The sequence below is a fragment of the Stenotrophomonas sp. Pemsol genome (assembly GCF_003586545.1).
Classification (GTDB): Bacteria; Pseudomonadota; Gammaproteobacteria; order Xanthomonadales; family Xanthomonadaceae; genus Stenotrophomonas; species Stenotrophomonas sepilia.
Genome location: NZ_CP025780.1, coordinates 608,868 through 666,307 on the forward strand (window position 1 = coordinate 608,868; position 57,440 = coordinate 666,307).

46 protein-coding genes, 4 tRNA genes and 1 other RNA gene (1 of these 51 only partly in view) are annotated in these 57,440 nt (G+C 66.1%); 34 read left to right on the plus strand and 17 right to left on the minus strand.

Annotated elements, in window-relative coordinates:
• The first annotated feature begins 6 nt into the window (after positions 1–6).
• Together PEM_RS02780 and PEM_RS02785 are read left to right on the plus strand one after the other, a co-directional pair.
• Positions 7–83, plus strand: a tRNA-Asp gene (locus PEM_RS02780).
• Between the two features lie 181 nt (positions 84–264).
• Positions 265–2,220 (plus strand): peptidyl-prolyl cis-trans isomerase, encoded by a 1,956-nt coding sequence (locus tag PEM_RS02785; protein WP_111128364.1) that lies wholly within the window; start codon positions 265–267, stop codon positions 2,218–2,220.
• A gap of 180 nt (positions 2,221–2,400) precedes the next feature.
• Here PEM_RS02785 and PEM_RS02790 read toward each other — a convergent pair whose 3' ends face one another.
• Both PEM_RS02790 and gloB read right to left on the minus strand, forming a co-directional pair.
• On the minus strand, positions 2,401–3,603 hold the full coding sequence (locus PEM_RS02790) for a lytic transglycosylase domain-containing protein (RefSeq protein WP_065185795.1): 1,203 nt from the start codon (positions 3,601–3,603) through the stop codon (positions 2,401–2,403).
• On the minus strand, positions 3,600–4,364 hold the full coding sequence (gene gloB, locus PEM_RS02795) for a hydroxyacylglutathione hydrolase (protein ID WP_005415478.1): 765 nt from the start codon (positions 4,362–4,364) through the stop codon (positions 3,600–3,602). Before gloB ends, PEM_RS02790 begins: the two co-directional genes overlap by 4 nt.
• 11 nt (positions 4,365–4,375) lie before the next feature.
• On the opposite strand from gloB, the gene PEM_RS02800 reads away from it, so the two are divergent.
• From PEM_RS02800 to dnaQ, 3 genes are read left to right on the plus strand one after another with little or no spacing between them, the layout of a single operon-like run.
• Complete coding sequence (locus PEM_RS02800; RefSeq protein WP_065185797.1) at positions 4,376–5,020, plus strand: methyltransferase domain-containing protein; 645 nt, start codon at positions 4,376–4,378, stop codon at positions 5,018–5,020.
• 12 nt (positions 5,021–5,032) lie between these two features.
• Entirely contained in the window at positions 5,033–5,485 is a 453-nt protein-coding gene (gene rnhA / locus PEM_RS02805) for a ribonuclease HI (protein WP_005408275.1), read from the plus strand.
• A 4-nt stretch (positions 5,486–5,489) separates the two neighbouring features.
• Entirely contained in the window at positions 5,490–6,221 is a 732-nt protein-coding gene (dnaQ, locus tag PEM_RS02810; RefSeq protein ID WP_005415480.1) for a DNA polymerase III subunit epsilon, read from the plus strand.
• Positions 6,222–6,283: 62 nt separating this feature from the next.
• Here the strand turns inward: dnaQ and PEM_RS02815 are convergent, their stop codons facing one another.
• Entirely contained in the window at positions 6,284–6,988 is a 705-nt protein-coding gene (locus tag PEM_RS02815) for a PP2C family serine/threonine-protein phosphatase (RefSeq protein WP_005415481.1), read from the minus strand.
• Positions 6,989–7,153: 165 nt separating this feature from the next.
• Between PEM_RS02815 and PEM_RS02820 the strand changes: the two genes are divergently transcribed.
• Both PEM_RS02820 and PEM_RS02825 read left to right on the plus strand, forming a co-directional pair.
• A tRNA-Ser gene (locus PEM_RS02820) sits at positions 7,154–7,244 on the plus strand.
• Positions 7,245–7,960: 716 nt separating this feature from the next.
• Positions 7,961–8,365 carry a DUF6165 family protein gene (locus PEM_RS02825; protein ID WP_111127563.1) on the plus strand — a complete coding sequence of 135 codons (405 nt, stop codon included), beginning with the start codon at positions 7,961–7,963 and terminating at the stop codon, positions 8,363–8,365.
• 18 nt (positions 8,366–8,383) lie between these two features.
• On the opposite strand, the gene PEM_RS02830 is transcribed toward PEM_RS02825, so the two are convergent.
• Positions 8,384–9,430, minus strand: a complete 1,047-nt coding sequence (locus tag PEM_RS02830; RefSeq protein ID WP_005415483.1) for a glycosyltransferase family 9 protein — start codon at positions 9,428–9,430, stop codon at positions 8,384–8,386.
• A 20-nt stretch (positions 9,431–9,450) separates the two neighbouring features.
• Here PEM_RS02830 and PEM_RS02835 point away from each other — a divergent pair, with 20 nt between their 5' ends.
• On the plus strand, positions 9,451–10,200 hold the full coding sequence (locus PEM_RS02835; protein ID WP_005415484.1) for a 3-deoxy-D-manno-octulosonic acid kinase: 750 nt from the start codon (positions 9,451–9,453) through the stop codon (positions 10,198–10,200).
• Positions 10,200–10,967, plus strand: a complete 768-nt coding sequence (locus PEM_RS02840; RefSeq protein WP_005415485.1) for an MBL fold metallo-hydrolase — start codon at positions 10,200–10,202, stop codon at positions 10,965–10,967. Before PEM_RS02835 ends, PEM_RS02840 begins: the two co-directional genes overlap by 1 nt.
• Positions 10,968–11,115: 148 nt before the next feature.
• Here the strand turns inward: PEM_RS02840 and ffs are convergent.
• Positions 11,116–11,212, minus strand: an RNA gene (gene ffs / locus PEM_RS02845) — signal recognition particle sRNA small type.
• Between the two features lie 300 nt (positions 11,213–11,512).
• Between ffs and sugE the strand changes: the two genes are divergently transcribed.
• Positions 11,513–11,830 carry a quaternary ammonium compound efflux SMR transporter SugE gene (sugE, locus tag PEM_RS02850; RefSeq protein WP_005415486.1) on the plus strand — a complete coding sequence of 106 codons (318 nt, stop codon included), beginning with the start codon at positions 11,513–11,515 and terminating at the stop codon, positions 11,828–11,830.
• Between the two features lie 358 nt (positions 11,831–12,188).
• Entirely contained in the window at positions 12,189–23,078 is a 10,890-nt protein-coding gene (locus PEM_RS02855; RefSeq protein WP_119706063.1) for an autotransporter-associated beta strand repeat-containing protein, read from the plus strand.
• Between the two features lie 57 nt (positions 23,079–23,135).
• Here the strand turns inward: PEM_RS02855 and PEM_RS02860 are convergent, their stop codons facing one another.
• On the minus strand, positions 23,136–23,579 hold the full coding sequence (locus tag PEM_RS02860) for a GNAT family N-acetyltransferase (protein WP_005415487.1): 444 nt from the start codon (positions 23,577–23,579) through the stop codon (positions 23,136–23,138).
• A 348-nt stretch (positions 23,580–23,927) separates the two neighbouring features.
• On the opposite strand from PEM_RS02860, the gene PEM_RS02865 reads away from it, so the two are divergent.
• From PEM_RS02865 to PEM_RS02880, 3 genes are all read left to right on the plus strand, one after another.
• The gene (locus tag PEM_RS02865) at positions 23,928–24,302 is read left to right on the plus strand and encodes a DUF3592 domain-containing protein (protein ID WP_005415488.1); all 375 of its coding nucleotides are present in this window, start codon (positions 23,928–23,930) and stop codon (positions 24,300–24,302) included.
• Positions 24,303–25,249: 947 nt separating this feature from the next.
• Complete coding sequence (locus PEM_RS02875; protein WP_240431584.1) at positions 25,250–26,383, plus strand: DUF927 domain-containing protein; 1,134 nt, start codon at positions 25,250–25,252, stop codon at positions 26,381–26,383.
• Positions 26,384–26,631: 248 nt separating this feature from the next.
• Positions 26,632–27,381: a hypothetical protein gene (locus PEM_RS02880; RefSeq protein ID WP_005415491.1), complete on the plus strand. Its 750-nt coding sequence runs from the start codon at positions 26,632–26,634 to the stop codon at positions 27,379–27,381.
• Positions 27,382–27,696: 315 nt separating this feature from the next.
• Here the strand turns inward: PEM_RS02880 and PEM_RS02885 are convergent, their stop codons facing one another.
• The 3 genes from PEM_RS02885 to PEM_RS02895 form a co-directional block, all read right to left on the minus strand.
• Positions 27,697–30,462, minus strand: a complete 2,766-nt coding sequence (locus tag PEM_RS02885) for a zeta toxin family protein (RefSeq protein ID WP_111127569.1) — start codon at positions 30,460–30,462, stop codon at positions 27,697–27,699.
• Entirely contained in the window at positions 30,463–30,771 is a 309-nt protein-coding gene (locus PEM_RS02890; protein ID WP_005415493.1) for a hypothetical protein, read from the minus strand.
• A gap of 1,467 nt (positions 30,772–32,238) precedes the next feature.
• Positions 32,239–32,331, minus strand: a tRNA-Ser gene (locus PEM_RS02895).
• A gap of 144 nt (positions 32,332–32,475) precedes the next feature.
• Between PEM_RS02895 and dnaX the strand changes: the two genes are divergently transcribed.
• The 4 genes from dnaX (at position 32,476) to PEM_RS02915 (ending at position 35,960) form a co-directional block, all read left to right on the plus strand.
• Complete coding sequence (gene dnaX / locus PEM_RS02900) at positions 32,476–34,524, plus strand: DNA polymerase III subunit gamma/tau (RefSeq protein ID WP_111127615.1); 2,049 nt, start codon at positions 32,476–32,478, stop codon at positions 34,522–34,524.
• Positions 34,525–34,530: 6 nt separating this feature from the next.
• Complete coding sequence (locus PEM_RS02905; RefSeq protein ID WP_005415495.1) at positions 34,531–34,851, plus strand: YbaB/EbfC family nucleoid-associated protein; 321 nt, start codon at positions 34,531–34,533, stop codon at positions 34,849–34,851.
• An 82-nt stretch (positions 34,852–34,933) separates the two neighbouring features.
• A complete protein-coding gene (gene recR, locus PEM_RS02910; RefSeq protein ID WP_053499586.1) occupies positions 34,934–35,533 on the plus strand; it encodes a recombination mediator RecR in 600 nt (199 codons plus the stop codon).
• A 67-nt stretch (positions 35,534–35,600) separates the two neighbouring features.
• The gene (locus PEM_RS02915) at positions 35,601–35,960 is read left to right on the plus strand and encodes a histidine triad nucleotide-binding protein (RefSeq protein ID WP_005415497.1); all 360 of its coding nucleotides are present in this window, start codon (positions 35,601–35,603) and stop codon (positions 35,958–35,960) included.
• Positions 35,961–36,036: 76 nt separating this feature from the next.
• Here the strand turns inward: PEM_RS02915 and PEM_RS02920 are convergent, their stop codons facing one another.
• From PEM_RS02920 to PEM_RS02935, 4 genes are read right to left on the minus strand one after another with little or no spacing between them, the layout of a single operon-like run.
• Positions 36,037–36,564, minus strand: coding sequence for a Slp family lipoprotein (locus tag PEM_RS02920; RefSeq protein WP_049417063.1), 528 nt, complete (start codon positions 36,562–36,564; stop codon positions 36,037–36,039).
• The gene (locus PEM_RS02925) at positions 36,561–38,510 is read right to left on the minus strand and encodes a DUF3488 and transglutaminase-like domain-containing protein (protein WP_111127617.1); all 1,950 of its coding nucleotides are present in this window, start codon (positions 38,508–38,510) and stop codon (positions 36,561–36,563) included. Before PEM_RS02925 ends, PEM_RS02920 begins: the two co-directional genes overlap by 4 nt.
• The gene (locus PEM_RS02930) at positions 38,503–39,426 is read right to left on the minus strand and encodes a DUF58 domain-containing protein (RefSeq protein WP_005415500.1); all 924 of its coding nucleotides are present in this window, start codon (positions 39,424–39,426) and stop codon (positions 38,503–38,505) included. Before PEM_RS02930 ends, PEM_RS02925 begins: the two co-directional genes overlap by 8 nt.
• 23 nt (positions 39,427–39,449) lie before the next feature.
• The gene (locus PEM_RS02935) at positions 39,450–40,403 is read right to left on the minus strand and encodes an AAA family ATPase (protein ID WP_005415501.1); all 954 of its coding nucleotides are present in this window, start codon (positions 40,401–40,403) and stop codon (positions 39,450–39,452) included.
• 42 nt (positions 40,404–40,445) lie between these two features.
• Here PEM_RS02935 and PEM_RS02940 point away from each other — a divergent pair, with 42 nt between their 5' ends.
• The gene (locus tag PEM_RS02940) at positions 40,446–42,281 is read left to right on the plus strand and encodes a glycosyltransferase family 39 protein (RefSeq protein WP_111127619.1); all 1,836 of its coding nucleotides are present in this window, start codon (positions 40,446–40,448) and stop codon (positions 42,279–42,281) included.
• Between the two features lie 102 nt (positions 42,282–42,383).
• Here PEM_RS02940 and PEM_RS02945 read toward each other — a convergent pair whose 3' ends face one another.
• The gene (locus PEM_RS02945) at positions 42,384–42,953 is read right to left on the minus strand and encodes a Maf family nucleotide pyrophosphatase (protein WP_005415503.1); all 570 of its coding nucleotides are present in this window, start codon (positions 42,951–42,953) and stop codon (positions 42,384–42,386) included.
• A gap of 113 nt (positions 42,954–43,066) precedes the next feature.
• Between PEM_RS02945 and PEM_RS02950 the strand changes: the two genes are divergently transcribed.
• The 14 genes from PEM_RS02950 to PEM_RS03015 all read left to right on the plus strand — a co-directional run bounded on the left by PEM_RS02950 (position 43,067) and on the right by PEM_RS03015 (position 54,451).
• A complete protein-coding gene (locus PEM_RS02950; protein ID WP_005415504.1) occupies positions 43,067–43,576 on the plus strand; it encodes a YceD family protein in 510 nt (169 codons plus the stop codon).
• 107 nt (positions 43,577–43,683) lie between these two features.
• On the plus strand, positions 43,684–43,878 hold the full coding sequence (rpmF, locus tag PEM_RS02955; RefSeq protein ID WP_005408308.1) for a 50S ribosomal protein L32: 195 nt from the start codon (positions 43,684–43,686) through the stop codon (positions 43,876–43,878).
• 91 nt (positions 43,879–43,969) lie between these two features.
• The gene (locus PEM_RS02960; RefSeq protein ID WP_014036188.1) at positions 43,970–44,947 is read left to right on the plus strand and encodes a beta-ketoacyl-ACP synthase III; all 978 of its coding nucleotides are present in this window, start codon (positions 43,970–43,972) and stop codon (positions 44,945–44,947) included.
• Positions 44,948–45,023: 76 nt separating this feature from the next.
• Positions 45,024–45,806 carry a hypothetical protein gene (locus PEM_RS02965; RefSeq protein WP_053499577.1) on the plus strand — a complete coding sequence of 261 codons (783 nt, stop codon included), beginning with the start codon at positions 45,024–45,026 and terminating at the stop codon, positions 45,804–45,806.
• Positions 45,807–45,966: 160 nt separating this feature from the next.
• Complete coding sequence (gene fabD / locus PEM_RS02970; protein WP_005415507.1) at positions 45,967–46,911, plus strand: ACP S-malonyltransferase; 945 nt, start codon at positions 45,967–45,969, stop codon at positions 46,909–46,911.
• An 82-nt stretch (positions 46,912–46,993) separates the two neighbouring features.
• Positions 46,994–47,737: a 3-oxoacyl-ACP reductase FabG gene (gene fabG / locus PEM_RS02975; protein WP_005408312.1), complete on the plus strand. Its 744-nt coding sequence runs from the start codon at positions 46,994–46,996 to the stop codon at positions 47,735–47,737.
• Between the two features lie 152 nt (positions 47,738–47,889).
• On the plus strand, positions 47,890–48,129 hold the full coding sequence (acpP, locus tag PEM_RS02980; RefSeq protein ID WP_005415509.1) for an acyl carrier protein: 240 nt from the start codon (positions 47,890–47,892) through the stop codon (positions 48,127–48,129).
• A 142-nt stretch (positions 48,130–48,271) separates the two neighbouring features.
• Entirely contained in the window at positions 48,272–49,534 is a 1,263-nt protein-coding gene (fabF, locus tag PEM_RS02985; protein WP_053499576.1) for a beta-ketoacyl-ACP synthase II, read from the plus strand.
• A 101-nt stretch (positions 49,535–49,635) separates the two neighbouring features.
• Positions 49,636–51,000: an aminodeoxychorismate synthase component I gene (locus tag PEM_RS02990; RefSeq protein WP_065177974.1), complete on the plus strand. Its 1,365-nt coding sequence runs from the start codon at positions 49,636–49,638 to the stop codon at positions 50,998–51,000.
• A 232-nt stretch (positions 51,001–51,232) separates the two neighbouring features.
• Positions 51,233–52,294 (plus strand): endolytic transglycosylase MltG, encoded by a 1,062-nt coding sequence (gene mltG / locus PEM_RS02995; protein WP_095377029.1) that lies wholly within the window; start codon positions 51,233–51,235, stop codon positions 52,292–52,294.
• Positions 52,291–52,956 (plus strand): dTMP kinase, encoded by a 666-nt coding sequence (tmk, locus tag PEM_RS03000; protein ID WP_053501108.1) that lies wholly within the window; start codon positions 52,291–52,293, stop codon positions 52,954–52,956. The genes mltG and tmk overlap by 4 nt, the downstream gene beginning before the upstream one ends.
• On the plus strand, positions 52,953–53,909 hold the full coding sequence (locus PEM_RS03005; protein ID WP_111127621.1) for a DNA polymerase III subunit delta': 957 nt from the start codon (positions 52,953–52,955) through the stop codon (positions 53,907–53,909). Before tmk ends, PEM_RS03005 begins: the two co-directional genes overlap by 4 nt.
• Positions 53,906–54,259: a PilZ domain-containing protein gene (locus PEM_RS03010; protein WP_005412452.1), complete on the plus strand. Its 354-nt coding sequence runs from the start codon at positions 53,906–53,908 to the stop codon at positions 54,257–54,259. The genes PEM_RS03005 and PEM_RS03010 overlap by 4 nt, the downstream gene beginning before the upstream one ends.
• A gap of 117 nt (positions 54,260–54,376) precedes the next feature.
• Positions 54,377–54,451: transfer RNA gene (locus PEM_RS03015), tRNA-Val, on the plus strand.
• A gap of 85 nt (positions 54,452–54,536) precedes the next feature.
• Here the strand turns inward: PEM_RS03015 and PEM_RS03020 are convergent.
• Both PEM_RS03020 and PEM_RS03025 read right to left on the minus strand, forming a co-directional pair.
• Complete coding sequence (locus tag PEM_RS03020) at positions 54,537–55,100, minus strand: hypothetical protein (RefSeq protein ID WP_005415515.1); 564 nt, start codon at positions 55,098–55,100, stop codon at positions 54,537–54,539.
• Positions 55,101–55,152: 52 nt separating this feature from the next.
• Positions 55,153–55,560, minus strand: a complete 408-nt coding sequence (locus tag PEM_RS03025) for a hypothetical protein (protein WP_111127623.1) — start codon at positions 55,558–55,560, stop codon at positions 55,153–55,155.
• 564 nt (positions 55,561–56,124) lie between these two features.
• Between PEM_RS03025 and PEM_RS03030 the strand changes: the two genes are divergently transcribed.
• Entirely contained in the window at positions 56,125–56,505 is a 381-nt protein-coding gene (locus PEM_RS03030) for a tautomerase family protein (protein ID WP_053501099.1), read from the plus strand.
• 34 nt (positions 56,506–56,539) lie between these two features.
• Here the strand turns inward: PEM_RS03030 and PEM_RS03035 are convergent, their stop codons facing one another.
• Positions 56,540–57,440, minus strand: partial view of an XVIPCD domain-containing protein gene (locus tag PEM_RS03035; RefSeq protein WP_111127625.1) — the 3' portion only. The gene runs 197 nt beyond the window's last position; only the last 901 of its 1,098 coding nucleotides appear in the window; the start codon falls outside the window, past its right edge; it ends in the stop codon at positions 56,540–56,542.

The following is a 57,440-nucleotide window of genomic DNA, read 5'->3' on the forward strand; positions in this document are numbered from 1 at the left end:
GAGCGCGGAGCGGTAGTTCAGCTGGTTAGAATGCTGGCCTGTCACGCCGGAGGTCGCGGGTTCGAGTCCCGTCCGCTCCGCCAACTCTAAAAGCCCTCGGCGCAAGCCGGGGGCTTTTTCTTTGCGCCAGGATGGAGTTGGCCGATGCACTGATGGTGCGTGCCTGCGCAAGTGGGCGCAGGCCGCGTCGGTGCTGCTTTTGGTCCCTGCGGCGAAGCGGGTTACACTGCCGGGCTCGCCAATCAGGCCTTGTGATTCCTCACCATGCTGCAGAAACTCCGCGACAAGACCTCAGGCTGGATCGTCACCGTGATCCTGGGGCTGCTGATGATTCCGTTCCTGTTCGTGATCGACAACAGCTACCTCGGTGGCGTTGGCGCACAGAACGTGGCCAAGGTTTCCGCGCCGCCCACCTGGTGGCGTTCGGCGCCGTCGTGGTGGCCGGTGCGCATGCTGTGGCAGCACCATGAGATCAGCTCGCAGGATTTCCGCACGCGTTTCGAGCAGGAGCGCATGCGTGAGCGCCAGCAGCAGGGCGACAACTTCGACCCGCGCGCGTTCGAGAGCACCGAGAACAAGATGGCCGTGCTCGATCAGCTGATCGACGAACAGGTCGTGCGTCTGGTCGGTGAACAGGCGGGCGTGGTGATCGGCGACGGCGCTGTGCGCGAATACATCGCGACCATGCCGGCGTTCCTCGATTCGAACGGCAAGTTCAACGAGAACAACTACCGGCTGGCATTGGCCGGTGGCAATCCGCCGCGTACCCCGACCCAGTTCCAGGAACTGGTGCGTGAGAGCCTGCAGCAGTCGGTGATCCCATCGGGCCTGCAGAGCTCCGGCTTCGTCACCCAGGCCGAGACCGAGCGCCTGTTGAAGCTGCTGGGCGAAACCCGCGACGTCGAGCTGGCCGCGTTGCCGCCCATACCGGCCGATACTGCGCCGGTCACCGATGATCAGATCAAGCAGTGGTACGACAGCCACGGCAAGGATTTCCGCCAGGCCGAGAGCGTGTCGCTGGAGTACGTCGAGATCAACGGTGCGAACCTGCCGGCACCGGTCCCGGCCGATGAAGCGACCCTGCGCAAGCGCTATGAAGAGGAAAAGGCAAAGTTCACCTCGCCGGAGCAGCGCCAGGCCTCGCACATCCTGATCACCGGTGACGGCGCCGAAGCCAAGGCGAACAGGATCGCTGCCGAAGCCAAGGCGGCCGGTGCCGACTTCGCTGCGCTGGCCAAGGCCAATTCGGAAGATCCGGGCTCCAAGGACCAGGGCGGTGAGCTGGGTTGGGTCGAGCGCGGTGCGATGGTCAAGCCGTTCGAGGACGCGCTGTTTGCGGCCAAGGCCGGTGACGTGATCGGCCCGGTCAAGACCGAGTTCGGTTACCACATCATCAAGGTGGCCGCTGTGCGCGGTGGCCAGGGCAAGTCGTTCGAGGAAGTGCGTGACACGCTGGCTGCCGAGCAGCTGAAGGCCGACGGCGAGCGCGGCTTCAACGAACTGGCCGGTCGCCTGGTCGATGCCATCAACAAGAGCCCGAGCGACCTGGCGGCCGCCGCCAAGGAAGTGAACCTGCCGCTGCAGACCCTGGGCCCGATCACCCGCGCGACCGCCAGCGGCATCGCCGCTGACCCGGCCGTGCTGCGTGCCGCCTTCTCCGACGTGCTGGTGCAGGACGGTACCGCCAGTGACCCGATCGCCCTGGGCGGCGCGACCAACCACAGCGTGGTCATCCGTGTGGCTGCACACACCCCGGAACAGGCCCTGCCGCTGGACAAGGCCCGTGACCAGGTGATCGCTGCGATCCGTGCTGATCGCCAGCGCCAGGCCAGCGACAAGGCGGCCGATGCCATCCTGGCCAAGCTGAAGGCGGGCGCCACCCTGCAGTCGCTGGCCGCCAGCGAGAAGCTGCAGCTGAGCCCGATGCCGGGCCTGCCGCGCAGCCAGCCGGTGCCGACCCCGGAAATCAACCGCGCGATCTTCAGTGCGCCGGTGCCGGCTGAAGGCAAGCCGAGCTATGGCAAGGTCGACGTCAATGGCCACGCGCTGCTGTTCGCGGTGAACAAGGTCAATCCGGGCGACATCAAGGAAGTGACTGCAGAGCAGCAGAAGCAGCTGAAGGAACAGCTGAGCCAGATCGACGGCATGGCCGCAGCCAAGGCCTACATCGAAGCGATGCGCAAGAAGTTCATGATCCAGACCACCGAAGCGAACCTGTAAGCCTCGCGGCGGCACCCATGAGAGAGGCCCGGCAATGCCGGGCCTTTTTTGTGCCTGCCGATGCGTAGCGTCGAGCCATGCTCGACTGCGCCTGCTGGGCGCAGGCATGAAAAAAGCCGAGCGTGGGCTCGGCTCTCCAGAACAAAGGGGCGGGCAGGGCGCGGCGGTGCCGCGCCGGACTCAGTCCTCCACGCGCAGCACGGCGCCCGGCTTCAGCACGCTGCTGCCGCTCAGGCCGTTCAGCGACAGTAGCGCCTTGACCGGCATGCCATAGCGGCGGGCGATGGTCCAGGCCGATTCACCATCCCGCACGGTGTGGCGACGACTGCGCGGACGATCGGCGATCGCGGCCACGGTCTTGGCGACCTGTGGCGCTGGCGAGGCGGCGGCAACAGGTACGCTACTGGCCACCAGTGCGGTGGCGGTGTCCGCCACGGTCGCGCTGGCGGCCGAGACCGGCGCCAGTACGCGGGTGGTGCCGGACGAGACGCGCCCACCGCCCGCCAGGGCGGGGTTGAGGCGGACGATCCTGGCCGGGTCCAGGGCACGCTGTGCGGCCCACTGCTGGACGCTGGTGCCGGCGGGCAGGGTGTGGTCCTTCAGTACGGGCACGGTGCGGTCCAGCGAGGCCATGACACCTGGCTGGTCTTCCACATCTTCCAGCACGCAGGCCAGGGCATGCAGCTTCTCGACGTAGGCATGGGTGACCGGCGACAGGCCGGGCAGCGCCGAGGGCTTGGCGTTCTGCGCGTTCATGCCGGCCTTGCGCATCGATTGCAGCACGCGGTACTCGCCGGCGTTGTAGGCCATGGTGGCCAGGCGCCAGTCGCCGCCGAACATGCCGTGCAGGGTCTTCAGGTAGCGCACTGCGGCCTGGGTGGAATCGACCGCCGACAGGCGCCCGTCGTAGCCGTTGGCCATGGGCACGCGGTGATTGCGCGCAGTGGTGGCGATGAACTGCCACAGGCCGGTCGGGCCGCTGCCATTGCGTGCATTGGGCCGGTAACCGCTTTCCACGAACGGAATCAGCGCGAACTCGGTAGGCAGGTTGGCCTTGCGCAGCTCTTCGACCACATAGCCGAACAGCACCAGTGCATCGTCATCCTGGTTGGCCAGGCGCGACGGGGCGTGGGCGAACTGCTTCTGCCAGCGCGGGCTGGTGGCCTCGGCATTGCAGGTGGGCTCGGCCAGGCCGTCGCGGAAGCTGGAGAAGATCTCCTGGCCGTTGCGGACCGACGCGGCCGGCAACGCGGCCGGATCCAGCGGCAGGGCCGCGGCGGCGGTCAGGTTCTGGCCGATGCCAGCGCCCAGCGACTGGGCGCCGGCGGTTCCGGCCAGCCCCAGGACCAGGCCCAGGGCCAGCGGCAGACTTCGGCGCATCATGCGCGGAAGCCGTCTTTCCAGTGCCGGAGACCGGCCATCACGTCGACGTCGTCAACGACGTCACGGCCCAGGTGTGCCGACACCGACGCGCGGATCGGTGCAGTGTGCACACGCAGGAACGGATTGCAGTCGAATTCGCTGGCCAGGGTTACCGGCAGGGTGGAACGGTCATCGCGGCGCATGGCCAAAGCCTCCTCTTGGCGCTGCCGCAAGGCAGCGTTGGCGGGGTCGACATGCCGCGCGAAGACGGCATTTGACACGGTGTACTCATGAGCGCAACAAAGCAGCAGTTGCGCGGGCAAGGTACCCAGCTTGCGCATCGATGCCAGCAGCTGGGACGGCGTACCTTCGAACAGGCGTCCACAGCCCAGGCTGAACAACGAATCTCCGCTGAAAAGATGTTCAGCAGTGTGAAACGCGATGTGGCTGCGGGTATGCCCGGGCACGGATAGTACGTGGAACGCCCGGCCCAGTGCCTGAACGCGTTCACCTTCGCCGACCCGTTCAGTTGCCGTGGGGATGCGCTCCTCGACGGGTGCGATCACCCGGACTCCAGGAAAACGTGCCTGCAGCACCGGCACGCCACCGATGTGGTCATCGTGATGATGGGTGAGCAGGATCGTGTCCACGCGCAGGCCCTGATCGGCGAGCGCAAGCACCGGCGCGGCATCGCCGGGATCGACGACCACGGCGTTACCGTCGTCGTCGATCAAGGTCCAGATGTAGTTGTCCGCAAATGCGGGCAGGGCAGTCAGTCGCATAGAATTGGACCATGCCCGCGCTGCAGAGCACCCGTCAAGCGAGCCAGACCCCGTGGTTCGACAGCGAACCGGCGGAAGCCCTGCGCGTTCTGGAGCGGCAACTGCTGCTGCCGCAGCTGTCGTTGCTGCCGGTGCAGCCCTGGCTGTGGATCGCGCCGAGTGCCGCATGGCTGGACGATGCGCAGCTTGGCGGGCGCGGCCTGCGCCTGTACCGGCAGGGGCACGGCTATGCCGGCGACACCCGCTGTGCGTTGCCGCTGCCGCTGGCCAATGAAAGCGTCAATGCGGTCGTGTTGCAGCATGTCACCGCAGCTGACGCTGATCGGTTGCTCGATGAGTGCGAGCGCGTGCTGATGCCGGGCGGCCATCTGTGGCTGAGCAGCCTCAACCCGTTCAGCCCTTACCGCACGCACTGGCGCCAGCACGGGCTGGTGGTGCGCACGCCGCAGCGGATCCGCCTGCTGCTCGGCCGCCACGGGCTGGAGTGCGACGATATGCGTTTCCTCGGCCCGCTCTGGCGCGGCGCCGGCAGCCGTCGCCCGGGCGGTTGGTCGCCACTTCGCGCGGCCTGCCTGTTCCATGCTGAAAAACGAACGCTGGCCCTGCCCGGGCCGAAACCGTTGCCGGTGCGTTGGCACGGCACCGTTGCTACCTGATCTGGAGTTGTATTGAAAACCATTGAAATCCACACCGACGGCTCCTGCCTTGGCAATCCTGGCCCCGGCGGCTGGGCTGCACTGCTGCGCTACAAGGGCCACGAGCGTGAACTGAGCGGCGGCGAAGCGCACACCACCAACAACCGGATGGAGCTGATGGCGGCCATTTCCGGCCTGGAAACGCTGACCGAGCCGTGCAACATCGTGCTCTATACCGATTCGCAGTACGTGCGGCAGGGCCTGACCCAATGGATGCCCGGCTGGATCCGCAAGAACTGGAAGACCGCCGGCGGCGACCCGGTGAAGAACCGCGAGCTGTGGGAGCGCCTGCATGCGGCGACGCTGCGGCACCAGATCGATTGGCGCTGGGTGAAGGGCCACTCCGGTGACCCGGACAACGAGCGGGTGGATACCCTGGCGCGCAACGCGGCCATCCAGATCCGTGACGCCAGCCCGGTAAACTGAGTCCATGCGCCAGATCATCCTCGATACCGAAACCACCGGCCTGGAATGGAAGAAGGGCAACCGCATCGTTGAAATCGGCTGCGTGGAGCTGTTCAAGCGCCGCCCGACCGGCAACAACTACCACCAGTACATCAAGCCGGACTGCGAATTCGAACAGGGCGCGCAGGAAGTCACCGGCCTGACCCTGGAGTTCCTGGCTGACAAGCCGGACTTCGCGCAGATCGCCGATGAGTTCCTGGCTTTCATCGATGGCGCGGAGCTGATCATCCACAACGCGGCGTTCGACCTGGGCTTCCTCGACAACGAGCTGTCGTTGCTGGGCCCGCAGTATGGAAAGATCACCGATCGCTGCACGGTGATCGATACCCTGGTGATGGCGCGCGAGCGCTTCCCGGGCCAGCGTAATTCGCTGGATGCGCTGTGCAAGCGCCTGGGCGTGGACAATTCGCACCGTGCGCTGCATGGCGGCCTGCTCGACGCGCAGATCCTGGGCGACGTCTATATCGCGCTGACCTCGGGCCAGGAAGAGATCGGCTTCGGCATGGGCGACGATGACGGTGGTGGCGCCGGTGCCGCGCTGCAGGCCTTCGATACCAGCAAACTGCTGCCGCGCCCACGCGTGGTGGCCACCCCGTCTGAACTGGAAGCGCACAGCGCGCGTCTGGAACGACTGCGCAAGAAGGCCGGCTACGCCTTGTGGGATGGCCCGAAGGTGGAAGAGCCCGCCAGCGCATAAACATCCACGCATGGCGTGGATCTACTGTAGAGCCGAGCCCATGCTCGGCTCATGCACCAGGTTCAGTGGCAGCGCACCAGGATCACGCTGATGTTGTCGCGACCACCGCCGTCGAGCGCGGCCGCGACCAGCGTGTCCACGCATTCCTGCGCGCTGGCATCGTCGAAGGCGAGGGTGCGGGCGATGCTGCGGTCGTCCACTTCCTCGGTCAGGCCGTCACTGCACAGCAGCAGCTGCATGCCCGGGCGCAGCTCACCGCTGGTGGTGGCCACGTTCAGATGCGCCGGGTCGGTCACGCCCAGCGCCTGGGTGACCACGTTGCGATGTGGATGCGCACGCGCCTGTTCGGCCGTCAGGTTGCCCTGCGCGACCAGTTCCTGCACCACGCTGTGGTCCTGGCTGAGCTGGGCCAGCTGGCCGTCACGCCACAGATAGGCGCGGCTGTCACCGACCCATGCCACTTCATAGCGATTGCCCTGCACGCGTGCGGCGACCACGGTGGTGCCCATCGGCAGGGTGTCGTTGCGCCGGCGCGAGGCGCGGATGATCTCTTCGTCAGCGGTGCGGATGGCCTGGGCCAGCGGCGCGCCACGGCGGATCTCGCGCACGATGGTTTCGCGCGCCAGCGCGCTGGCCACCTCGCCGCAGGCGTGGCCACCCATGCCATCGGCCACCAGCCACAGGGCCAGCTCGCTGTCACCGTAGTAGGTGTCTTCGTTGAGCTCGCGGCGCAGGCCGGGGTGAGTGAGGTGTCCGAATTCGATCATGGGGTGCGGGGGCGGGGTATTGCTGGGGAGACAGGCATCATCGGGGGGCTGCAGGCATCCGGCAAGGCATGCACTCAGGAAATTTTCACTTCGTTGACCGGAATGACTTGTCGCCGGCCTCACTTCCTCGTATGATGCGCGTCCCCGGTCCGCCGGGGACCACCCGGAGAGGTGGCAGAGTGGTTGAATGTACCTGACTCGAAATCAGGCAGGCGTTTATAGCGCCTCGGGGGTTCGAATCCCCCCCTCTCCGCCAGATAAAGAAAAAGGGCTGCCGAACGGCAGCCCTTTTTCTTTATCTGGCGCGGGACACGACGCGCTTTGCGCGTCGCCCCACACGTTGCTGTGCAACGCGTGGGCCCCTCCCTTCGCCGGCCTCTCCCCGCCCCTGTCGGGGCAGCCCCTCAACAGAGGGGCTTGTTCCACCAGATTGCCTCCGTGAATCCACGCCATGCGTGGATGCGCATCGGGATTTGCGGCGTAGTGACCATGTCCTGATCCGGCGCGGGACACGACGCGCTTTGCGCGCGTCGCCCCACACGTTGCTGTGCAACGCGTGGGCCCCTCCCTTCGCCGGCCTCTCCCCGCCCCTGTCGGGGCAGCCCCTCAACAGAGGGGCTTGTTCCACCAGATTGCCTCCGTGAATCCACGCCATGCGTGGATGCACATCGGGATTTGCGGCGCAGTGACCATGTCCTGATCCGGCGCGGGACACGACGCGCTTTGCGCGCGTCGCCCCACACGTTGCTGTGCAACGCGTGGGCCCCTCCCTTTGCCGGCCTCTCCCCGCCCCTGTCGGGGCAGCCCCTCAACAGAGGGGCTTGTTCCAGCAGATGCATCAGTAAATCCACGCCATGGGTGGATGCACTTGCTGCAGGGCTGGACCATCCACGCGCGGCGTGGCTCTACCTGAACTGTCCCATCGCCAGTCGCGGGTTAAACTGCACACATCACTTGCTGGAGCTTTTCCCGATGACCGCTGAAATCCTCGTCCCCGTGTCCTTCGGCGAGCTGCTGGACAAGATCTCGATCCTGCAGATCAAGTCCGAGCGCATCTGCGACGAGGGCAAGCTGGCCAATGTGCGCAGGGAGCTGTCGGCGCTGGAGCAGACCTGGATGGCACACCCGGCTGCGGTGAAGGACATCGCCAAGCTGCGTGCCGAGCTGAAGGCGGTCAACGAGCAGCTGTGGGACATCGAGGACGACATCCGCCTGAAGGAGAAGGCGCAGGCGTTCGACCAGGGCTTCATCGACCTGGCGCGCAGTGTCTACCTGCGCAACGACGAGCGCGCGCGCATCAAGAAGGCGATCAACCTGGCGCTGGGTTCGGCGTACGTGGAAGAGAAGTCCTATCAGGATTACGCGCAGCGCACGTGATCCCGGGCAGTCCGCCGCTCACCCCAGGTGGTCGGCGACGTAGCGTTCGAAGGCGGCGATACCGTCTTCGACGGTAATCAGTTCCATTACATCGTCGAACTCGATCTTGGTGCCCCACTTCAGATCGGTGGCCTGCTTGGCCAGGTACTTGCGCGCTGCGTCGTCGTAGCGGTCCACGCAGTAGCGGCGGTCCGAGTACGGGCCGCTGCGGTCCGGATTGCTGGCCGCATGCAGCCCCAGTACTTTGGTGCCCATTGCGTTGGCGATGTGCATCGGGCCCGAGTCCGGGGTCATCACCAGATTGGCGCGGGCCAGCAGGGCAGGCAGCTGCTTCAACGTGTCCTTGCCAACCAGGTCCAATGCAGGCGTCTGCAGCTGCGCCTGGATCGCATCGGCCATGTGGCGCTCCAGTTCGCTGCGGCCACCGCACAGCACCACCCGCCAGCCGCGCTGGACGGCATGGTTGGCCACCGCGGCGTAGCGGTCGGCGTACCAGTTGCGGCGCACGTGGCTGGAACAGGGCGAGATCATCAGCACCGGGCGGCCATCGTCCTGCCACTGCGCGGCGGCCCACTCGAAGGCGGACGGCGGCACGGCCAGATCCCAGCTGACTTCGGTCTGGCGCAGGCCCAGCGGCTCGCAGAAGCTGCCGATGGCATCCAGCACGTGGATGCCGGGGCGATCGGGAATACGCTCGTTGATGAAGAGCCCGTGCAGGTCCTTGGAGCGGCTGCGGTCGTATCCGATGCGGCGCTCGGCCGGAATGAAGGCCGACAGCAGGTTGGCGCGGAACGCGACCTGCATCTGCAACAGCGCTTCAAAGCGCCCCGGTGGCAGGTGCCTGCGCAGTTCCTTGACCCCGGCCATGCCGCTCTTCTTGTCGTAGGCATGGAAGGTGACGCCGGGCAGCCCGTCGAGCAGCTTGTGGCCGGCTTTGTCGATGATCCAGTGGATCGGCGTGTCCGGGCGTGCGGCCTGCAGGGTGCGCACCAGGGGCACCACGTGGGTGACATCGCCAAGTGCGGACAGGCGCAGGAGGCACAAGGAGGAGGACGCTGATGCCATGTGTTGTTAGACTCAATGAAATGGTCGCATTCGACGCCAATGAAGCGCTGACGCCATGCCGCGAGGGTCGCGGCATCGGGGCCATTCTGTTCGACCGCGAGCGGCTGCGGCAAGCTGATATTGGCCTGTTCTCGCCCCAGCACTGGGGCAGCAAGGCCCGCCCGGTGGGCGAGGGCGGCCGCGGGAGCGCCTGGTTCGTCGATGCGCCGTTCGGTGCCAGCGTGCTGCGCCACTACCTGCGCGGCGGCATGGCGGCCCGGATCAGCCACGACCAGTACCTCTGGCGCGGCTCGGACCGGACCCGCAGCTTCGCCGAATTCCGCCTGATGCGCGCGCTGCGCGAGAAGAAGCTGCCGGTGCCACGGCCGATCGCCGCGTTCTACATGCGTGAAGGCCTGCGCTACCGGGCGGCGATCCTGATGGAACGGATCGAGGACGTGCGCTCGCTGGCCGACCGCGCACTGGTTGCGGGCCGGGGCGCGCCCTGGGAAGAGACCGGGCGGCTGATCGCCCGTTTCCACCGTGCCGGCCTGGACCATGCCGACCTCAACGCGCACAACATCCTGTTCGATGGCAGTGGCCATGGCTGGCTGATCGATTTCGACCGTGGGGTGATCCGCATCCCGGCCACTGGCTGGCGCGAACGCAACCTCAAGCGGTTGCTGCGCTCGCTGGTCAAGCTGCGCGGCGAGCGCAGCGTGGAAGATGTGCAGAAGGACTACGCACGGCTGCGCCGTGCCTATGACATGGCGTGGAACCGGGGCACCTGATGGACTGGTCGTTGCGTTTCCTCGGCGTCGGCAATGCGTCGGCGGTCGAGCTGGGATCGCCGATGTCGGTGATCGAGCGCGGTGGTCGCCCGTGGCTGACCATCGATTGCGGCGGTGAAGGCCTCACCGCGTTCAAGGCGCACTACGGGCACATGCCGCAGGCGCTGTTCGTCACCCATGTGCACCTGGACCATGTGGCCGGCTTCGAGCGCCTGTTCGTGGACACTTTCTTCAATGCGCACCGGCGCGGCAAGGTGCGCCTGTACGTGCCTGCCACGGTGGTGCCGCTGCTGCACAAGCGCATTGCTGACTATCCGAACGTGCTGGCCGAGGGCGGTGCGAACTTCTGGGATGCCTTCCACCTGATCGTGGTGGGCGAGGCGTTCTGGCATGAGGGGATGCGCCTGGAGGTGTTTCCGGTGCGCCATCACTGGCCGGAGACGGCCTATGGCCTGCGCCTGCAGGGCGCGCTGACCTGGAGCGGCGATACCCGGCCGATTCCGGAGATGCTGGCGCGCTACGCCAACGACAACGAGCTGATCGCCCACGACTGCGGCCTGCATGGCAACCCGTCACACACGGGCGTGGACGACCTGGAGCGTGAGTACAGCATCGAACTGCAGGCGCGGATGATGCTCTACCACTACGCCAGCGTGGCCGATGGCCAAGCGCTGGCCGTGCGCGGGCACCGCGTGGCGCAGCCGGGGCAGTGCGTGCCGCTGGCCGACCCGACCGCGCCGCACGTACTGGTGCAGGATCCGCCGTGAGCAGGACCGGCCAGCCCGCTGATACGGCGCGGGCTGCCGAACTGGAGGCGCTGGAGCGAGCGCTGCAGTAGCGCTGGGCCATGCCCGGCGAGGGGCGTCAACCAGGGTTGGCAGCTGCCAGGGCCGGGTGTCGCCAGAAAAGGCGATGGCCCCGCCGGCTGACCTCGGCGCCCGCGTCGATCGATACCGTTGCTGCCTTCCGGCCCTGGCGGGGTTTTCGACCTAGCGTCGCGAGGGGCCGACGGGGCCACCATAGAGACGTTGGCCGCCCCGAGGGCGGCCAGTTCACGGATCAGGGGAAGCAGCGCGCGATGCGCCGGAGACCACAGCCGGACTGCACATCGGCTAGCCGATGGCAGGCGCTCATTCTAGCGCAGGCCGGTGCGTCGATGCCAGCTTCACGCACTGAATCGGCTGTAACCCGTTCCCGGCCACGGCGGCCGGGCGTGGCTCCCGTTGCTAGAATGCCGGCCAGGAGGAACGACCTCCCCCGCATCGGGAATCAAAGACCAGGACGGCCTGGCCCTACCAAGAGGAGGGCCGTCATGGCCTGGATCTATCTATTGTTTGCCGGCCTGCTGGAAATCGTCTGGGCCGTGTCCATGAAGCAGTCCGAAGGCTTCACCCGTCTCACCCCCACCGTGGTCACCATCATCGGCATGATCGCCAGCTTCTGGCTGTTGGCGGTGGCCATGCGCAGCCTGCCGCTGGGCACCGCCTATACGATCTGGACCGGCATCGGCGCGGTCGGCGCGTTCGTGGTCGGCATCGTGTTCCTGGGGGAGCAGGTCAGCCCGATGCGGATCGGTGCAGCGGTGCTGATTGTTTCCGGCCTGGTGCTGATGAAACTCTCCAGCAGCTGAATTTATTTACTCATGGCGGGGAATGGATTCTCCGCCACATGCAGCGATATGTATTTTCGGCAAAACCATTCTGTCTGCCTCTTTTATTTGACGTGCGTCATGAAAATAACGCGCGCGATTCACATGCCGCTGGCACGGCCGGTCGCACAGTGCCGCCATTCGTCGGGCGAAATCGGGGAGTTTTCGTCCTGGTGGACACGCTGACGTACCTGTCCCGGGGTGCGATCACGTGAAGATGTGAAGATTTTCAGGAGTTAATGCCTTCAGGCCTTGTTCCCGTATCGGGAGCAGGGGTGGACCGCATTGTCTCGAAAAACCTGCCAGCTGTGCCATCCGGTCTTTTCATGGAGATTTGCCGATGAACCGCATTTACCGTCTGGTTTTCAATCGCGCCCTTGGGGTAATGCAGGTTGCTTCGGAGGTCACCCGGAATCCCGGCGGAAGCGCGGTCGGCGCAGGGCGGGTGCCGCGATTGCGGGCGCACCAGCTGGCGGCGGCACTGGCCGCCACACTGGCCAGCGGATCGGCATTCGCGGCGTGTACGGGCACCACGACCGTAAACTGCGACAGCACCACCAACATCAACAACTACTCCAACGCGACCAGCGGCCTCACGCTGAACATTGCCGCGGGTGCGTTGCTGCGTACGCCGCCGTTCGTAGGTGGAGGCAACGCAGCAACGCTGACCGGCGACAACGTGACGGTCAACAACAATGGCACGATCGATCCGAGCTCGATCGTCCTTGCCTCGCCCGGCCTGGTCATCGGCAATGGTTCTGCCAACAACAGCGCGATCGTCGTCAACAACAACGCCAGCGGACAGATCAAGGGTGTCGTCAACATCGCAACGCTGCTGGGCTTCGGTGGACAGGCGCTGGTGGCGCAGAATGTCAACGGCACCACCACCATCAACAACGCCGGCCTGATCAGCACGTCGTTGATCGGCACAGGCAGCGTTTCCGACGCGACCACGGTGGTGGCCTACGGTGGCGCGGCAGCCAATGTGACCAACACCGGCACCATCGACGGGCGTGTCGGCCTGGGCGCTTCTGGCGGTAATACGTTCCTCAATGCAGGGGCGGTCAGTGGCAGCGTTCACCTGGGTGATTCAACCGGCGGCAATACCTTCACCGCAGTGTCGGGTTCCAGCGTTGTGGCCGGCGGTGGCACCGCCCTTGCCGGCGTGATTACGGGTGTTACCGGGGTGAAGGTTGCGGCAGCGGGAACGGTCGACGCCGGTACCGGCAGTGGCGCGGCCAACAACACGCTGGTGTTGCAGAACGTCGTCAGCGGTCCGGGCTCCGGCACCGGCGGAGCGGTGACCACACTGGGCTGGAACCAGTACCTCAACTTCCAGAAGCTCACCGTCAACAGCGGTACCTGGAACCTGCAGGGCGCATGGGGCGCATCCGGCCCGACGACGCTCAATGATGGCCTGGTCAATTTCAACAATGCCGGTTCATTCGGCACAGGGCTGTTCACGGCCAACGGCGGTGCCATCGCATCCTCCACGGCCGGTCTGAATCTGGCCAATGCGTTCAACCTCGGCGGCAATCTATCCCTGGCCGGGACCAATGCGTTCGGCTTGAATGGCGTGCTTTCAGGCGCTGGTGGGCTGACGGTGAACAACACCGGCATTGTTACTCTCGGCGGCGCAAACCTGTTCTCCGGGGGCGTCAACCTCAATGCCGGCGGCCTGCTGCTGGGCAATGCCGGTGCACTCGGCAGCGGCAACCTGACCGTCGGTGGCAGCGCCTCGCTGGATACGACGGCAGGCTTCGCCCTGGGCAACAACCTGGTGGTCAATGGCGGGGGCTCGCTGAACCTGCTGGGCAGCAATGCGCTGACATTGAGTGGCTCGATATCCGGTGCCGGCAACGTGACCAAGAACGGTGCCGGCACGCTGACCTTGAACGGTGCCAATTCGCTGAGCGGCAGCTTCAACCTGGCCGGGGGCGCGTTGGCCCTGGGCGCGGGTGGCAGCCTGTCGCCCACCGGCGCGATCTCGCTGGACATTGGCACCAGCCTGGATCTTTCGGCGGCGGCCAACCAGACCATCGGCTCGCTGGCCGGCCTCGGCGGTTCGGTCAACCTCGGCAGCCACACCCTGACCCTGGGCGGGCTGGGCAATACCAGCTACAGCGGCACGTTCGCCGCAGGCACCGGCGGCCTGATCAAGGTCGGCACCGGTGTGCAGACCCTGTCGGGCGTCAACAGCCTCACGGGCGGTGTTGCGCTCAACGCCGGTGGCTTGTTGCTGGGCAATGCCGCCGCGCTGGGCAGCGGTACACTCTCTGTCGGCGGCAACACCACCTTCGACGGCACCACGGCGCTGGCGCTGACCAATGCTGTCAGCCTCGCATCGGGTGCCAGCCTGAATCTGCTTGGCGGGCAGGCGCTGACGTTCAACGGGGTGATCAGCGGCGCGGGTGGCCTGATCAAGGATGGTGCATCGTCACTGACCCTCAACGGCGCCAATACATTCGGCGGCGGTCTGGCGCTCAACGCCGGCAGCCTGGTGCTGGGCAACGGCGGTGCACTGGGAACCGGCGCACTGAACGTCGGCGGCGCGGTATCGCTCGACGCCAGCACCGGGCTCACCGTGGGCAATGGCATCACACTGGGCGCCGGTGGTTCGCTCAATGTGCTGGGCTCGAACGCGTTGACGCTGGGGGGTGTCATTGGTGGGAGCGGCAGCCTGGTCAAGAACGGCGCTGCCACGCTGACGTTGGGCGGCGCGAACACGTTCACGGGTGGGCTGGCAGTAAATGCCGGAACGGTGGCATTGGCCAGTGGTGGCAGCCTGGCGGCGACCGGCGCGGTCAGCCTGGCCGGCGCTGGCAGCGCACTGGATATCTCGCTGGGTGGCAACCAGACCATCGGTGCATTGTCCGGTGTGGCGGGCAGCACCCTCGCACTGGGCAGCAGTACGCTCACCTTCGGTGATGCCACCAACCAGACCTTCGCTGGCGTGATCGGCGGCACCGGTGGCCTGGTCAAGCAGGGCAGTGGCGTGCAGACGCTGAACGGCGCCAATACCTTCAGCGGTGGGGTGAATCTTGCGGCCGGTGGCCTGGTGCTGGGCAACGCCGGTGCGCTGGGAAGCGGTGCGCTGACGGTCAGTGGCAACGGCTCGCTGGACGCCACTGCGGCGCTGAACCTGGGCAATGCGATCAACCTCGGTGCGGCCCTGACCCTGCCGGGCAGCCAGAACCTGACCCTGGGCGGCAACATCACTGGCACCGGCAGCCTGGTCAAGAATGGCGCGTCGACACTGACCTTGAACGGCACCAACACCTTCAGCGGTGGACTGAACGCAAACGCCGGCAGCCTGCTGCTGGGCAACAGCGGCGCGCTCGGTACCGGAGTACTGGGCATCGGCGGCAACGTCACGCTCGATGGCAGCGCCCCGTTGAGCCTGACCAACAACGTTGACCTGGGCGCCGGTGCGGCACTGTCGTTGCCGGGCTCGCAGGCGATCACGCTGGGTGGCGTGGTGTCCGGTACCGGCAGGCTGGTGAAGAACGGTGCCAGCACGTTGACCCTCAACGGCACCAACAGCTTCGGTGGTGGGCTCACCGTCAACGGCGGCAGCGTGTTCCTGGGGAACGCCGGCGCACTGGGCACCGGTGCACTGTCGGTGGGCGCCACTGCCACGCTGGACAGTTCGGCAGCGCTGAACCTCGCCAACAACGTCAACCTCGGGGCAGGCGCGGCGCTGGATCTGCTGGGTAGCCAGGACGTGTCACTGGGAGGTCTCATCAGTGGCACTGGCAGCCTGGTCAAGAATGGTACGGCCACGCTGGCGTTGAATGGACCCAACACCTTCAGCGGCGGTGTCGGCCTCAACGCGGGCCTGCTGCAGCTGGGCAATGCGCAGGCACTGGGTACCGGCCAGCTGGACGTGGGCGGCAACGCTTCGCTGGATGCAACGTCTGCACTCACCGTAGGCAACCTCATCGGCCTGGCCGCCGGTGCGAATCTCTCCGTGCTGGGCGGCAATGACCTGACGCTCTCCGGTCCGGTATTCGGGGCCGGTGGGCTGATCAAGGACGGCACGGCCCGCCTCACCCTGTCCGGCGCCAACGTCTATACCGGTGGCACCACCATCAATGCCGGCACGCTGGCGCTGGGGGCGGGCGGCAGTCTTGCCGCGGCCGGTGCGGTGGATCTTGCCGGTGCCGGTGCGACGCTGGACATCTCCGCAGCCGGTGCGGCGCAGACCATCGGCGCGCTGAATGGCGTGGCAGGCAGCCAGCTGGTGCTGGGCGCGCAGTCGCTGACCTTTGGCGGCGCCAGCAATGGCAGCTTTGCCGGCGTGATCGATGGTGCCGGCGGCCTGATCAAGACCGGTGCCGGCGTGCAGACGCTGTCCGGTGCCAATACTTTCAGTGGTGGCCTTGCACTCAACGACGGTGGCCTGGTTCTGGGCAACGCCAGCGCACTCGGTACCGGTGCACTGGGCATTGGTGGCACGACCACGCTGGACAGCACCGTGGCGCTGAACCTGGCCAACGCAGTGAACTTCGGTGCCGGTACGCAGCTGACGCTGGGTGGCAGCAACGATCTCACTCTCGGTGGCGTGGTGGCGGGCAATGGCAGCCTGATCAAGAATGGTGCGGGCCTGCTGACCCTCAACAACACCAATACCTTCGGTGGCGGCCTGACCTTGAACGGCGGTGGCCTGGTGGTCGGTGCGAATGGTGCGCTCGGTACCGGCGCGCTGGCGGTGAATGCCAGTACCACGCTGGACGCGGGCGCGGCAGTGACGCTCGGCAATGCGGTCACGCTGGGCTCGGGCGTCGTACTGACGTTGCCGGGCAGCACTGCGCTGACGCTGTCGGGCGTGGTCGGCGGCAATGGCAGCCTGGTCAAGAATGGTGCCACCACGCTGACGCTGTCCGGTGCCAACACCTACACCGGCGGTACCACCATCAATGCCGGCACGCTGGCGCTGGGCACGGGCGGCAGCCTTGCTGCAGCGGGTGATGTCACGTTGGGTGCAGGCGCTGGCTTTGATATTTCCGGTGCCGGCAGCAGCCAGACCATCGGCGCGCTCAACGGTGCGGGTGGCAGCACCCTGGCGCTGGGCGGCAATTCGCTCACCTTCGGGACGGCCGGCAACGCCGCGTTCGATGGCGTGATCAGTGGCGGCGGCGGTCTGATCAAGGCAGGCGCGGGCGTACAGATGCTGTCCGGAGCCAACACGTTTGGCGGCGGCGTAACGCTCAACGCGGGCGGACTGGTGCTTGGCAATGATGCGGCGTTGGGCACCGACGCATTGACTGTTGGTGGTGCCGCCACGCTGGATACCACCGGCCTGGCAACGTTGGCCAACAACATCGCGCTCAACGCCGGGCTGACCGTGCTCGGGACCAATGCACTGACGCTCAACGGCGTCCTGTCCGGGGCCGGCAGCCTCACCAAGAATGGCAGCGCGACGCTGACCTTGAACGGCGCCAACACCTATACCGGTGGCACCAACATCAACGCCGGCACGCTGGCGCTGGGCGCCGGTGCCAGCCTGGCGGCGAGCGGTACCGTGAACCTTGCCACCGGTGCCACGCTGGACCTGTCTGCCGGCAGCGGCACGCAGCAGTTCGGCACCCTGGTCGGCAATGGTACGGTGAACCTCGGCGCCAATTCGATCGAGGTCGGTGGCGCCACCAATGGCACCTTCAGTGGCTCGATCGCAGGCACGGGTGCCCTGACCAAGGTCGGTGCGGGCATCGAGACGCTGACCGGTGCCAACACCTACACCGGCGGCACCTTCATCAATGCCGGCACGCTGGCGATTGGTCCGGGCGGCAGCCTGGCCGCGACCGGCGCGGTGACGCTGAGCGCTGCAGGCACCGGCTTCGACATCTCCACCGCAGGGGCCGGCCAGACCATCGGGTCGTTGAACGGCGTGGCCGGCTCGACGGTGAGCCTGGGGGCACAGACGCTGACACTCGGTGGCGTGGGCAACAGCCTCTTCGATGGCGCGATTTCCGGCACCGGTGGCCTGGTCAAGAATGGCGCCGGCATGCTCACGCTGGGTGGCGCCAATCTGTTCAGTGGTGGCGTTGCACTGAACGGCGGTGGCCTGGTGGTCGGCAACAACGCTGCGCTCGGCAGCGGTGCGTTGACGGTCGGAAGCAACGCGACGCTGGATGCAACGACCGGCGTCAGCCTTGCCAACAACATCGGGCTGGCAGCGGGTGCCAGCCTCGATCTGCTCGGCAGCCAGACGCTGACACTGGGGGGCGTGATTTCCGGCACGGGCGGGCTGATCAAGGACGGTGCGTCCACCGTAACCCTGAGCGGTGCCAACACCTACACCGGGGGGACCACCATCAACAGCGGCACACTGGCAATCGGTGCCGGTGGCAGCCTCGCCGCAACCGGCGCGGTGAACCTGGCCGGTGCGGGCACGCTCGACATCTCCGCGGGTAACCAGGCAATCGGTTCGCTGGCCGGCGTGGCGGGCAGCACGGTGGCGCTGGGTGGCAGCACGCTGACCCTGGGCGGCACCGTGGACAGCACCTTCAGCGGTGTGATCGGCGGCAGTGGCGGCCTGATCAAGAACGGTGCGGGCGTGCAGACGCTCAATGGTGCCAACACCTTCAGCGGTGGCGTGGCGCTCAACGCCGGTGGCCTGGTGGTCGGCAACAATGCTGCGCTGGGCACCGGTACGGTGACGGTCGGAGGCGCTGCGACGCTCGATTCGAACACTGCGGTCATCCTCGGCAACAACTTCATCCTCAACAACGCGTTGACCGTCCTGGGCAGCAACAACCTCACCCTCAACGGCAACCTGAGTGGTACCGGCAGCCTGACCAAGGAGGGTGCCGCGACGCTGACCTTGAACGGCACCAACACCTATACCGGCGGCACCAACATCAACGCTGGTACGCTGGCACTGGGTGCGGGCGCGAGCCTGCACGCCAGTGGCATCGTCAACCTGGCCTCGGGGGCGACCTTCGATCTGTCGGCAGGCAGCGGCACGCAGCAGTTCGGTACCCTGATCGGCAACGGCACGGTGAATCTGGGCGCCAACACGCTGACGATCGGAGATGCCACCAATGGCACGTTCAGTGGCTCGGTGGCCGGCTCCGGTGGGCTGATCAAGGAAGGCTCCGGTACCCAGACGTTGACCGGCACCAACACCTTCACCGGTGGCACCACCATCAACGCCGGGACGCTGGCGATCGGCGCCGGTGGCAGCCTCGCTGCGACGGGTGCGGTGAACCTGGCCAACGCCGGTACCACCTTCGACATCAGTGCGGGGGGCGCGCAGGCGATCGGTTCGCTGGCAGGCGTGGCAGGCTCTTCAGTGGCGTTGGGTGGCAGCACGCTGACCCTCAATGGCGTGGGCAATACCACGTTCGCCGGCACCATCGGAGGTGCAGGGGGGCTGGTAAAGAACGGCGCAGGCATCCAGGGCTTGACTGGCGTCAACGTCTTCACGGGCGGCGTGACCCTCAATGCCGGTGGCCTGCTACTGGGCAACGACGGTTCGCTGGGAACCGGTGCGCTGACCGTAGGCGGCAACGCCAGCCTGGATGGCACCAGCGCGCTGACGCTGGCCAACACCGTGCAGCTGGCCAGCGGCACGCTGACTCTGGGCGGCAGCAACGCACTGACCTTGAACGGCCCGATCAGCGGCGCTGGCGGCCTGCTGAAGGATGGCGCGGCGACGGTCACCCTCGGCGGTGCGAGTACCTATACCGGTGCCACCACCATCAACAGTGGCACGCTGGCGGTGGCGGCCGGTGGCAGCCTGTCCGGTGCCAGCACGGTCAACCTGGCCGGTGCCGGTACGCTGGATATCAGCGCCGGTGGCAGCCAGAGCATCGGAGGCCTCGCTGGCGTGACCGGTTCCAGCGTGGTGCTGGGCGGTGCAACCCTGACCACCGGCGGCAACAACGGCAGCACGACCTTCGCCGGCGTGCTCAGTGGTACCGGCGGCCTGGTGCAGAGCGGTACCGGCACGCTGATCCTCAGTGGCGACAACACCTATACCGGAGGCACCACCATCAACGGTGGCAGTACGCTGCAGATCGGCAGCGGCGGCAGCACCGGTTCGGTGCTGGGCGACATCACCAACAACGGCAGCCTGGTCTACAACCTGGGTACGATGGCCACCGTCGGCGCGGTGGTCAGCGGCAGCGGCGGCTTGACCCAGGCCGGCAGTGGCACGCTGGTGCTGACCGGCAACAACAGCTACACCGGTGGAACCACGATCAATGCCGGTGGCACATTGCAGATCGGCAACGGCGGTGCGACCGGCGCGATCGTCGGCGACATCACCAACAACGGTGCGCTGGTATCCAACGTGGCCGGCAACACCACGCTCGGTGGCACCATCAGCGGCAGTGGCGGCCTGACCCAGGCCGGCAGCGGCACGCTGACCCTGACCGGCAACAACACCTATACCGGCGGCACCACCATCAGTGCCGGCGGCACGCTGCAGGTGGGCAATGGCGGTGCGACCGGCGCGATCACCGGCAACGTTGCCAACAACGGCAGCCTGGTGTTCGACGTTGCGGGCAACACCACGGTCGGCGGTGCGATCAGCGGCAGTGGTGGCCTGACCCAGGCGGGCAGCGGTGTGCTGACCCTGGTGGGCAACAACACCTACACCGGTGGGACCACCATCAATACCGGCGGCACGCTGCAGGTGGGCAACGGCGGCGCGACCGGCGCCATCGCTGGCGACATCACCAACAATGGCGCGTTGATTTCCAACGTTGCCGGCAACACCGCGCTGGGCGGCACCATCAGTGGCAGCGGCAGCCTGACCCAGGCCGGCAGCGGTACGCTGCTGCTGACCGGGACCAACACCTATACCGGCGGCACAACCATCAACGCCGGCAGTACGCTGCAGCTGGGCAATGGCGGGGCAACGGGCTCAATCGTCGGTGATGTCACCAACAACGGCACGCTGGTGTCCAGCGTGGCGGGCAATACCACGCTGGGCGGCACCATCAGCGGCAGTGGCGGCCTCACCCAGGCCGGCAGCGGTACGCTGACCTTGACCGGCAACAACACCTATACCGGCCCGACCACGATCAACGCGGGTGGCACGCTGCAGGTAGGCAATGGCGGTGCGACCGGTGCCATCGGCGGCAGCGTCACCAGCAACGGCAGCCTGGTGTTCAACGTAGGCGGCACCACCACCGTCGGCGGTGCCATCAGTGGTAGCGGTGGTCTGACCCAGGCGGGCACCGGTACCGTGATCCTTGCCGGCAACAACACCTATACCGGCGGCACCACCATCAACACCGGCGGCACACTGCAGGTCGGCAATGGCGGCGCCAGCGGTGCGATCACCGGTAATGTCAGCAACAACGGCAGCCTGGTGTTCAACGTCGGCGGCAACACCACGGTGGGCGGTACCATCAACGGCAGTGGCGGCCTGACCCAGGCCGGTACCGGCACCGTGACCCTGACCGGCAACAACACCTATACCGGCGGCACCACCATCAATGCCGGCGGCACCGTGCAGGTCGGCAATGGTGGGGCCAGTGGCTCGATCACCGGCAACATCACCAACAACGGCGGCCTGGTCATCAACACCGGTGGCACCACCACGCTTGGCGGCAACATCACCGGCGGCGGCAGCATCGTGCAGGCCGGCCCGGGCACGCTGAATCTGGGCGGCAACAGTGGTGGCTTCAGCGGCACCGGCCAGGTCACCGGCGGCGGTTTGAATGTCACCGGCACGATCGGCGGCCAGTGGACCATCGGCAGTGGTACGACCCTGTCCGGCACCGGCACCATCGGTGGTACCGGCGGTGGCGTGACGGTGTCCAGCGGCGGCGTGCTGTCGCCGGGCAATGGCGCGGGCAATGGCAGTGGTGCAGGCAATGGCACCGGCACGATCACGGTGGGCGGCAATCTGAACCTGTCACCGGGCAGCACGCTGGGCATCGACCTGGGCGCCACCGGCAGCGACACGGTGCAGGTGGGCGGCAGCGCGAATGTGGGCGGCAGCACCGTGCGGGTGAATACCATTTCGCCGAGCACCAGCTACCAGCAGGGCCAGCAGTACACGGTGGTCAATGCGGGCGGTGGCGTGAGTGGGCAGTTCGCCTCGGCAACCTCGCCGTCGGCCTTCCTGACCATCACCCCGGTCTACACCGCCAACACGGCCAACCTGCAGATCGACGTGGCACAGACCGCAGCGTTCACCACCGTGGCCAACACGCGCAACCAGTACAACACCGCCGCGGCGCTGGACAGCCTGCCGCAGAGTGGCGCGGCCCTGGGCCTGTATAACACGGTGCTGATGTATGACGCCGGCACTGCGCGCAGCGCATTCGAACAGCTCTCCGGTGAAGTGCACGCGGCCAGCCGCGCGGTGCTGCTGTACGACAACTACCTGGAAGAAGGCATCCGCCAGCGACTCGGCAGCGAGTTGCCGACCGTGCGTGGCGAGCGCGCTTCGGCCTGGCTGGCCGGCAGTGGCAAGGTGTTCAGGCAGGATGGCGACGGCAATGGCGATGAGATCCGCGCCAATCGCAATGCGCTGATGGCCGGTGTCGACTGGCAGCTGGGCGAGCATGTGGTGCTGGGTGCAGCGGCCGGCAACGAACGGCTGGATACGCGGCTGTATGATCGCAGCTCGCGGGCCCGCCTGCGTGGCAACACGTTCGGCCTGTATGCACAGGGACAGTGGAACAACGGCTTTGCGGTTGGTGGCAGCGTGTCGCGCGGTGACTACCGCACGCGCGCCACGCGTGAAGTGCCGTTGTTGGGCCAGACCCTGTACAGCCGCCAGGATTCCGATGTGACCATCGCCCAGGTGGAAGGCAGCTGGACATGGACCCACGGCAGGACCCAGCTGCAGCCCTATGTGCAGTTCACCAAGCACTGGGTCGACAGCGATCGTGCGGTGGAGCAGGGCGGCAGCGCGGCACTGGTGCTGGAAGGCGGCAAGGACACGCTCAATGTCAGCACCGTGGGCGTGCGTGGGCGCTGGGACGTGGGCAGCGGCGAGCGCTTCCCGGCGCAGCTGACGGTCGGCCTGGGTTGGCAGCATGCGTCGGGGGATACCGATGTGGCCAGCCGCAACCGCTTTGCGGTCGGTGGTGATGCCTTCGATGTCTACAGCGCGGTGATGGCACGCAATGCCCTGGTCAGCCAGGTGGGCATGGCGGTCGGCCTCGGCCGCAACAGCCAGCTGTCGATGTTCGTACAGGGCCAGCATGGCGATGGCCGCCGCGATGTGGGTGGGCAGATCAACCTGCGCGTCGGGTTCTGAGCAGGGGATGCCTGCGGTAGATCCACGCCCTTCGTGGATGGCACCGGGGCGGGAGCGCTAGAGCTCCCGCTCCATTTCAACGGCGTCGATCCCGGCGCCATGCCCATCGGGCACGATGCGCGTCACCTGGAAACCCAGGCCGGCATAGAAGCCCTGGGTGTGCTGGCTGGTGCTGAGCGCGATGCGGTCGATCGACGGATCGCTTTCAGCCTGGTGCAGGCGCGCGAGTGCCAGTTCGCGGCCCAGTCCCTGGCGGTGCAGCGCGCGCTGCACCATGCCCCAGCAGAAGCCGGCGCTGCCGTCGCTACGGCGCGAGAGGCCACCACAGGCGACGACGTTTCCATCGCGCTCGATCACCTGGAATGCACAGTCCGTGGCCTGTTCGCGCAGGAAGCATTCAAAGTCGCTGCGCTCTTCGGGCGCGAAGTAGGTGGGTACGTTGCTGTCGAAAATCGACAGGCAGGCGCTGGCATCGGCGGGGCGGTAGAGGCGGAGATTCATGGGAAATGCGTGGAGTTGCCCGGCTGCATTTCAACCGTCCAGACGTTGGGAGGGGGCGAAAGTTCAAGGGTACATGGAGCGATGCCAATCCCTTTACAGGTAACGTCTCCCCACTCGAATGATCGTGCGGAATGCAGGCGCCTGAACCAGGCGGGTGCGTCGGTGGCGGGCAATGGCGAGGCGCATCCGGTGGCGATGGCGTGCAGTGGGGCGCAGTGGCTTCTGGGCTATGCTTTCCACACGTGGGACTGACCGCGCGGCAGGATCCGCCGGCCCCATTCGTCTTCCCGCCTGCAACGGAGCTGCCCAGCGATGCCTTACCCTTCTTTTTTCCGGACTGCCCAGCTCATGCGCGGTCTGCTGTTTGGCGTGGTGGGTCTGTTGATCCTTGCTGTGGCCGCCTTCGAGGTGACACATCGTCTTGAGTTCCTGGAGGTCGCGCAGGCCGTTGATGGCCAGGTCGAGCGCCTGAACGCCGGCGGATCGCATCCGCAGGTCGCGTTCACCACCGCGACCGGCCAACGCGTCTCGTATCCGCAGGGCGGCATGATCTTCGGCTATGAGCCTGGGCAGCCGGTACGCGTGCTGTACGACCCGGCGCAACCGCGGCTGGATCCGGTCCTGGACACGTTCGGTGCGCTGTGGGGAATGACGGTCGTGTGGGTGCTGCTGGGGCTGGCGTTCGTCGGCGCCTGCGTGCGGGGACTGCTCCGGCGCAGATGACCTGCGGCGGATCGCGCGCCGTCGGCGGGCGGGCCGTTGGACCGGCCACGACGGCAGGCCCTGTTCAGTCCGGTAGTACCTGCGACGATTCCCGCCAGCCAAACAAAAAAGCCGCCCACTGGGCGGCTTCTTCATTTATCTGGCGGAGAGAGGGGCCAATTTTACGATCCAATCAAGTCCAATGTTGCCCTATCTAATTGATATTGAAAATTTTTTCAGTCCTGTGCCGTACTATGAAATCCAGTCCAATCGGACTTCTTTGTATGGGAAATAGTATGGGACATATTTGATGGCTCGCCCTTTAAACCGACTCACCGCACGGGCAGTTCAAACACTCATCACTGCCGGCTATCACGCCGATGGTGGTGGCCTTTACCTGCTGGTCAAGCACTAAGGCACCAAGTCCTGGGTTCTTCGCTATCGGCGACAGGGGCGACTTCGTGAGATGGGTCTTGGGGCCGTCCGCCTTTTTGGCTTGCAGGAGGCACGTGCAGTTGCATTGGAGCAGCAGAAACTCTTGGCCCAAGGAAAGGACCCCATTGATGAGCGACGTTGCACCCGCGTTGTGGGGGCGACGTTTGGCGAAGCGGTGGACGCCTACATTCAATCCCATCGAAAGGCCTGGAAGAACCAAGCCCAGGCAGACCAATGGCATCAGTCTCTGCGCGACTACGGCCCGGCCAGGGAGATGGCGGTTTCAGCCGTGACTACGAGCACGGTCATGGCCTGCCTCTCGCCCATCTGGACGACCAAGACAGTGACGGCCACCCGTGTGCGTGGGCGCATCGAACGTGTATTGGATTGGGCCAAGGTGCACGGCATGCGCGATGGTGAAAACCCCGCCCGTTGGCGTGGTCACCTGGAAAGCCTGCTTCCCAAGCCAAGCAAGGTCAGCAAGGCCAAACACCATGCAGCAATGCCCTATGCCGATGTGCCTGCATACATGCGTGTACTTGCAGAGCGCGATGCGCGTGCACGCCGCGCGTTGCGGTTCACCATACCACTATGCAGCGGTCGGCTCGCTGGACGATTGGCGACGCGACGTGGCCCGGCGTTGCCAGGACAACTCGCGTCTGGTGCTGGCGGTGTCAGCGATGTTCGCCGGGCCGCTGCTGCACTTCACCGGCGCTACGGGCGGTGGTTTCCACCTGGTCGGCGGCAGCAGCAGCGGCAAGAGCACCGCGCTGCGCGTGGCGGCGAGCGTGGTCGGTCCCCCGGAATATGCCCGCGAGTGGCGCAGCACGGCCAACGGTCTGGAAGGCGTAGCGGTGTTGCACAACGATGCCACGCTGATTCTGGATGAACTGGCGCAGATCGATCCCAAGCAGGCTGGTGATGCCGCCTACCTGCTGGCCAACGGCAAAGGCAAGAGCCGCGCCAACCGGGCCGGTGAGGCCCGTGCGGCGGCACGCTGGCGGGTGCTGATCCTGTCGGCCGGCGAGGTCGGGTTGGCCCAGCACATGGCCGAGGTGGGCAAGCAGGCACGCGCAGGCCAGTCCGTGCGCCTGGCCGACGTACCGGCTGAGACCGAGGGCGGGCATGGTGTGTTTGAGCGCCTGCACGATGCCGGAGACGGCGCGGCGCTGTCGGCTCTGCTCAAGGACGCCGCAGCACGCACCTACGGCGCACCGTGGCCGCTGTGGATGGGTTACCTCACCCAGCAGGACAGCCCCACGTTGACCGCCCAACTGCGCGAGTCGACCGACCGATTCCTGGCCACCTATGTACCCGACGATGCCTCCGGTGAGGTGCGCCGCGTGGCCGAACGCTTTGCCGTTGTCGCCTTTGCCGGGGAGTTGGCAGCACCTGCCGCCACCGCATCACCGGTTGGGCCAAGGGCGAGGCGACACGGGGCGTGGCCACGTGCTTCCAGGCATGGCTGCAACGTCGGGGCGGTTCCGGCAGTGCCGACACCGATGCGCTGCTTTCCCGCGTGCGTGCGTTCTTCGAGGCCCATGGCGAGAGTCGCTTGGAGCCGCTGCGCTACGCGCAGGAAGCGCCACCAGTGCGCGACCGAGCGGGCTTCCGCCGCTTCGATGAGGTGGGTGTCACCGAATAGCTGGTGCTACCTGAAGCACTGAAACGGGAGTTGTGCGCGGGCTTCGATCCTCGCCAGGCCACCCGTGAGCTGATCGCAGCCGGTTGGCTCAACCCGGCTCCGATGGCAAGGCATCTCAGTCTGTGCGTGTTCCAAGCCTTGGCGCAATGCGTCTGTATGTCTTTGACAGTCGCAAGGTTCATGACGGCGCGCTGTAGGTAGCGCCGCCTTTCCCACACCTCGCTGACACAACGTCGGCGAGTCCCCCAATCGTTTCAACGGAGATTCAACATGAGCAACATCCAGACCAGCAACACCACTACCTCCGAACCGGCTATTCAACCCGTCGACGGGGCCGAGGTTGCGCCGGTATCGGAGAATAGGCGGCGGCTGAACGAGCTGGCCCAACAGTTGGCCAGCGTAGTGCAGCGCAAGCGCGTCCTGGTGGGTAAGGTCGATACGATGCAGCGCGCCAAACAGGCTGCACAGGGTGATGCCGCCGCTGCACGTCAGCAGTGGAGTGCCAAGCTGCGCGATAGCGATGGCACGCTAACCCGCGACATTCAGAAGCTGCGCGCCAACGAGCGGTCGGCGCTCTCGCTGGCTGAGGAATATGAGGCAATGGAGGGTGAGATTGCGGCTGAACTGCCTCGCCTGGAGCTGGAACTGGCCGAGGTTGCGAAAGACTGCCTGAGTGCGAAGAACGCCATTGCAAGTGAAGCTGCCAGCCAGGCCTATGGGCAGTTGCTGGAGCAAGTGGTTGATAGCCTGGCAGTAGCCTTTGCCTTGTTCTCTCTGGCGGAGAATGCGGGCGTGGACAATCGGCAGTCGGCGAGTGCCGAAGAATTGGCCAGCCGGTTCTTTGTCCGCCTCGGCAATGCGGTGCGCTCGCGCATGGACGATGCCACAGTGACCGAGCAGGTTGCGGAGCGCTTGGCATTGCCGCCGATGGATATGAGTGAGGTAGATATGCAGCTGGCGGGCAGTGTTGCCGCACGTATCAGGCGGCGGGTAGAGCTCAATGCAGAGCACACGGCGTAATGGATCCCTACGCTTCAATCAGCCTGAGCGTATTCTTCGCTGACATGCTCTCTCGTTTGCATGCACTGCAAATCGCTCAAAGGTGGCAGTGGGTGCCGCAACCTTCTGCAAGCGATACAGTTGACGGGGCGACAGGGGCATAACGAACCCCCTTGGGATTGAAAGAGGGATGGCCAACCGCCGCTGACGTGATTGATTGGCGGCGGTGTCCATTCCGGCGAGGATGTTATATGGGGAAATGCCCGCGGGCTATACAGGATGCAGTTTGGAACAATGCACTGCCCCCTCATATTCCTCGATGCCAATCAGCCACGACTATCGCCCCATGCTGGCGGCTCTGGCCTCAGTATCCTGCTGATGCTGTTCCTGCAGTTGAGTGACCTGCGATTGCTGTTCCACCTGGCGGCTAGCCACTTCGTATTTCTGCATCGATTCCTCAATCGGGGCTTTCACTGCCTGCTCGGTGGGCATGACCGCACGCAGATGGGCAGGATCGTCCAGCTTTCCCTGGACCACGAACACGTTGTGCGCGGCCGGATGTACTGAGGTAGCATTGCTCAACACCACATGATCCACTCGTGTCAGTCCACTGTTCTTTGCCAATACGAGCAGGCTTGCCGTCATGCGCTCGCTGGTCGCATCGAATTCACGTCCATGCTGTGTGTCCAACTCTGCAACGCCGTCGCGGATCTGCCGATACAGTGGGTCGGCCTGCATTGCAGCCATTGCAGTTGATGGCATTGCCGACTGTAGGGAAGGCGTCGCACTCTCTGCATCGGGCGGGCCTACTGGTTGGTCGAGCGAGGACCGCACGGTCTGTTGCGGGCTATCGTTGCTGATAGGAGAGTCCCGTTCCTGGGCTCGGCGGATGTCCTCAGTCGTGGTCACGGCCGCAATGGTGTAGGTCTTGCCATCGGACGCCAGACGCAGATTGGCAATAGGGCTGGCCATGTTGTAACCGCCATCGGCGTTTCGCTGCACCTGCAGGGCAGTGGTGTCGGGGTCCAGACCTTGAGCGGCCTGTGTGGCCTGGACTGCTGCCGCGCTCGCTGCCAGTTGTTCTGAACCCAGGGCAACCCCGGCGTTAGCGTAGGCGCCCTGCAGCGTGTCGCGCATGCGCTCATCGGCCGTCATCGGCGACGGGCTCTGTGTCGCTTGAGGTGGAGGTAGCGTGGCGGCCACTACGTCGCGGGTGGCATCCAATTCGGCGCGCAGATTGCCGGTGGCAGTGGAATCGTAGATCACTCCTTCGCTGACCCAACGGCCGTCCGCCTGACGCTGATAGCGGTTATCGTCGGAGGCGGTCACCGCATCCAGATCGGTGCGCGCCTGCTGCACAGCTTCGGGTATCGAGCCATAGGATGCCCAGCCATTCTGGGCATACGCTGCTTCGTAGCGCGCCGCAATTGCCGGTCGGCTGTTGGCAGCATTGTGCAGCACGACCTGGGCGGCGGCCTGATCGAGCTCGGCCGCTCGTTCTGGACTGGCCACGTCAATTCGGGTCTCACGCTGGCCAAGTTCATACACGGCAGTGGTCACCTCGCGCTGCCACTGCAGACCATCGGCTGTCCGTGTCCACTGTGCCGGATACCAGCTTTGTGGGTCACTGATATTGGCGGGCTGTGTGAACGGGTCGCGCTGACTGGGCGGGCTGCCCAATACCAATTTCACTGACTCGCTGGTTGCCTGGTAGTTCAGCTGGTTGGCAAGGGCCGGTGGCGCGCGCAGCACGCCACTGGCTGGGTTGTTTACGCCGTCGTTGGTGCTATCCACAGGCGCGGATCGCTGCCAGCCCTGATCGGGATGGTCAGGATTGTAGGTCCAAGTGTTCCCCAGGCTGTCGGCCTGGTTGTAGATTCGGCGGTTGTCCGTCCACTCGGCGATCTTGTCGCCCGCGAACGCGCCCGCTATGCCACCGACGGCCCCTGTGACCAGCAAACCCGGGCCTGACTCGACGCCAGCGACCGCTCCGACCGTCATGCCCAGGCCAGCACCGGCAAAGCCACCAACGCTACGTGCACCGAAGTGGATGAGCCCGGATTCTGCGGCAGTGTCATTGCCTTCACCGCGCAGACGGCTACTGTTGCGCAAAGCCTCACCGGCGTCATAGGCATCCAATGCTAGAGCTGCGATGCCCAGCGCGCTGCCTGCGCGTATACGGGTGGGGCGAACGCGAACCCTGTGATCGATATCGACCATTTCCCGCGCCTGCCGGTCAAGCCCCTCGACCACTTGGGCTTCGCTTCGCTCTGTTAGCAGGTTCTCTCGTGTGGGAGGAGAAACTTTGTCGTTGTGGGGCAGTGTCTGTGGCAAATCACGGTGCCAGGCCTGTTGCTCCTGCCAGCCATCGCGCAGCTGGCGCGTCAGGGCGGGATCTTTCAGTCGGGCTTCGCGCGCCTCTTGCAACGCAGCCCCAGGCAACTTCGGGCTGGTGTGGCTGTCGTACAACTCCTTGCCTTCACGATTGAAGATGCGAATTTGCACATCGGTGCGTTCGTGCACCAGGTCCAGGCTATTGGGCAACTTCTCGTAGATCGCATCGCGAGCACCGACGGGAACGTAGCGGCCGTAGCCATTGCCGTCTAGACCGCCTGCAAAGCGCTGCTCAACCCCGAGCTCGCTCTCAAGCTTCGCAGAAGCAACGGCGCGCACCTCCACCGCGTAGCCCTTCGATTGCAGGTCCTTGATCAGTTCAGACGACCACTCGCCGTTGCTCAACGTGGTGTCGAAGATCAGGTTCTTCTTGCCCGCAACGGTGGCATCCAACAGCTTGTCAGCCCATGCGCTGGCATCAGAGTGGGTGTACGAGGACCACGTGTAGGGATGGTTTTCCCGGAATTTCTCAATATCGGGATGGTATCCGCGCAGTTCATCAGGGTCGATCTTGATGACATCGTACTGAAGCTCAGTCTCGGCCCTTCCCGCCAAACTACCTTTACCTGCTCCGGGTTGTCCCGCGAGGATGATTGCCTTGGGCTTGGATTGTGAAGAAGCTTGAGCGAATCCGCTGCCAGGAACGACTTTCTCTTCGAACACATGGGAATGTGTTGCTGCGTCAAGACTACCAGTTGGCGCGTTCATTTAAACGCCCTTGTTCGATTCGAAGTAGCCCCAAAGATCATTCATCAATCCGAGCCGCATTCCTCCATTGCCAGAGCGGGCTCGGAACATAAGAAGTTCTTTTGCCTTCGCCTGTTCAATTGCCGCCGGATCGCCACTGGCTTCGGCCGCCTGCAGTTCTTTACGGGCTTCGTCGATGAACGCATCGAGCGCAGCCTCTAATGCCCAAATAGCCTGTTCAGACATGGGCGTGCCCTTGAACGGATTTTGGACGACGCGATTCAAGTCAGCTTGCAGCGTCTCGATATGCTCCGGATAGTCTTTGAGCATGTCCCGAAGTTTTTGCGGTACGGGAGGCGGAGAAGCGTGTCGCATGGCAGGTCCTTCGTGGGGAGGGGGCTTCCGTTCAGTGCAAGAGACTACTCGATTGAGGGCCGAGTATAGGCAACAGTGATCAACTGCTGCCGTGAAGCGGGTCACGTAGGTTGACCGGGCTCGATCCGGTCGTGCCGTACCGCTGATTCGGCGTCGTTCCTACGTGTGGAGATGGTCGCTGGAGCATATCGCCACTGCGGCAGCGACGAGCTGGGCTGTGTCAGCGCCAAGCCGTGGGTGGTCCGGCATGAGCAGCGGTTGCGCGAGGCGTGGTCAGCACCCGCTGCTGGCAGGAAGGTGGGCAGGCGAACAGGCTAGCGAAAGATCAGTGCCCGCCACTATTTGGTCAGAATGCCGGCCAACTGCGGTTGCGGGGCTCGCGGCACCGGGTGCTCGGTCGGGGGCATTGCGCCGCCGCCATGGGGAGGGGCTTTGAGCTTGCTGTAACACCGATAACACCTGTGTTACACCGTGGTCGGGATCGGCGAGGGTGGCGTAACTGTTTGATTTAAATTGTATATTAGACTGGTGTAACACCGGCCACACTTGTAACACCGAAAAACATCAATGTCGGAAACTGTTACTGGAATGCGGGTGTCAGTCTGACGACAGAGATGGCTGGAAGGCACTGTGGCACAAGGCATTTCAAGGAAGCTGTTGGCAAATCTGGCAGTGCGATGCTCGCCACACGTTTTCTGTTTCAGACCCTCAATTCATAGCCTTCCTGAAACACTGTCAGTAGTAGAAGTTTTCTTCTTGGACACTGTTGGACGCCTTGTTTTCGCTTCTTCCTGGTTCTGCGAATTTGGCTCCCACTCGGTGGCTGATGCCCCTGCCAGATACCCCTTTGGTGCGGGGTTTCGCAGGTAGTTGGATGCCCCCTCAATGTCTTCCATAGCCTTGCTGGGCCTACTCCTGGCCTTTGTGCAGGTGGTGCAGGAAAGGCACCCTATGAAGTGTGCAGGCGTGGCGGGGAGACGAGTGCGCACGCCGGGGTACGCACCGCGCTTGACCGCCTGCGCCCTCCCATCTGCTCAACTGCCTCTCAACCGCTTCTACGGGCCGCTGACGCGCAGCGCGCAGCAGCTCTTGGTGTTGGTCGCTTGCCTGGGCGCTCATGCTGCTACGCGCGCTCAGGACCTTGCGCATGCGGCACCTCATTTCGTTACGGCTGTCAGAGGCGGTGGCGAGGGAGCGGCGTGCTTCGCGATGCACGCAGGTCGGTCATCTGAAACTGCTTGCGTGCACTCTCGCTTCTCCAAGTGCAGCGCTCTTGCTGACTATCTGGATTGCCGTCCCAACGCGCAGGGCGCGCTGCTGATAGGCCAGGAATCAACGGATTGACGAAGTATGGGTCGGGGTATGGGGCCACATACGAACCCAAGAAAAAAGCCCCTGAAATCAGGGGCTTAGTTCGCAACTTGGCGGAGAGAGGGGGATTCGAACCCCCGAAGCGCGGTTTAGACGCTTACACACTTTCCAGGCGTGCTCCTTCAACCACTCGGACACCTCTCCGGATCCCTGCCATCGGCAAACGCCTCAGCAGGGGCGCAGATTCTAGCGGGCGGCGCGGCCGGACACAAGCACCTCTGATCAGAGGCGCATCCACGGGCATTGTTGGCGAGGGGGCTGGACAGGCATGGCACAATGGAACATCCGATGGAAAACGGTGGCCTGATGTCCTATCTCGTCCTTGCCCGCAAGTGGCGTCCGAAGCGTTTTGCCGAGCTGGTGGGCCAGGAGCATGTGGTCCGTGCGCTCAGCAATGCGCTGGACAGCGGCCGGGTCCACCACGCGTTCCTGTTCACCGGTACCCGTGGCGTGGGCAAGACCACCATCGCGCGCATCTTCGCCAAGTCGCTGAACTGCGAGCAGGGCACCAGCGCCGATCCGTGCGGCCAGTGTGCCGCCTGCCTGGACATCGACGCCGGTCGCTACATCGACCTGCTGGAAATCGACGCCGCGTCCAACACCGGCGTGGACGACGTGCGCGAGGTGATCGAGAACGCGCAGTACATGCCCTCCCGCGGCAAGTACAAGGTCTACCTGATCGACGAAGTGCACATGCTGTCCAAGGCGGCGTTCAACGCACTGCTGAAGACGCTGGAAGAGCCGCCGGAGCACGTGAAGTTCCTGCTGGCCACCACCGACCCGCAGAAGCTGCCGGTTACCGTGCTCAGCCGCTGCCTGCAGTTCAATCTCAAGCGCCTGGACGAAGACCAGATCCAGGGCCAGATGACCCGCATCCTGGCGGCGGAAGAGATCGAGGCCGACGGCAGCGCCATCGTGCAGCTGGCCAAGGCCGCTGATGGCAGCCTGCGTGACGGCCTGTCACTGCTGGACCAGGCGATCGCCTATGCCGGCGGCGCGCTGCGCGAGGACGTGGTGCGCACCATGCTGGGTACCGTGGACCGCACCCAGGTGGCAGCGATGCTGGATGCGCTGGCCGAGGGTGATGGCCCGCGCCTGCTGCAGGTGGTGGCCGCGCTGGCCGAATTCTCGCCGGACTGGAGTGGCGTGCTGGAAGCGCTCGCCGAAGGCCTGCACCGCATCCAGGTGCAGCAGCTGGTGCCGGGTGCCGCCGTGGCGGAAGGCCTGGATGTCGCATCATTCGCCGAGCGCCTGCGCCCGGAAGTGGTGCAGCTCTGGTACCAGATGGCCCTGAATGGTCGACGCGACCTGCCGTCGGCGCCGAGCCCGCGCGCCGGCTTTGAAATGGCCGTGCTGCGCATGCTGGCGTTCCGCCCGGCCGCAGCGGTACCGCCGGTGCCGAAGGCCGTCGACGGTGCGGTGGGTGGCACGCCGGGTGGCAACGCTGCCGGTGGTGGCGCCCATGCCGGAAACCATGAAGCGACGCCGGCTGCTGCCGTCGCTTCGGCCAGCCCGGCCGTGGCGGCGCAGGTGGCCGCTCCGGCGGCTGCACCGCGCGAACCTGAACCCGAACCTGAGCCGGCACCGCAACCGGAGCCGGATCCGACGCCTGAGCCCGAGCCGGTTCCGGTGGAAGAGCCCGTGTCACCGCCGCCGGTGAAGGCCGAGGCACCGGCGTCTGCCATCGCAGCAGAGGCAAGCGATGAGCTGCCGCCGTGGGCCACCGACGAAGCCGAGGCGCGGGATGGGGCCCTGGCGGCCGAGATGGCCGGCCCGGATGCCGCCATGGTCGCGCCCTGGCATGAACCGCCGGCTCCCGGCGCGGATCCAGTCGAGCCTGCGCCGCCGGAGCGTTCGTTCCGCGCCGAAGGTATTGCCATTGCGCCGGCCGAACCGGCCCCGGCGCATGCCGCCACGCCGCAGGAAGGTGTCAGCGAGCTGGCCACTGCCGAAGACTGGCTGGATCTGGTCGCCAACAGCGGCCTCAGCGGCCCGTCGCGCCAGCTGGCCGCCAATGCCGCCTTCATCAGCTGCCAGCACGGGACCTTGAAACTGGGCCTTTCGCCCGGATTTGAATACCTGCGCTCGGAGCGCGCGCTGGCCGCCCTGGGCGAGATGCTGGAAAAGGCCCTGGGCCAGGCGCCGAAGATCGTGGTCGAGACCGTGGAAACCGAACACGTTCCGGCCGAGACCCTGCATCAGCGTGCCGACCGCCAGCGTGGCGAGCGGCAGCAGGTGGCAGAGGCCGTTTTCATGGACGACCCGGAAGTGCAGGTGCTGATCCAACAGCACGGTGCCCGGGTTGTTTCCGATTCCATCCGTTCTTTTGACGAGTAAGACACTATGCGCGGCAATATCGCCCAACTGATGCAGCAGGCCCAGAAGATGCAGGAAAACCTGCAGAAGGCCCAGGAAGAAATCGCCAGGATCGAAGTGACCGGCAGTGCCGGCGGCGGCATGGTCAGCGTGACCCTGACCGGCGCCAAGGAATGCCGCAAGGTGCGCATCGACCCGTCGCTGGTCAGCGACCCGGAGATGCTGGAAGACCTGATCGCCGCCGCCTTCAACGATGCCTCGAACAAGATCGATGCCGAGTCGAAGTCGAAGATGGGTTCGGCCACCGCCGGCATGCAGCTGCCGCCGGGCATGAAGCTGCCGTTCTGATTGCCAGCGTGGCATCCGTGCAAGCGGGTGCCACAGAATCTGTAGCCGTCGAGCTCGCTCGGCGCCATCAAAGCATGCCGCCGTGTCCGCACCCCTGCTTGAACAATTGATCGACGCACTGCGGGTGCTGCCTGGCGTAGGCCAGAAGACGGCGCAGCGCATGGCCTACCACCTGCTCGAGCGCGAGCGCGAAGGCGGCCAGCGCCTGGCCGAAACGCTGGCCTTGGCGGTGGAGCGTATCGGCCACTGCGCGCAGTGCCGCGACTTCAGCGAAACCGAGCTGTGCCCGACCTGTGCCAACAGCAGCCGCGAGCGCAGCCAGCTGTGCGTGGTCGAATCGCCGGCCGATCGTCTCGCGATCGAGAACGCGACGGGTTTTCGCGGTGTCTACTTCGTGCTGCAGGGCCGGCTGTCGCCGCTCGATGGCGTCGGCCCGCGCGAGCTGGGCCTGGAGCAGCTGGAGCAGCGGCTGGCCGAAGGTGAGGTACAGGAGCTGATCATCGCCACCAGTGCCACCGTCGAAGGCGAAGCCACCGCGCATTACCTTGCGCAGCTGGCGCGCGCGCGCAAGGTGCGGCCCAGCCGGCTGGCACAGGGCCTGCCGCTTGGCGGCGAGCTTGAATACGTTGACCGCGGCACGCTGTCGCACGCGTTCGGGACGCGCAGCGAATTCCGTGATTGAGCACCACCCGGGCATCGCCCGGCGCGGCCGGCCTACAATGCGGAAGACACTCCCGCCGAGGCCGACCATGAGCAACGAAACCCTCTTCAGCAAGATCATCCGTCGCGAGATCCCGGCCACCATCGTCTATGAGGACGACGAGGTGCTGGGCTTCAAGGACATCGCACCGCAGGCGCCGGTGCACGTACTGTTCATTCCGAAGAACGAGATCATCCCGACCCTGGACGACCTGCAGCCGTCGCAGGCGCACCTGGTCGGCAAGCTGGCCCTGGCCGCTGCCGAATACGCGCGCCGCGAGGGTTTCGCGCAGGACGGCTACCGCATCGTGATGAACTGCCGCGAGCACGCCGGGCAGACCGTGTTCCACATCCACATGCACCTGCTGGCCGGCGCGCCGCTGGGGCATTTCGGTACGCCGGGGCGTTGAAGCCCTGTCCACGCATGCGTGGATGAAAAAGGCCGCCCGAAGGCGGCCTTTTCCGATCATGCAGGGTGGGTGGCGATCACCACCAGCCCCAACGGCCGTAGCCACCCCAGTACGGGCCCCACGGACCCGGGCCCCACGGGCCATAGGGGTAGGGCACCACATCGACCTGGCGCTGTTCCGGCCACAGGTAGATCACATCGGCCGACAGCTTCGGCAGGCGGTAGTCGTAGTCCCCGATGCGCGTGTTCTGGTAGCCGTCGATCTTGCCGATGAAGGTCACGTCACGGCCGGGTTCAAACACGGCCGGGTCGTAGAAACCGGCGCGGCAGGCAATGAAGCGGCCGTCGCTGGCGTCGGACGAGGTGGTGTTCGGGCGGCCACTGGCGTTGAGCGGGCGCGAGATCATCTGGAAGCAGGTCTCGCCCTGGCCGGGCTTGGTCTCGATGATGCGGCCGCCCCATCGGACCGGCGTACCGACCTGCTGGGTGGCGACCGAGTCGCGCGGGGAAACCAGGCTGAACTGTCCCTGCAGCGGCTTGGGGGCCGTGGCGCAGGCCGACAGGGCCAGCGTGGCCACAGCGGTGAGGAGGAACTTGGTGTTCATGGGGAGGCTCCGGAAGTCGGGCGATGCCTGCGCAGGTCCCGCAATAATGAAGCGAGGTCGGTGCAAGTTCCAGCGTAGCGCGCGTCGGCGAAACGCTGGCTGAGTGCGAGCAGGGCCGGATTGGGGCGCTGGGCATGTACCCGCCGTGACCAGTCGCGTGCGGTTTCGTGGGGGGCGCGGGCCAGGCCAAGGCGCGCATAACGCCGCCCGAGCCGGTGCCAGGCACGCAGCAGCGGGTCGCGCTCGCGCTCGCCGCGGGCCAGCAACCAGGCCATCCACGCCAGTGCCAGCAGGGCGGCGACCACGAAGCCGGTCACCAGCTGCGCCGGCCCGAGGTCATCCAGCCCGAACGGCTTGAGCAGTTGCTGCTGGCGGCGTGCATCGAAGGACAGCACCAGGTCGTTCCAGCCGCGCCGCAGCCAGTCACCCATCTGCCCCAGCTGCAGCCAGCGCTGTTGCAGTGGGGTATCGGTGCCGGCCTGCAGGCGGTCGTCCAGGGTGTCCAGGATGCGTTCGGGTGCCACGGCGGCAGTCGGGTCGACCCGCACCCAGCCGCGTTGCGGCAGCCAGACTTCGGCCCAGGCGTGGGCATCCATGCGACGCACCACCCAGTAGTCGCCGATGCGGTTGCGGGTACCGCCTGCGAAGCCGGTCACCACCCGGGCCGGAATGCCGGCATTGCGCATCAGCACTACGAAGGCCGAACTGAAGTGCTGGCAGAAGCCGGCCTTGTAGTTGAACAGGAAATCGTCGACCGGATCGCGCCCCGCCACCGGTGTATCCAGCGTGTAGGAGAAGTCGCGGGTGATCCATTGCAGCGCACGGCGGACGATGGCCTCGTCATCGCTGCCGGCCTCCTGCCGCCATTGCCGCGCGAGCTGGGCGGTGCGCGGATTGAAGCCCGGCGGAAGCTGCAGCGCCGCGCGGCGCAGGTAGGGCGACAGATCGGTGTCGAACCGTTGCGGCGGCGCCGAATGCAACCGCCAGCGGCTGAGCGCGGACAGCGTGCGGTCGCTGCGCAGGCTCATGTCGGCATCGAAGCTGCTGCCCTCCGGTGCGCGGCTGGGCAGGTCCAGTGCCACCAGCAGGCGACGGTCGGTGGGCTCGTAGTCGATCTGGTAGTCCCAACCGTGTGCGGCGGTTTCGACTACCGGTGCGGGGCGCCCGGCCGTCGCGCGATCGCGGCTCCAGCGGTGGCCGTCGAACGACGTCAGCACCGGGCCGCGCCAATAGCGCTGCGCAGGCTCGGGCACCGCGCCGAAAAACTGCACGCGCAACGCCGGGGTGTCGTCGGCCATCAGGTCCAGCCACTGGTCCGGCGCCATGCTGTCAGCCAGGCCCGGTGTGCCCACCGCTCGCTCGGGTACGCCCCACAGCGGCGTGGACAAGCGCGGGAACAGCCAGAAGCAGGCCAGCGCGAGTGGCAGGCCGATCCCCAGCAGGCGGCCGACGCCACGCAGTTGTCCGCGCAGCGGCAGGCGAGGGCTGTGGCCCTCGTCCAGGGCCAGGCGTTGCAGGGCCAGCAGTGCGGCAACTGCGGCCAGCGCTGCCAGCCCGGTGGTCAGCGGCCCCTGGTCGAGCAGGAAGGCCGCGAACGGCGAGAACAACGCGAAGCCCAGCAGGCTGCGCGCATCGCGCAGGTTGCGCAGTTCGCTGGACTTGATCGCCAGCATCGCCGCCAGCAATGCGCAGCCGGTATCGCGGCCCGGCCGCACCATGCCCATCTGCCAGACGATGGTGGCAAGCATGGCCAGCACCAGCACCAGGCGAACCGGCATCGGCAGCACCCGCCGCCACGAAAGCGCAGCGGTCAGCACCGCAGTGATCGCGATCACGCTGGCCAGCACCGGTGGCAGCTGCAGCAGCAGTGGCAGCAGCGCCAGCGCTGCGCTGGCCAGGGTCCAGCTGCGGGCGTTGCGGTCGAGCAGGACGGCAGGCTCAGTCATGGGGCATCAATGCCAGTGCGCGCAGGCACAGGTGGTGGTGGCTGGCGCCCTGGCCGGGCCCCAACGGCGGATGGGCCGGAAGCAGCAGCGTATAGCGACGGCCTTCGCGCTCGGCCATGTCGACCCAGCGTGCCAGTCGCGCGATGCGCGCTTCATGGCCCAGCGCCGCCAGCGTGCGCCAGTCCAGCACCACTTCGATGCCGATCGGCTTCTCGTATTCGCGTACCAGCAGGCTGTCGCGGCGCGCCGAGTGTTTCCAGGCAATGCTGCGCGGGGCATCGCCGGCACGATAGGGGCGCAACTGGTGCAGCTCATCGCCACTGGCATGGGCGCGGGTGTGCAGTGGGTCGTTGCCACGTTCCGGAAGCGGCGGTGCCAGTGCCTCGGCCAGCGGGTAGACCAGCAGCGGCTGCTCCGGCCACACCCACGACCATGCCCGCACCAGTCCCAGCGGCTGCGTGCTCGACAGGCGGATGCGGGGCAGTTCCAGCCAGCCGCGGCGCTCGCTGGGAACATCCAGCTCCACTTCGCCGCGACCGTGTGCAGGCAGTGCAACCCAGGCCTCGCTTGCGCCCAGCTGCAGGTGCAGCCCGTGGCGCGCGCGCGGGTCGCGCAACGAAAGGTCCACGCGCAGGCGCAGGGGATGCCCGGCCGGTACTGGTTCGGCGGAGATTGCATCGATCTGTATGCCGGACAGTTGCAGGTGCGCGGCGATGGCGCTGGTGATCGCTGCCGCGGCCAGCAGCAGCGCCAGCAGCAGGGCCGGGTTGTTGTTGTAGTTCAATGCGCCCAGCAGCATCGCCGACAGCAGGGTGGCGACGAACAGGCCAAAGCGGGTTGGTAGTACATAGATGCGATGGCGGTCCAGTCGCTGCGGCAGGGCTTCGGGCCTGCGGGGGCGTGCCAGCAGCTGCATGCGTGCCCAGCGTGTGGCCACCTTCAGTCCACCGCGACGGTCTGCAGGATCGCCCGCGCCAGCGCCGGCCCGGAGCTGGATTCGGCTTCGGCCACCAGGCGATGGCCGGCCACCGCCACGAACAGGGTCTGCACGTCTTCGGGCACCACATGCCCGCGGCCGAGCAGCAGCGCATGTGCCCTGGCGGCACGCAGCAGGGCCAGTCCCGCGCGCGGTGACAGGCCTACGCGCACGCCGGCATGGTGTCGGCTGCGGGTCAGCAGCGCCTGCACATAGTCGATCAGCGCGTCGCTGGCATGCACCTGGTCAACCGCTTCACGCAATGCACGCACCTGGGTGTCGTCCAGCTTTGGCAGCGCGCGTGCGATCAGGTCGCGGCGATCAGTGCCGCGCAGCAGCTCGCGCTCGGCCTGCGCGCTGGGGTAGCCCATCGCCAGGCGCAGCAGGAAACGATCCAGCTGCGAATCCGGCAACGGGAAGGTACCGGACAGGTCGACCGGGTTCTGCGTGGCGATCACGAAGAACGGGTCGGGCAGTGGATGTGTCTGTCCATCCAGTGTGACCTGTTGCTCGGCCATCGCTTCCAGCAGCGCACTCTGTGTCCGCGGCGGTGCACGATTGATCTCATCGGCCAGCAGCACGTGGGTGAACACCGGGCCGGGATGGAACTGGAACTGGCGGCTGCCGGCCTCGTACACCGAAACGCCAAGTACATCGGCCGGCAGCAGGTCAGAGGTGAACTGCACGCGCTGGAAGCTGAGGCCGAGGCTGCTGGCCAATGCATGCGCCAACGTGGTCTTGCCCAGCCCGGGCAGATCCTCGATGAGCAGGTGGCCGCCAGAAAGCAGGGCGACAAAGGCCAGCCTGACTTCCGGCACCTTGCCCAGCACCAGTGCGTTCACCTGATCCTGTGCCTCCCGCAGGGCCTGGCGCAGTTGATCGGTTAGCATGCTGGGATTGGGGGACGAGGCTGGCATGATCGTCTCAGGTCTGGAATCCACTCGATTATCCATAGAGCAATGCAAGGCGAACAGCGCGCGCGGACAATATTTCTCTGGTTATGGACGCTGATCACAGCGGCCAAGCTGGTGGTGGCTGCGCGCCTGCCGCTGTTCGTCGATGAGGCGTTCTATTGGCAGGAAGGCCAGCACCTGGCCGCTGCCTATTCCGACCTGCCGGGGCTGACCGCCTGGCTTGCACGCCTGGGAGTGGAGATCGGTGGCCATCACGTACTCGCACTGCGTCTGCCGTTCCTGGCCATCGGTGCGCTGCTGCCGTTGCTGGTGGTGCGCATCGCTACGCGCTGGTTCGGCAACGTGGCCGGTTGGCAGGCGGGCAGCCTGACGCTGCTGATGCCGTTGTCGGCCACGCTGGGCCTGCTGGCCGTGCCGGACGTACCGATGGCGCTGGCGGCGGTGATCTGCCTGCACGCAGGTGCACGCCTGCTGCACAGCGTGGACGCGTCCTCGGCGATGAAGCTGGCGCTGGGCCTGCTGATCGGTGCGCTCAGCCACTACCGTTTCATTGGTGTCATCGGTGTCGGCTTCATTGCGTTGCTGGCGTTGCCGCAGGGCCGTCGCATGCTGGCCGACCCGCGCGTATGGGTGGCGCTGGCGGTGGGCGTGCTGGCCTGGCTGCCGTTGCTGGCGTGGAATGCCGACAACCACGACGCCGGCCTGAAGTTCCAGGTGGTCGAGCGCCACCCGTGGACGTTCGAGTGGGAGGGGCTGTGGTTCCTGGTGATCCAGCCGATGCTGGTGACGCCGATCCTGTGCATCGCGATGTGGAAGGTCGCTCTCGCGGGTACCCGCAGTGGCGGTGGGGCGCGGGTGCAGTGGCGCTATTTCGGCCTGGTGGGCGGGGTGTCGACGCTGGGCATCTTCCTGCTGGGCTTCTTCACCGATGTCGAGCGGATCAGTTTCCACTGGCCGCTGCCAGGCTACCTGGCGCTGCTGGTGGCCGTGCCGGTGGTCCTCAACGGTTGGCCGCGCTGGCTGCGCCGTACCGGCTGGTGGCTGGCCGCTGCAGGTACCGTGCTGGCGTTCGGCTACTACCTGATGGCGTCCACGCCGGCACTTCGCGAGCAGATGGCCGGCAGCAAGTACTACCCGCGCAACTTTGCCGGCTGGCAGCCACTGGCCGTGGTGGTGCGTGACGAACTGCGGCAGATGCCACCGGGTACGCGTGTCCTGGCGGGCAACTTCAAGGTCGGTGCCGAACTGGGCTTCCAGCTGGGCAATGGCGATATCGAGGTGTTGCCACATCCGCTCAACGACAAGCATGGGCGCACCGCACAGCTGGCGCAGTGGGACCTGCTGCACGAAGGCCCGCGCAGTGTGCCGATGCTGCTGGTGCTGTCACCCAGTGACCAGCGCTACCGCGACCTGCTGGCGCGCTATCACACCCTCTGCGAGCAGGTGGGGCCGTTGCCGGCGCCACGCGTGGTCAGCAGCGATCATGGCTTCCAGCGGTTCCTGCTGTTCCGGCTGCCGGCCAAGCGTGCACAGGGGGCCTGCGTAACGCCCTCAATGGCTTGGCTGGATGCGCCGTCCAACGGTGAAAAGGTCTCCGGAACGCTCGCCATCAAGGGCTGGGCATTCAAGGATGGGGTCGGGCTGGCGCGGGTTGAAGTGCTGGTTGATGGCCGGTCGATCGGTGACGCGCGTTACGGGCGCGTGTTCGACATTCGCCCCGCCTGGCCGGACAGTACCGATCCGCAGCATCCGTCGGTGGGCTTCGACGCGTCGCTGGACACCACCACGCTGGCGCCGGGCCGGCACTGGCTCGGCCTGCGCCTGCACGGGCGCGATGGCAGCGTGGAGGCGTGGCAGGAGCAACCGTTCGAGGTTCGTTGAGGTCCTCTGGTCCTGTAGAGCCGAGCCGATGCCCGGCTGCTTCCGATTCAGATGGCAGGCAGCCTCGAAAAAAGCAGCCGAGCATGGGCTCGGCTCTACCGTTCACGGCACCGCGAATCCGGCCCTGCGCAGCAGGCCGCACAGCGCGATCAGTGGCAGGCCGACCAGCGCGGTCGGGTCGCGGTTGTCGATCGCCTCGAACAGGCTGATGCCCAGGCCCTCGCACTTGAAGCTGCCGGCGCAGTCCAGTGGCTGCTCGGTGGCGACGTAGCGGGCGATCTCCTGCGAGTCCAGCGCGCGGAAGTGCACTTCGGTCAGATCCAGGGCGGCGAGGGATTCTCCATCCCGTCTGAGACTGATTGCCGTGTGAAAGCGTACCGTCTGCCCGGACATCGCCACCAGCTGCGCACAGGCCGCCTCGACCGTGCCAGGCTTGCCCAGCGGCTGGCCGTTCAGGTCGGCCACTTGGTCCGAGCCGATCACCCAGGCACCCGGATGGCGCGCGGCGACGTCGGCCGCCTTGGCGGCGGCCAGGCGCGTGGCCAGGGCCATCGGGCCCTCGCCGTTCAACGGTGTTTCATCCACCTCCGGGCGTGCGCAGTCGAAGGGCAGGCCCAGCCGTTGCAGCAGTTCGCGACGGTAGCGGGAGGTGGAGGCCAGGACCAGTGACATGCGAGAATACCGAGGCAGGGCGCGGCAGTCTGGCCCGCCGGCAACGCCAGCAGCAAGTCCTGTATGGCGGGCATTTGACAGCGGGCGGTGCGATCCTTAGTATTCAGCGGCTTATGTCCGCGAACGTGCCCGAAACGCTGGATGCCTGGCGGATGGTTGTAGCGCGAAGGCGCTTCGACGGTCAGGTCTCCCTGGCTGAATTGACCCGCCTGCAGGGGTTGGTCGCAGATACCGACGGCGAGTGTGTCTACTCGCTTGAATTCGGTCGCGACGACGTCTTGCGGGTATCCTATGTGGAACTGACCATCGACACCGCGTTGCCGCTGACGTGTCAGCGCAGCATGCAGCGATTCCTGTTGCCGGTGAAGGTGACCCAGAGGCTTGGCCTGATCCGCGACGAGGACGAGGAATCGTCCCTGCCGGAGGAGTACGAGGCGTTGCTGGTGCCGGAAGACGGCCAGCTGCGTCCGCTGGACCTGGTCGAGGACGAGTTGGTGCTGGCGGTGCCTGTGGTGCCGCTGTCGCCCGACGGTGAGGCAGTCGATCAGGACTGGGCACCGAGCGAAGAAGAAACAAAGAAGGCCAACCCGTTTGCGGCGTTGGCGGCATTGAAGAAACAATAGCAGCCGGTTGTCGTCGGCGGCTGCGGCGAAAGCGAAAAGTGTGCTGGGCGCTGGCGTCCTGTGCGACGAAACGACGAAGCAAAACGAACCGAGTTTGGAGCAATCCCATGGCTGTCCAGAAATCCCGTGTTACCCCGTCCCGCCGCGGCCAGCGCCGTTCGCATGACGCCCTGAGCGCCAAGCAGCTGTCGACCGACCCGACCACCGGCGAAGTGCATCTGCGTCACCACATCACTGCCGATGGTTTCTACCGCGGCAAGAAGGTCATCCAGACCAAGACCTCGGCCGTCGAAGAAGATTGATGTGCCGGGAAGGCCGCTGCCTCCGGGCAGCGGCCTTTGCCTTCTTTCCCGGGCGTGCCGGTGATCGGCGGCCCGCGCAACAGGAAACATGATGAGCAAGCGGATCTATTCGAGGATCGCGGGCACCGGTAGCTATTTGCCGGAGAAAGTCCTGACCAATGCCGACCTGGAAAAAATGGTCGAAACCTCGGATGAGTGGATCCAGTCGCGCACCGGAATTCGTGAACGGCACATCGCGGCCGAAGGCGAAACCACCAGCGACCTTGGCTACAACGCCGCCCTGCGCGCGCTTGAAGCCGCAGGCATCGATGCCTCGCAGCTCGACATGATCGTGGTCGGCACGACCACCCCTGACCTTATTTTCCCATCCACCGCGTGCCTGATCCAGGCCAAGCTCGGTGTGGCCGGGTGCCCCGCCTTCGACGTCAACGCAGCCTGTTCCGGCTTCGTGTTCGCGCTGGGCGTGGCCGACAAATTCATCCGCTCCGGCGACTGCAAGCACGTGCTGGTGATCGGCACCGAAACGTTGACCCGCATGGTCGACTGGAACGATCGCACCACCTGCGTGCTGTTCGGTGATGGCGCCGGCGCCGTCGTGCTCAAGGCCGACGAAGAAACCGGCATCCTCAGCACCCACCTGCATGCCGATGGCAGCAAGAAGGAACTGCTGTGGAACCCGGTTGGCGTCTCGAGCGGTTTCAAGGACGGCGCCAACGGTGGTGGCACCATCAACATGAAGGGCAACGACGTGTTCAAGTACGCCGTCAAGGCGCTGGACTCGGTTGTGGACGAGACCCTGGCCGCCAACGGCCTGGACAAGTCCGACCTGGATTGGCTGATTCCGCACCAGGCCAACCTGCGCATCATCGAAGCCACCGCCAAGCGCCTGGACATGTCGATGGACCAGGTCGTGGTGACCGTCGACAAGCACGGCAACACCTCGTCCGGTTCAGTGCCGCTGGCGCTCGATGCCGCCGTGCGGTCGGGCAGGGTCGAGCGCGGCCAGCTGCTGCTGCTGGAAGCCTTCGGCGGTGGCTTCACGTGGGGTTCGGCCCTGCTGCGCTATTGATAGTGCAAGTTACGACAATGTGAAGTCTTGTCGTTACGGCCCTCCGGGGCCGTAACGCGTTTAAGGAGGACCTGTCATGGTTGAGCCCATCGTCATCGAAGGGCAACGTGCCTGGCTGAAGCAGTACGGCAAGGGAAGCCGGGCGCTGGCCCTGGGCCTGCTCAATTTTGTTGCCCGTCGTTTCCATCTCGATGCCCTTCGTCCTCCTCCGCACCGTGGCGGTGACGCCGCGCGTGAAACCGAGGCCCGCCGCCTTGCAGAGCTGCAGGCCCAAGGCGTGAACGTGCCGGACGTGCTGGGCACCGGCCATGCCGCGCTGGTGATCGGCGACAACGGCAGCTCGTTCAATACCTGCCTGCGTGAAGCGGATGAGGCCGGTCGTGATCGGCTGGTGATGGCGGCGATGCAGGCCATTGCCCAAGCGCATGCGCGCGGCGCCTATTTCGGCCAGCCGTTGCCGCGCAATCTCACCTGGGATGGGCAGCAGGTCGGCTTCATCGATTTCGAGGAAGATCCGCTGGAAGTGATGGACCTGTCCGAAGCGCAGGCCCGCGACTGGCTGATGTTCGGTTATGGCGTGGCCAAGTACTACGCTGATCGCCCTGAACATCTGCAGGCGATGATGGCCGAGGCGATGGGCGAGGTCCAGGCGCCGGTGCGCGAGCACGTGCATGCGGTCAGTGGCCGCCTGCGCAGCCTGGCCAGGGTCTGCATGAAGCTTGGCCGCTCAGCGCGCGCGCTGGCCCATTCGATCTTCATCACCCACGGTGCCAGCACTGCTGGCGTGCTGATGCTGGTGGGCCTGTGCGTGGATTTCCTCGCCGACGGCGATCTGGACGTGCTGCAGCTGTTCTGCTGATGGCTGATCGGGGTCAGATTCCTTTTCCTGCGGAAAAGGGATCTGACCCCATTGCGCTTGCCCGGCCGCCCTCCATACGCCTGCATACGCGCACGTACAGACGACACAGCGGATTCCCCCTTATCATGGCCCGCTTCGATTGCAGCAAGCGGATGACCGCGTGACCGTATCCACCCTCGCTTTTGTCTTCCCCGGCCAGGGCTCGCAGTCTGTGGGCATGGTGGCCGAGCTGGCCGAACTGCACCCGCAGGTGCGTGAAGCCTTCACCGAGGCATCCGATGGTGCCGGCGTCGACCTGTGGGCGCTGTCCCAGGGTGGCCCGGAGGAAATGCTCAACCGTACCGAATACACCCAGCCGGCCCTGTTGGCCGCAAGCATTGGTGTGTGGCGCGCCTGGAACGCCGTGGGCGGTCCGCGCCCGTCGGTGCTGTCCGGCCACAGTCTGGGCGAGTACACCGCCCTGGTTGCCGCCGGCGCGCTGAGCCTGCATGACGGCGCGCACCTGGTGCGCCTGCGTGGCCAGCTGATGCAGGAAGCGGCACCGGCCGGTGTCGGTGCCATGGCCGCCGTGCTCGGTGCCGAAGACCAGCTGGTGCTGGATGTCTGCGCCGAAGCCGCAGGCAGCCAGGTGGTGGTGCCGGCCAACTTCAATTCGCCGGGCCAGATCGTGATCGGTGGCGACGCTGACGCGGTCGACCGTGCGCTGGCGCTGCTGGCCGAGAAGGGCGTGCGCAAGGCGGTCAAGCTGGCCGTCAGCGTACCCTCGCACACCCCGTTGATGCGCGAAGCCGCCAACCGGCTGGCCGAAGTGATGGCCGGCCTGTCCTGGCAGGCGCCGCAGCTGCCGGTGGTGCAGAACGTCGATGCCCAGGTGCACGACGGCGTGGACGCCATCCGCACCGCGCTGGTCCAGCAGCTGTACCAGCCGGTGCAGTGGACCGGTTGCGTGCAGGCGCTGGCCGCCCGTGGCATCACCCAGATCGCCGAGTGCGGCCCAGGCAAGGTGCTGACCGGCCTGGTCAAGCGCATCGACAAGGCCATCGACGGCCGTCCTCTGGCCACGCCGGGCGACTTTGAAGCCGCCCGCGAGGCATGGTCGGCCTGACCTTCCCTGTTTCCTGCCGACCGTACCGGTGGCCGCTGCAAGCGGCACGGTGCGGCGGCCGCTCCCGTCTGAGGAAAACAACATGAGCAAGCCCCTGCAGGGTGAAATCGCACTGGTCACCGGTGCCAGCCGTGGCATTGGTGCCGCCATCGCCGATCTGCTGGCCGCCCAGGGCGCCACCGTCATCGGCACCGCCACCACCGAATCCGGCGCCGCCGCGATCGGTGAGCGCCTGGCCGCCCACGGCGGTCACGGCCGCGCGCTGAACGTCACCGACGCCGCTGCGCTGGACAGCGTGCTCGATGGCATCGCCAAGGAATTCGGCCCGATCTCGATCCTGGTCAACAATGCCGGCATCACCCGCGACAACCTGCTGATGCGCATGAAGGACGAGGACTGGGCGTCGATCATCGACACCAACCTGACCAGCGTGTTCCGCACCAGCAAGGCGGTGATGCGCGGCATGATGAAGGCGCGCAAGGGCCGCATCATCAACATCGCATCGGTGGTGGGCGTGACCGGCAATGCCGGGCAGGCCAACTACGCGGCCGCCAAGGCCGGCATCATCGGCTTCAGCAAGTCGCTGGCCAAGGAAATCGGCTCGCGCGGCGTCACCGTCAATGTTGTCGCACCCGGCTTCATCGACACCGACATGACCAAGGCGTTGCCGGAAGAAGCGCGTACCGCGCTGATCAACGACATCGCCCTCGAACGCCTGGGTTCGCCGGAGGACATCGCCCATGCGGTGGCGTTCCTGGCCAGCCCGGCTGCCGGTTACATCACCGGCGAAACCCTCCATGTGAACGGCGGCATGTACATGCCGTAAGCAAGGGGCGCAGGGATTGCGCCGCAAGTGGTTGATCTGCGGAGGTTTTTGCTGCAATGCAAGGCCGCGCCGGTTTCCACTACACTATCCCACGGCCATCGCCCTTGATGGCGACCACTTTTGAACCACAACTCCATCTGGAGCGAGATCCCATGAGCACCATCGAAGAACGCGTCAAGAAAATCGTCGTCGAACAGCTTGGCGTCAAGGAAGAAGAAGTCACCAACAGCGCATCGTTCGTCGATGACCTGGGCGCTGACTCGCTGGACACCGTCGAGCTGGTGATGGCCCTGGAAGAAGAATTCGAGTGCGAGATCCCGGACGAAGAAGCCGAGAAGATCAGCACCGTGCAGGCCGCCATCGACTACATCAAGGCCCACGTCAAGGCCTGATGTCAGACGGCAGTGCGCGCGCGGGTCTCCGCTCGCCGCGCACCGCACCCCATGGGGCCGCAGTTGCGGCCCCGTGTGTTTGAGCATCACACCGAAGCAAACCGTGTTACCCGATTGAACCTTCGGGTCAGGAGAATCAGCAATGAAGCGTCGCGTCGTCGTAACCGGCCTGGGTATCGTCTCGCCGTTGGGCAATGATCTGGCCAGCAGCTGGGAAGGCATCACCCACGGTCGTTCGGGCATCGGTCCGCTGACCAACGTTGCCGATGCCTACCTGGACCGGTTCACCACCAAGATTGCAGGTGAGGTCAAGGGCTTTGACATCACCGCCGACAACGAACTGTTCGGCAAGTACCGGGTCAGCGGCAAGGATGCCAAGAAGATGGATCCGTTCATCCATTACGGCCTCGGTGCCTCGTTCATGGCCCTGCACGACTCGGGCCTGGAGATCACCGACGCCAATGCCGAGCGCATCGGCGCCATTGTCGGCGCCGGCATCGGCGGCCTGCTCGGTATCGAAGAGCAGACCATCGAGTTCCACGAGGGCAAGAAGATCTCGCCCTTCTACGTGCCCAAGACCATCATCAACATGCTGCCGGGCCAGCTGAGCATCATCACCGGCCTGAAGGGCCCGTCGTTCTCGGCGGTGTCGGCGTGCGCGACCTCGAACCATTCGATCGGTACCGCGATGCGCATGATCCAGTACGGCGATGCCGACGTGATGGTGGTCGGTGGTGCCGAGCGCGGCTCCTCGCCGACCGCACTGGGCGGTTTCTGCGCGATGAAGGCGATGAGCACCCGCAACGATGCTCCGGAACAGGCCTCGCGCCCGTGGGACAAGGACCGTGACGGCTTCGTGCTGGGCGACGGCGCCGGCATCCTGATCCTGGAAGAGTACGAACACGCCAAGGCGCGTGGCGCGAAGATCTACTGCGAACTGGCCGGCTTCGGCGCCAGCTCCGATGCGTACCACATGACCGCCCCGAGCGAGAACGGCGAAGGCGCCGCCCGCTGCATGGTCATGGCCATGAAGGACGCTGGTGTGACCCCGGAACAGGTCGGCTACCTCAACGCGCACGGCACCTCCACGCCGCTGGGCGACCTGGGCGAGACCATGGCGATGAAGACCGCCTTCGGCGACCACGCCTACAAGATGATGGTCAGCTCCACCAAGTCGATGACCGGCCACCTGCTGGGCGCGGCCGGCGGCGTGGAAGCGATCTTCTCGGTGATGGCGCTGCAGGACAACGTCATTCCGCCGACCATCAACCTGCAGCAGCCGGGCGAAGGCTGCGACCTGGACTACGTGCCCAACGAAGCACGCCAGGCCAGGGTTGACGTGGTGATGTCCAATGGCTTCGGCTTCGGCGGCACCAACGGCACGCTGATCTTCAAGCGCGTCTGACCGGGTTGTAGCGTCGGGCCATGCTCGACTGAACGTGCATTACGCACGAGGAGGCCGCCGCAAGGCGGCTTCCGTGCATCTGAATCCCTGAACTGGCCATCATGACCCACGCACCGCTGATCCACCCGCTGCCGCACCCGATCGATCTGCTGGCCCTGCAGCAGCACGACCCGGCACGCTTCCCGCTGCTGATGGAATCCACCGCCTCGGGCACCGCCCAGGGCCGCTGGAGCCTGCTGCTGGCCGCGCAGGGCGACTGCCTGCGGCTGGATGCCGATGGCCAGGTGCGCGACCAGCACGACGCGGTACACGCCGGCAGCTTCCTGCAGGTGCTGGACCGTGCCTGGCAGCACGAACGCCTGCCGCACGACGGCAGCCACAGCCTGCCGTTCCGTGGCGGCTGGGCGTTGATGCTCGATTACGAAGTGGCCAGCCAGATTGAACCGGTGCTGCCGGCGCGCGCGCGCGAGGACGGCCGCCCGACCGCGCTGGCGCTGCGCTGCCCGGCTGCGGTGCTGCACGACCACCAGAACGACGCCAGCTTCGTCATCGCCGAAGCCGGTGAGCAGGCCCTGCTGGAGGCGCTGGTGACCATGGCGTCGCAGGCACTGCCGGAGGCCGGGCAGGGCTGGCAGCCGCCGCAGTCGGTGGGCGAGGATGCGCCACAGCGCTTCACCGACGGCGTGCGCCGGGTGATCGACTACCTGCGTGCCGGCGATGTGTTCCAGGTGAACCTGTCGCGGCGCTGGAGCGCGCAGTTCGCTGCGCCGGTCCAGCCGCAGGCGCTGTACGCGCAGCTGCGTCGTGCCAACCCGGCACCGTTCGCCGGCCTGTTCAGCGCGCACGGCCGCCATGTGGTCAGTTCCTCGCCGGAGCGGCTGGTGTCGGTGCATGCCGGCCACGCGCAGACCCGTCCGATTGCCGGCACGCGTCCGCGCTTCGAGGGGGACGATGATGCCGCGCGCATCCGGGAGCTGGTCGGCCACCCCAAGGAGCGTGCTGAGCACGTGATGTTGATCGACCTGGAACGCAACGACCTGGGCCGCATCTGCCTGCCCGGCACCGTGGTGGTCGATGAGTTGATGACGGTGGAGAGCTACGCCCATGTGCACCACATCGTCAGCAATGTCAGCGGCCACCTGCGCCCGGAGGTCACGCCCGGCGAGGTGATCGCCGCCACGTTCCCGGGTGGCACCATCACCGGCTGCCCCAAGGTGCGATGCATGCAGATCATCAGCGAACTGGAGCAGGTGCCGCGCGGTGCCTACACCGGCGCGTTCGGCTGGCTGAACCGCGATGGCGACCTGGACCTGAACATCCTGATCCGTACCGCCGAAGTGGATGGCCACGAGGTGAGCTTCCGCACCGGCGCCGGCATCGTGGTCGATTCGGACCCGGACAAGGAACTGGACGAGACCCGCGCCAAGGCCCGCGGCCTGCTGCGCGCGCTCGGCCAGCAGGGGTAGTGCCGGCCGCTGGCCGGCAACGCCATTCCCCCACGGTGGGTGCCGACCGTTGGTCGGCACGGAGTCCTCCATGGCCATTCATCCACGCATGGCGTGGATCTACTGATCGCCGCGCCAGGCATGGATTGTGGTGGGTGCCGACCGTTGGTCGGCACGCAGGCGCCACCCCGGTCATGACCCCAATCCACCGGCACGGTATCCTGCACGACGGAATCGAGTTCAGAGGTAGTCCATGGCGGGAGCCAAGCGCGGATGTCTGTTCGTGGTAACGCTGGTGGTGGTGCTGGGCGCCGTCGTGGCCGGCGCGGGCGCGTGGTTCTTCTACCAGCAGACCCGGTTCGCCGATGCCCCGATCACCCCGACCGCCGAGAGCGTGGTCATCGCCAGCGGCGATGGCATGAACAGCGTGCTGCGCAAGCTGCGCGATGCCGGCGTGGACGAGGGCCAGGACACCCAGTGGCAGTTGCTGGCGCGCCAGCTCGATGCGGCCGGCAAGCTGAAGGTGGGCGAGTACGCGCTCAGTGACGAGCTGACCCCGCGCGAGCTGCTGCTGCGCATGCGCGCCGGCAAGGTGCTGCAGCACCGGGTCACGATTGTCGAGGGCTGGAACATCCGCCAGCTGCGTGCCGCGCTCAAGCGCGCCGAGCCGCTGCTGCACACCACCGATACCCTGGATGACGCCGCGTTGATGCAGCGCCTCGGATTCGGTGGCCAGCATCCGGAAGGCCGCTTCCTGCCGGAGACCTACGTCTACCAGCGCGGCGACAGTGATCTGGACGTGCTCAAGCGCGCCCACGCCGCAATGGAAAAGGCGCTGGACGAAGCCTGGGAAAGCCGCGCACCGGACCTGCCGATCAACACGCCTTACGAACTGCTGACGCTGGCCTCGATCATCGAAAAGGAAACCGCGCTGGCCAGCGAGCGCCCGCAGATTGCCGGCGTGTTCATGCGCCGCCTGAAGATCGGCATGCGCCTGCAGACCGACCCGACCGTGATCTATGGCCTCGGTGCTGCGTATGACGGCAACATCCGCCGTCGCGACCTGACTACCGATACGCCCTACAACACCTACACCCGTGCCGGCCTGACGCCGACCCCGATCGCGATGCCCAGCCGCGATGCGCTGATGGCGGCCGCGCAACCCGCGGCGGGCGACGCGCTGTACTTCGTCGCCGTGGGCGATGGCAGCGGCGCGCACGTGTTCTCGCCCAGCCTGGACCAGCACAACGCGGCCGTAGCCCGCTACCTGCAGCAGCTGCGCCAGCAACGTACCCAGGAGACCCCGGCGCAATGAGTCCCGCGCTGCTTCGCCACCCGCGTTTCGTCAGCCTGGAAGGCGGCGAAGGCGCGGGCAAGACCACCGCCATCAATGCCATCCGTGACTGCCTGCGCAGCCACGGCCACGAGGTGGTGCTGACCCGCGAGCCGGGCGGTACGCCCCTGGCCGAGCGCATCCGCGGCCTAGTGCTGAAGCCCGATGCCGAGATCGCTGCCGAGCCACTCAGCGCCGAAGCCGAGTTGCTGCTGGTGTTCGCCGCACGCGCGCAGCATGTGCGCCAGGTGATCCGGCCGGCGCTGCAGCGCGGCGCCTATGTGCTGAGCGATCGCTTCACCGATTCCAGCTACGCCTATCAGGGCGGTGGCCGTGGCCTCGACCCGCAGTGGATTGCCGACCTGGAGCGCCGCGCGGTCGGCCTGCTGCCGGGCCTGACCCTGCTGCTGGATGTGGACGTGGCGGTGGGCCGCGCCCGCGCGAATGGCCGTGACCTGTGGCCGGACCGCATCGAGAGCGAGCAGGACGATTTCTTCCAGCGCGTGCGCGAAGTGTTCCGCAGCCGCGCACAGCAGGATCCGCAGCGCTTCGCATTGATTGATGCGGGCCAGGAGCAGGCGCGCGTGGCCGCCGATGTGGTCGCGCGTGTCGAGCGCTGGCTGCGGGACGGGGAGGGCGCATGAGCACGTTTTCGCCCTGGCAGCAGCGCGCGTTCGAACAGACGGTGGCCGCGCTCGACGCCGGTCGCCTCGGTCATGGCCTGCTGATCTGCGGTCCGGCCGGGCTGGGCAAGCATGAGGTGGCGCTGGCGCTGGCCGACTACGTGCTGGCGCAGGGCGATGCAGCCCACGCCACGCGCACGCGCCAGCTGATCGCGGCGGGCACGCACCCGGACCTGCAGCTGGTCAGCTTCATTCCGAACAAGAGCGGCGACAAGCTGCGTACCGAGATCGTCATCGAGCAGATGCGCGAGATCACCGACAAGCTGGCGCTGACCCCGCAGTACGGCGTGGCGCAGGTGGTGATCGTCGACCCGGCCGATGCGATCAACCGCTCGGCGGCCAACGCGCTGCTGAAAACCCTGGAAGAGCCGCAGCCCGGCCGCTACCTGTGGTTGATCAGCAGCGACCCGGCACGCTTGCCGCAGACCATCCGCAGCCGCTGCCAGCGCCTGGAATTCAAGTTGCCGCCGCAGCACGAAGCACTGGCCTGGCTGCAGCAGCAGGGCCATAGCGAGGCATCGGCGCGCGAAGCGCTGGACGCGGCGCGCGGCCATCCCGGCCAGGCCGACAACTGGCTGCGCGAAGACGGCCTGAGCCTGCGCCGCGAAGTGGGCCGCGAGCTGGAACAGCTGGCTGCCGGCAAGACCGGCGCGGTGGAGCTGGCGCAGAAGTGGTGCGGTGACGACAACGCGGCGCTGCGCCTGCGCTTTGCCGCCGACCTGGCGCTGGCCCAAGCCAGCACCGATGCCTTGACCACGCCGGAGCGATTGCACAAGCTTGCAGCCTGGTTCGATGCGGCCAACCGCACCCGCGACCTGCTGCGCACCACGGTGCGTGCAGACCTTGCGGTGGTCGAGTTGCTGCTGGCCTGGAACAAGGTAAACGAGCGGCCTGCCGCAAGGGGAAATCGATGAGTGCCAGCAACGCCCGCCAGGGCATCCTGTCCCTGGCCGTAAAGGACAAAGCCGCGCTGTACAGCGCGTACATGCCGTTCGTGAAGAATGGCGGCATCTTCGTGCCCACGCCCAAGCGCTACTTCCTGGGCGACGAGGTGTTCCTGCTGCTGACCCTGCCCGATTCCAGCGAGCGCCTGCCGGTGGCCGGCAAGGTGATCTGGGTGACCCCGGCCGGCGCGCAGGGCAACCGCACCGCCGGCATCGGCGTGCAGCTGGCCGATGGTGCCGAAGGCGAGGGCGTACGCCACAAGATCGAGACCCTGCTGGCCGGCCTGACCGGCTCGGACAAGCCGACCCATACGATGTGATTCCGGTAGCGTCGGGTCATGCCCGGCGGCGGCCCTCGAAACGCCCGTGAACACGAATGTGAAAAACTGTTGACGGCCTCTGAAAAGCCCCTATAATGAGCGGCTCAGCAACACACCGGGCGGTTAGCTCAGCGGTAGAGCATTGCCTTCACACGGCAAGGGTCACAGGTTCGATCCCTGTACCGCCCACCATGTTGCAGAACGAAAGAAGCCTCCAGAAATGGGGGCTTTTTTGTTACCAGCGATCCAGCAAGATCAGCTGGAAGCACACGCCCTTTCAGCCGTGCCGCTCCAGCAGCTCGCGCGCGATCATCGCCGTGGCATCCAGCAGGTCATGGCCGCTACCCGCCTGCACCACCACCGCCAATAGGCTGCGGCCCACCTCGGCATTGCCGCTGGTCAGTTCCATCTCGCCCTCAAAGCACAGATCGGCCAACCATTCATGGGCCTGCTGCAGCCCGCGCTTGCGGACGCGGCGGAACTCCGCGAGCAGCTTCGCCTGGCCGGCCTCCTGCTCACCGTCGGCCAGCAGGCCGATGGCACCGCCGTGCGCCGCGCGCCAGAGGGCCGGTAGCGGGCGACCGTTCGCGTCCACCACGTCCGGCGAGAACTGCGCGCAGTACATTTCGTAGCGCTTGCCCGCTGTGCTGCGGGGCACGATGCCGGCTTCGGCCAGCAGGCGTTCGGCTTCATCCAGTGTGCTGAACTTCAAGCGCAGCAGTGCAGGGCGGCTCAGCTGTTGTGCCAGCGCGTGCTGGTTGGCGGCGAACCAGACGTTCCAGCCCACGGTTGCGCGGCCTTCCAGTGCGGCCTTGAAGTATTCCAGGTGTTCGGCGTCCATTGCGGCCTCCTGCGTTCCCTGCGCGATTGTAGCGGGAGCACATCCGCGCCGGTCAGGCATCGCCGCTGGAGAGGCAATGATGTGCCTCGCGCACCAGCTGTCGTGCGGCCACGATCAGTCCGTCGATATGGAAGGCGCCCAACTGTTCGTCCGGGCCACCTTCGTTGCGCGCATGGTCGGCGGCCTGCAGCAGATCGAGCAACGCGCCGAGCGCAGATAGCGAGCGGCGCAACGAAGCGTGATTGCTGGCGCCGAGGGTGAGGCTGATGCACGGCTGTCCGTCATCGCCGTCAGCATGGTTGATCGCATTGAGACGGGCGAAGAACGTGGCCGACTGCGCCGGCAGGTTCTGTTCGTTCAGTGCGCACTCGATCTCGCGTGCGACGTCTTCGGGCACATCGGCGGCGACGTCGCCGATAAGGGTGTACAGGCGGGGATGGACGGCGGTGCGGTTGGTCATGGCGAAACCCTCACTGGCGTAGGGCCACCTTCCGGAGTGAAGGTGGCGGACGGTGCGGGTTGGCGTACCGGGGCAAACACAACGGAGTGAGAAATCACCCGGCGGATCGAGTGATCCCCACACACCGCCCGCCATTGAGGGCAGTTGGTGCATTCTTGCGGCTACGCACTGCTGCGCAACCTATCCGTTCGGTTTGCTTTTTCGAGACGCCAATCCCGGCCAAGGCGTCTTGCCTCGGCGCGGCGATCTTCAAGCCGGGCAATCACATCGGTCTGTAAGGAAAATTCTCAACTGTCCCTAGGCAGGCCAGACGTTTCCCGATGTGTGTCGTCCGACACCTGCGAGTAGTGCGGCCCATCACTGATGGCGCACATCGCCGCCCCTGCCGACCGTGCACATGACGACTCCGGAGGGATGCCGCCACGGCAATCGCGTCACCCCGCGCGGCGGAGGCGGGACCATGCCACGCATGGAGCCAGAGGGTTCCATCCCTGCGCTGTCCCGCCGCCCCGGGCAGGCGTAGTCTCAGCCTGTCGTCGTACCCATCCACTCTGGAGTGCCACCATGCCGCTCGCCCGCATCGATCTTCGCAAAGGCAAATCCGCCGACTACCTGCAACGCGTCGGCGAAACCATCTACCAGGCCATGCGCGCGGTGGGAGTGCCGGAAAACGATCGCTTCCAGATCTTCCAGGAACACGCGCCCGGCACGCTGATCTACGATCCCGGCTACCTGGGCGTGGATCGCACCGACGACTTCATCTGCATCCAGATCACCTGGAACGAAGGGCGCACGCTCGAGCAGAAAAAGGCGTTGTACGCCGGCATCGCCGAGGGACTGCATGCGGCGGTGGGCATCCGCCGCGAGGATGTATTCATCAATCTGGTGGAAGTGAAGAAGGAGAACTGGTCGTTCGGGAACGGTCAGGCGCAGTACGTGAGTTGATGCGGGAACGGTGTCAGCGCCTGATGCGGCTGGGTCAGGCCATGCGCGGCGACGCCTGCTGTTGTGCCTGTTGCTCGTCCTGCGCCAGCCGGCTTGCGTCGCGGGATCGCTGCTGCACATTGGCCTGCTGATACAGCGTATCCGCGTCGCCCTGCTGCGTATCGAGCAGGGACAGGCGCTGGCGATTGGCGGCAGGGTCCGGCGAGGCGGTGTCGCCGCTGCGATGCAGGAATACGTAGCCGGGTGCCTCGGCGGTGCTGTTTGAACTGAATGCCACCTGCAGCGTGTCCTTTTCGCTGAAGCCGGCCTGCACCGCCGCGTGGGTCAGATGGCCTGCCAGTCGTTCGTGCTCCTGGCCGGGGGGCAGTCCCTGCTGTTCGCTGGCCTGGGCGAGTGCGGTACGCACTTTCTGGTCCAAGGCATGAAGGCTGTGCCCCGGTGCGCGCGCGTCCGCAGCCAGACGCTCGCCCAAGGGGCCATCAATGCCATCGGTTTCGCTGAGCAGACGCTGCTTCAAGCTGCGCTCGGGCAGGGGATGAGTGGTGGTGCGGTTGAGTTCGCTGTTGGGGAAAGGGGGCTCAATGCTGTCCACGCCATGGATGTTGCGCAGCGGACGATAGCCGTCCTTGCCCTGTGACTGGACGCCCAGCGGAATGCGGACATCGGGCAGCAACTGGCCGACGGGGCCGCCGATGCTGTTCACGTCCAGGCTGTGCTTGCGCTGGATGCCGGCGTGATTCAATGCGCCCCAGGTGAAGTCCACGCAGTTGTGGCGCACGTCGGCATAGTGCTTGCTGAAGCCGTACTTCACTGGATCGTCGCCGAACGCCTTGAGCTTGTTGTACTGGGCTTCGGTGATTTCGATGGTGCGGACATGGGCGGGGTCCTTATAGACTTTCACGTCGTCTCTGACGATGCGCCCGGGACCATTCATG

Excerpts from the sequence above, each read along its gene's own strand:
- dnaX (WP_111127615.1), top strand. The coding sequence starts at position 32,476 with ATGGAAAACGGTGGCCTGATGTCCTATCTCGTCCTTGCCCGCAAGTGG.
- PEM_RS02785 (WP_111128364.1), top strand. The coding sequence starts at position 265 with ATGCTGCAGAAACTCCGCGACAAGACCTCAGGCTGGATCGTCACCGTG.
- dnaQ (WP_005415480.1), top strand. The coding sequence starts at position 5,490 with ATGCGCCAGATCATCCTCGATACCGAAACCACCGGCCTGGAATGGAAG.
- PEM_RS02830 (WP_005415483.1), bottom strand. The coding sequence starts at position 9,430 with ATGGCATCAGCGTCCTCCTCCTTGTGCCTCCTGCGCCTGTCCGCACTT.
- gloB (WP_005415478.1), bottom strand. The coding sequence starts at position 4,364 with ATGCGACTGACTGCCCTGCCCGCATTTGCGGACAACTACATCTGGACC.
- PEM_RS02865 (WP_005415488.1), top strand. The coding sequence starts at position 23,928 with ATGCGCGGTCTGCTGTTTGGCGTGGTGGGTCTGTTGATCCTTGCTGTG.
- PEM_RS02800 (WP_065185797.1), top strand. The coding sequence starts at position 4,376 with ATGCCCGCGCTGCAGAGCACCCGTCAAGCGAGCCAGACCCCGTGGTTC.
- PEM_RS02840 (WP_005415485.1), top strand. The coding sequence starts at position 10,200 with ATGGACTGGTCGTTGCGTTTCCTCGGCGTCGGCAATGCGTCGGCGGTC.
- PEM_RS02915 (WP_005415497.1), top strand. The coding sequence starts at position 35,601 with ATGAGCAACGAAACCCTCTTCAGCAAGATCATCCGTCGCGAGATCCCG.
- PEM_RS02965 (WP_053499577.1), top strand. The coding sequence starts at position 45,024 with ATGGTTGAGCCCATCGTCATCGAAGGGCAACGTGCCTGGCTGAAGCAG.
- PEM_RS02960 (WP_014036188.1), top strand. The coding sequence starts at position 43,970 with ATGAGCAAGCGGATCTATTCGAGGATCGCGGGCACCGGTAGCTATTTG.
- PEM_RS03030 (WP_053501099.1), top strand. The coding sequence starts at position 56,125 with ATGCCGCTCGCCCGCATCGATCTTCGCAAAGGCAAATCCGCCGACTAC.
- rpmF (WP_005408308.1), top strand. The coding sequence starts at position 43,684 with ATGGCTGTCCAGAAATCCCGTGTTACCCCGTCCCGCCGCGGCCAGCGC.
- PEM_RS02790 (WP_065185795.1), bottom strand. The coding sequence starts at position 3,603 with ATGATGCGCCGAAGTCTGCCGCTGGCCCTGGGCCTGGTCCTGGGGCTG.
- PEM_RS02885 (WP_111127569.1), bottom strand. The coding sequence starts at position 30,462 with ATGAACGCGCCAACTGGTAGTCTTGACGCAGCAACACATTCCCATGTG.
- PEM_RS03025 (WP_111127623.1), bottom strand. The coding sequence starts at position 55,560 with ATGACCAACCGCACCGCCGTCCATCCCCGCCTGTACACCCTTATCGGC.
- PEM_RS02825 (WP_111127563.1), top strand. The coding sequence starts at position 7,961 with ATGACCGCTGAAATCCTCGTCCCCGTGTCCTTCGGCGAGCTGCTGGAC.
- PEM_RS02835 (WP_005415484.1), top strand. The coding sequence starts at position 9,451 with ATGGTCGCATTCGACGCCAATGAAGCGCTGACGCCATGCCGCGAGGGT.
- PEM_RS02940 (WP_111127619.1), top strand. The coding sequence starts at position 40,446 with ATGCAAGGCGAACAGCGCGCGCGGACAATATTTCTCTGGTTATGGACG.
- PEM_RS02945 (WP_005415503.1), bottom strand. The coding sequence starts at position 42,953 with ATGTCACTGGTCCTGGCCTCCACCTCCCGCTACCGTCGCGAACTGCTG.
- PEM_RS02990 (WP_065177974.1), top strand. The coding sequence starts at position 49,636 with ATGACCCACGCACCGCTGATCCACCCGCTGCCGCACCCGATCGATCTG.
- PEM_RS02930 (WP_005415500.1), bottom strand. The coding sequence starts at position 39,426 with ATGCAGCTGCTGGCACGCCCCCGCAGGCCCGAAGCCCTGCCGCAGCGA.
- mltG (WP_095377029.1), top strand. The coding sequence starts at position 51,233 with ATGGCGGGAGCCAAGCGCGGATGTCTGTTCGTGGTAACGCTGGTGGTG.
- PEM_RS02925 (WP_111127617.1), bottom strand. The coding sequence starts at position 38,510 with ATGACTGAGCCTGCCGTCCTGCTCGACCGCAACGCCCGCAGCTGGACC.
- fabF (WP_053499576.1), top strand. The coding sequence starts at position 48,272 with ATGAAGCGTCGCGTCGTCGTAACCGGCCTGGGTATCGTCTCGCCGTTG.
- PEM_RS03020 (WP_005415515.1), bottom strand. The coding sequence starts at position 55,100 with ATGGACGCCGAACACCTGGAATACTTCAAGGCCGCACTGGAAGGCCGC.
- PEM_RS02920 (WP_049417063.1), bottom strand. The coding sequence starts at position 36,564 with ATGAACACCAAGTTCCTCCTCACCGCTGTGGCCACGCTGGCCCTGTCG.
- acpP (WP_005415509.1), top strand. The coding sequence starts at position 47,890 with ATGAGCACCATCGAAGAACGCGTCAAGAAAATCGTCGTCGAACAGCTT.
- PEM_RS02815 (WP_005415481.1), bottom strand. The coding sequence starts at position 6,988 with ATGATCGAATTCGGACACCTCACTCACCCCGGCCTGCGCCGCGAGCTC.
- PEM_RS02935 (WP_005415501.1), bottom strand. The coding sequence starts at position 40,403 with ATGCCAGCCTCGTCCCCCAATCCCAGCATGCTAACCGATCAACTGCGC.
- fabG (WP_005408312.1), top strand. The coding sequence starts at position 46,994 with ATGAGCAAGCCCCTGCAGGGTGAAATCGCACTGGTCACCGGTGCCAGC.
- tmk (WP_053501108.1), top strand. The coding sequence starts at position 52,291 with ATGAGTCCCGCGCTGCTTCGCCACCCGCGTTTCGTCAGCCTGGAAGGC.
- PEM_RS02905 (WP_005415495.1), top strand. The coding sequence starts at position 34,531 with ATGCGCGGCAATATCGCCCAACTGATGCAGCAGGCCCAGAAGATGCAG.
- PEM_RS02855 (WP_119706063.1), top strand. The coding sequence starts at position 12,189 with ATGAACCGCATTTACCGTCTGGTTTTCAATCGCGCCCTTGGGGTAATG.
- sugE (WP_005415486.1), top strand. The coding sequence starts at position 11,513 with ATGGCCTGGATCTATCTATTGTTTGCCGGCCTGCTGGAAATCGTCTGG.
- PEM_RS03010 (WP_005412452.1), top strand. The coding sequence starts at position 53,906 with ATGAGTGCCAGCAACGCCCGCCAGGGCATCCTGTCCCTGGCCGTAAAG.
- PEM_RS02950 (WP_005415504.1), top strand. The coding sequence starts at position 43,067 with ATGTCCGCGAACGTGCCCGAAACGCTGGATGCCTGGCGGATGGTTGTA.
- PEM_RS02890 (WP_005415493.1), bottom strand. The coding sequence starts at position 30,771 with ATGCTCAAAGACTATCCGGAGCATATCGAGACGCTGCAAGCTGACTTG.
- PEM_RS02860 (WP_005415487.1), bottom strand. The coding sequence starts at position 23,579 with ATGAATCTCCGCCTCTACCGCCCCGCCGATGCCAGCGCCTGCCTGTCG.
- PEM_RS03005 (WP_111127621.1), top strand. The coding sequence starts at position 52,953 with ATGAGCACGTTTTCGCCCTGGCAGCAGCGCGCGTTCGAACAGACGGTG.
- PEM_RS02880 (WP_005415491.1), top strand. The coding sequence starts at position 26,632 with ATGAGCAACATCCAGACCAGCAACACCACTACCTCCGAACCGGCTATT.